This window comes from Micromonospora rubida (assembly GCF_009908295.1).
In the GTDB taxonomy this organism is placed as follows: domain Bacteria; phylum Actinomycetota; class Actinomycetes; order Mycobacteriales; family Micromonosporaceae; genus Micromonospora; species Micromonospora rubida.
The window spans coordinates 398,559-455,526 of the sequence record NZ_JAAALO010000003.1; the positions used below are offsets into that span (position 1 = coordinate 398,559).

Here is a 56,968-nt window from a genome sequence, read left to right on the forward strand (position 1 = left end):
TGGTCAGCAGCGCGGCCAGTCCCAGCGGGATCGCCAGCCGGTGCCAACGCCGGCGGCGCGGTGCGGCGGCGGGTGCCGGTGCGGTGGGCGCCGGGACGGCGGGCCCGATGTCGTGCGGCACGGCGGTCACGCCCGCTCACCGCCCTGCGGGGCCGGGGCCGTGAGGACCTGGTGCAGTTCCGCGGCCAGCTCCCGCATCCGGCGGTCGTGCTCGGCGGCGGCCGGGCGCTGGGCGTACCAGAGGTCGGAGAAGATCCCGGCGGCGGCGGCGAGCGGCGGGCCGACCTGGGGACGGCGCGCCGTGGCGGCCGAGGTCAGCTCCGCGACCGTCATTCCCGGGCGCTGCTCCACCACCCGCCGGGCCACCAGTTCGCCGAGCATGCCGCGTAGCCGTTCCCGGACCGCCTCGGCGTAGCGGCCCTGCGCCGCCAGCCGGTCGGCCAGCGGGCCAGTCCCGTCCGGTGGGGCGGCGTCCGGCGCGGGCGCCGCCGTCCCGCCGGTGGCCGGGCCGGTGCCCTGATGCCGGCGGAGGCGGGGCAGCCGGGGCCGGCGGAGGCGGGGCAGTCGGAGCCGGGGCAGCCGGCGGGGAACCCAGGCCGGGTGGTGGTACCAGCCGAGCGCGACCAGCCCGGCGGTCAGCAGCAGGAGCAGCGCGGCCAGCGGCAACGGCAGGTGGTCGCCCAGCGCGGCCGTGGTCTCGGTCCACCACCGGCTGAGGCTCACCGGTCGGCCGCCAGCAGCGCCGGCTCGCCGAGGCCCGCCGGGGCCCGGGAGAGCCGGATGTCCAGCCCTTCGGTACGCATCCGGCCCTCCAGGTGCAGGACCGCGTCGAGGCAGGCCAGCGCCGGGTAGGCGATGCCGTTCACGCCGGCCCAGATCGCGCCGGAGACCGGCACGGCCCAGGCCGGGTCGGTGAGGTCCACGAGGCCCAGCGCGCGCAGCCCGTAGAAGACGCCCAAGCCCAGCCCGACCCGGACGATCCACCAGGCCAGGTAGCCGAGGAGGCGGACGGCGGCGGCCCGGCAGCCGGCGCGCAGCGCGAGGGCGGCGGCGCGCAGCGGCGCCCGGGCGGCGGCGACCCGGTCCACGACCAGCGCCGACGCGACCGAGCCCAGCAGCGCCCAGGCGACCACCCAGCCCGGCCCGAGCAGGGCGGCCACGAGCATGACCGCGCCGACCCCGGCGGCCAGCAGCACGGTCGCCCCCGGCCGGGCCCCGGCGGGCCGGACCAGCTCGCCGGGGCCGGCGGTACGGCCCAGCAGCGCCGCACCGGCGGCCCGGGCGGCCGGGTTGCCGAGCAGCAGGACGATCACCGCCTCGGTGGCCGCCCCCACCGCCAACAACCCCCAGTACGGGGGGAGCTGCCCGAGATGGAAGGCGAAGCCGGGCGGTCGGGCACCGGCGGCGACCCGCAGCGGGTGCAGCAGGAACTGCTCGGCGGTGGCGAGGACGAGCGCGGCCGGGATCAGCACCCGGGCGTGCCCGCGCAGCAGCAGGACGGCCGAGTCGAGCAGCTCCCCGACGGTCAGCGGCCGGCGCGGGAGCACGGCGGTCGGGCCGGCGTCTGGCACGCGTACTCCCCGGGGACGGCTGGCGATGGCCGGGGCTCGGTGGCACCCGCACCGGTCATGGTGACACGACCCCGCGCGCTGGACGTGCGGTGGACGGCCAACCGGCAGTACCGTGCCGGGTGACGCCGATCCAGGCGAACCGCCGACGCCGTCAGGGTGACGCCGGTCCCACCGAGACGAACGGGGATGGAAGTATAAATCCCATGAGAGCCCGGGTACTGGTGGTCGACGACGACCCCGCGCTCGCCGAGATGCTCGGCATCGTCCTGCGCAGCGAGGGCTTTCTGCCCTCGTTCGTCGCCGACGGGGAACGGGCGCTGGCCGCGTTCCGGGAAAACCGGCCCGACATCGTCCTGCTCGACCTGATGCTGCCCGGAATGAGTGGCATCGACGTGGCCCGGGCGATTCGCGGCGAGTCCGGCGTGCCGATCGTGATGCTCACGGCGAAGAGCGACACCGTCGACGTGGTGCTCGGGCTGGAGTCCGGCGCCGACGACTACGTGGTCAAGCCGTTCAAGCCCAAGGAGTTGGTGGCCCGGATGCGGGCCCGGCTGCGCCGGGGCGAGGACGTGGCGCCGGAGATGCTGACCATCGGGCCGCCCGGCAACCAGATCAGCATCGACGTTCCGGCGCACACCGTCAGCCGCAACGGCGAGGAGGTGAAGCTGACGCCGCTGGAGTTCGACCTGTTGGTCGCGCTCGCCCGCAAGCCCCGTCAGGTGTTCACCCGGGAGGTGCTGCTGGAACAGGTCTGGGGATACCGGCACGCCGCCGACACCCGGCTGGTCAACGTGCACGTGCAGCGGCTGCGGGCCAAGATCGAGCCGGACCCGGAGCGACCGGAAATCATCCTCACCGTCCGGGGCGTGGGCTACAAGGCCGGCACCGGATAGCCTGGGCCGTACTGTGACCACCTCCCCGACGTCCGGTCCCTCATCCACGGTCACCCGCCGGTCACCCGCCGTGCGGGAGCTGTGGCGTGTGCTGGCCGGGAGGGTGGCCCGGCTGGTCGCCGGCCTGCACCAGACCTGGCGCCGCTCGTTGCAGGTCCGGGTGGTGACCATCACGCTGGTCACCTCCAGCCTGCTCGTCGGCGGGTTCGCGTACCTGATCGCCGACAAGATCACCAACATCCTGATGGAGAACGCCGAGACCGACGTCCGGCTCCGGCTCAGCAGCGGCAGCGACTACGCGGCGAAGCAGCTCAGCCTCTACAGCCAGGCGCAGGAGGCCCAGCTCCAGGACACCATCGACGGCACGGTCAACTACCTGGCCGGCGGGGACCCGCAGCAGACCAGCGGGGTGGTGGTCGGGATCATCGCCGACGACTACACCGGCATCATCGAGCCGCGCTTCTCCCCGGACGTGGAGGTCGGCCCGCTGATCAGCCGCGAGCTGCGGGCCGCGGTCGCCGGGGGCAACATCGCCAGCCAGATCCGCACCGGCCGACTGGCCGCCGACCCCACGAAGTACCTGGTGTACGGCTCGCCGGTGCCGACCAGCTTCGGCCAGGTGGAGCTGTACTACCTGGTGCCACTGACCCGCCAGGACGCCACGGCGGCGGACGCCCGGGCCACCGTGGTGGCTACCGGGGCGGCGCTGGTGCTCCTGCTCGGCCTGCTGGCCGCCCTGGTCACCCGGCTGGTGGTGACGCCGGTGCGGGTGGCCGCCCGGACGGCCCAGCGGCTCTCCGCCGGCCTGCTCGACCAGCGGATGGCGGTCAACGGGGAGGACGACCTGGCGCTGCTGGCCGCGTCGTTCAACCAGATGGCCACCAACCTGCAACGGCAGATCCTCCGGCTGGAGGAGATGTCCCGGTTGCAGCGCCGCTTCACCTCCGACGTCTCCCACGAGCTGCGTACCCCGCTGACCACGGTCCGGATGGCCGCCGACCTGATCTTCGCCGAGCGGGACGAGTTCGACCCGGCGGTGGCCCGCAGTGCCGAGCTGCTCCAGGCCGAGCTGGACCGGTTCGAGGAGCTGCTCACCGACCTGCTGGAGATCAGCCGCTTCGACGCCGGGTTCGCCATGCTGGACGCCGAGCCGACCGACCTGGTGCCGGTGGTGCACCGGGTCGCCGACCGGCTGGCCGGGCTGGCCGAGCGGGTCGGGGTGGCCATCGAGCTGGACGTGCCCGACGCCCCGGTGATCGCCGAGGTGGACCCGCGCCGGGTCGAGCGGGTGCTGCGCAACCTGGTCGGCAACGCCGTCGAGCACGGCGAGGCCAAGCCGGTCCTGATCACCCTCGGGCACGACCAGACGGCGGTCGCGATCACCGTCCGGGACCACGGGGTGGGGCTCAAGCCGGGCGAGGAGAAGCTGGTCTTCAACCGGTTCTGGCGGGCCGACCCGTCCCGGGCCCGGCAGACCGGGGGCACCGGTCTCGGCCTGTCCATCAGCCTGGAGGACGCCCGGCTGCACGGCGGCTGGCTGGAGGCGTGGGGCGCGCCGGGCCAGGGCGCCCAGTTCCGGCTCACCCTGCCGGCCCGGGCCGGCGACCGGCTGACCACGTCCCCGCTGCGGCTGGTCCCCGGCGACGCGGCGCTGCCGTTCGGTGGCCCCCGGGACGGCGGGCTGCTCGCCATCGGCTCCGGCACCGGGGGCGCGCTGGCCATCGGGCCCGCCCCGGCCAACGGCGACCGCGCGGAGGTGGGGTCGTGACGCCGCGTCGCAGGCTCGCCGCGCCCCTCGCCGGGCTGCTCCTGCTCACCGGGATCACCGGCTGCGGCATCCCCAAGGAGTCCGAGGTCAGGGTCGACGGGCAGGTGACCGCCGCCAGGTCCGGCTCGTCGAGCTACCGCCGGGACGAGCCACCGGGCCCCGCCGCCAGCGGCACCGACCGCAAGGCCTTCGTCACGAACTTTCTCTCCGCCGCCGCCGGTGAGGCGGACCGGGCCTACTACCGGGTCAAGCAGTTCGTCGCCCCGGACGGGCGCGGCCGGATCCAGGAGAAGCAGCCCAGCGAGGTGGCTCTCACCGTGGTGCGACTGCGCGAGACGCCGGTGATCACCGAGACCACGGACGGCATCAAGGTCACCCTCCGGGTGCAGCAGGTCGGCCTGTTGCGCGCCGACGGCACGCTGGTGCCGCCGGTGGCCACCGACACCGAGTACCGGTTCAAGCTGAGCGCCGCCCGGGAGGACAAGCCAGACGCCGGCTGGTACGTCAAGGACCCGCCGCCGAACGTGCTGCTGCTCAGCGACGACGCGCTGCGGCAGTACTACCAGCCCCACACCGTCTACTTCTGGAACACCGACCGCACCCGGCTGGTGCCCGACCAGCGCTACCTGCCCCTGGCCGTGCCCGACGAGCGGCGGGTCACCGAGGTGGTGAAGTGGCTGACGGCCGGGCCGTCGGAGTGGCTGGGGTCGGGGACGCGCCGGCTGCCGGACGGCACCCGGCTGATCAACAACGCGACCGAGTCGGACGGGCAGTGGGAGGTCAACCTCGACATGCCCGTCGACGCGGACGACAAGCGGGTCGAGCAGTTCGTCGACCAGCTCGCCTGGTCGCTGCCGGAACTGGACGGCCGACTGGAGCTGAAGATCCACAACCAGTCCCGGAAGAAGGTGCCCGACCTCGCCGCGCACCGCCGGGCGAATCCGGCGTACCCGGTCACCGGCGACCCGCAGCGGTTCTGCGTCTACGACGGGGCGGTCCACCCGCTCGCCTTCGCCGGCGAGGCGAGCGGCCGGGTGCCGGTCGTGGCGGCGTACAACAAGGGTGTCGTGTCGGCCGGGTTCAGCCGCTCCGGCGACGCGGTGCTGGCCGCCCTGGTGACCGCCGGGCCGGACCAGCGGCAGCGGCTCACGGTCGGCGCCGGGGCGGAGCCGGTCAGCGTCTTCCAGCGCAACCCCCGGTCGTACGCCTCGATGGGTCGGCCGGTCTGGCTGCGCTCGCCCGACCCGGAACGCCCGCAGGGGCTGGTGGTGGCAGACGGCCTGCTCTACCGGTTCGACGGGAACGCCCAGCTCCGGGAGCTGCCGCTGACCGTCGAGGGCGAGGTGACGGCGGTGGCCGCCTCGCTGGACGGGCACCGGATCGCGGCGATCGTCGGAGGCGGCCTGTACGTCGCGGCGGTCAACCTGAACGGCGGTGTGGTCTCCGTGGGCCCGGCCCGCCGGCTGGTCACCTCGCTGACCGACCTCTCCGCGGTCGACTGGGCGACGGAGAACAGCCTGGACCTGGCCGGGTCGGTGGGGCGGCCGGCGGTCTACCAGATCAGCGTGGACGGGGCCCTGGAGACGGCGCTGCGCAACGACGTCGGTGCCCGGGTGACCCACCTGTCGACGTACCCGCTCAACCCGGTGGCGCCGTTCTCCAGCGGGAACCTGATGTACGAGGCGAACGGGGTGGCGTACCGGAACAACCCGTTCGACACCATCAAGCGGGACCAGGTGCTGGAGGTGACCCCCCCGCCGGCCGGGGTACGGGCCGGCAACCCGACCGCCCCGTTCTTCCTCTACTGAGCGGGCGCAGTGCGCGGCGTCGTCGGCGGGCTCTGGGCGGACCTCACCGACCTGGTGCTGCCGGTGGAGTGCGCCGGCTGCCGGGACCGCACGGCGACCGTCCGGCGCGGGTTCTGCCCCCAGTGCGTGGCGGTGCTGGAGGCGCTGGTCCCCCGCCCCGTACGTCCCACCCCCGCCCCGGCCGGCCTGCCGCCGTGCGTCGCCCTCGGCCCGTACGCCGGGCCGCTGCGGGAGGCGCTGCTGGCGTACAAGGAGCGGGGTCGGCACGGGCTGGCCCGGCCGCTGGGCGGGTTGCTCGCGGAGGTGGTGGCCGACGCGGTGGGCGGGACGCGGCCGGTGCTGTTGGCCCCGGTGCCGGACACGGCGGCGGCGGCCCGCGCCCGGTACGGCGACCACCTGGGCCTGCTGGCGCGGCACGCGGCGGTCCGGCTGCGCCGGGCCGGGTGGCCGGTGCGGGTGTCCCGGCCGCTGCGGGCGCTGCCCCGGCCGGACTCGACCACCCTGGACCGCGCCGGCCGCGCCCGGGCGGTGGAGTCGGCGTTCCGCCCCCGTTCCGGGGCGGCCGTGCCCAGGCCCCGCGCCGGCACGCCGATGCCGGTGGTCGTGCTGCTCGACGACATCGTCACCACCGGGGTCACCCTGGCCGCCGCCGGCCGGGCGCTCAGCGCGATCGGCCTGTCACCGCAGGTCGCCGCAGTGCTCGCCGCAACGGAGAAACGGCACGGTCGATGACGGTTCGTGTTTTGTGTTTCACCCGACCGTGTCCATCCTGTGAAAGTTCTGAGCCTTTCCGCGTCGGGGGGTGACTGGCGGACGAACAGGGGTTAGCGTTTTCGTGTCGGGGGTAGGAAGGTATTCCCCACCCGCCCCCGGCGGTGAAAGGAGGCGGAGCCGCACTGACCCGGCCGACGCCGCACGGGCTTTCCAGAGGGCGAGCCGGCCGGGATTTCCGAATCGAAGGCCGTCCGAACAAGGGAGGTCACGTGGACATCGTGGTCAAGGGCCGCAACGTCGAGGTTCCGGATCATTACCGGGTGCACGTAGCCGAGAAGCTCGCGAAGATCGAACGTTACGATCATAAACTTATTCGTGTTGACGTCGAGTTGTTCCACGAGCGCAATCCACGCCAGTCCGACCATTGCCAACGGGTCGAGATAACGTGCGTTTCCCGTGGTCCGGTGATTCGGGCCGAGGCCTGCACCGACGATTTCTACAGCGCGCTCGACGCCGCGATCGCGAAGCTGGACAACCGGCTGCGCCGGGCAGCGGACCGTCGCCGGGTCCACCGGGGCCGGCACGCACCGATCTCGGTCGCGGCGGCCACCGCCGACCTGCCGGTGGCGGATCTCGGGTCTCCCGTCGAGGCCCTCGACGGCTCGCGAACGGCCACCGCCGTGGCGGAACGGGTCGAGGAGGAGCACGACGACCAGCCCTGGCACATCGCCCGGGCGAAGGTGCACCCCGCCGAGCCGATGACCGTCGACGACGCGCTGTTCCAGATGGAGCTGGTCGGGCACGACTTCTACCTGTTCCACGACAAGGAGTCCGGCCGCCCCAGCGTCGTCTACCGCAGGCACGCCTACGACTACGGAATCATCTCCCTCGACGCCTGACCCCGGCCGGCCGTTCCCCGCTGGCCCGCACGGGTCAGCGGGGAACGTCGGTGGCGAGCAGGCCGTAGATGAGAGAGTCGACGCGGGTGCCGTCCGGGCCGGGCAGCCGGCCGCGCAGCAGGCCCTCGCGGGAGAAGCCGGCCTTCTCCAGCACCCGCTGCGAGGCCACGTTCTCGGGGCGGGTGCCCGCCCAGATCCGCGCGATCCCGACCTCGTCGAACGCCCAACCGGCGACGAGGCGGGCCGCCCGGGTGGCCAGGCCCCGGCCCCGCCCGGCGGGCAGCATGCTGTAGCCGATCATCGCCTGCCCGGTCGCCGGCTCGTCGTGGTGCAGCATGCAGCCGCCGACCAGTTCGCCCGTCGCGGCATCCAGGATGGCCAGGTCGGCGGCGAACCCGGCCAACCAGCGGCTCTCCGCGAGGCGGCAGCGCCGCTCGATGTCGGCGAGCGACGGCGGCTCCGGCGGGACCCGGTTGGCGATCACCTCGGGCCGGCTGTGCAGCCGGTACATCCCCGCCGCGTCGTCCGCCCCGACCGGGCGTAGGGCCACCACGCCGTCGGTGAGCCGGCCGCCGGGCAGGTCGGGCAGGGTCCGGGTCACGGGGCCGGGCGGGTCGTCGGCCAGCCGCACCCAGCAGACGAGGTCGTGCCGGCCGCCGTCGCGGGCCTGGGTCGCCGCGCGGCGTACCCCCTCGTGCCGGAAGCCGGCGGCGAGCGCGACCCGCTGGCTGGCCGCGTTCACCGGGTGGGTTGACAACTCCAGCCGGGCCGCGCCGTGCGCGAACGCCGCCGCGGCCAGCGCCCGGGTCGCGGCCGTGGCCACCCCGCGCCCGCGCGCCCACGGCGCGACCCAGTAGCCGATCTCCGCCTGGCCCCGCACCGGAACCGGGTTGCTCAGGCCGATGCTGCCGAGCAGCCGGTCGGTCGCCGGATCCGCGACCGCGTACGCGGCCCCGCCGGCGGCCCGGGCCGCCGGGGCGCCCTCGGTGATCCACCACTGGGCGTCGGCCTCGGTGTACGGGGCCGGCAGGCCGGGCAGGAACCGCTGGGTGATCGGGTCGGAGCACGCCGACGTGGTGTCCGCGATGTCGTCGACGTGGAACGGCCGCAGCCGGACTCCCTCGGCCTCGACGGTGCCGGGCAACGCCCTCATGCCAGGTCCCCGGGGAGCAGGGCGGCGACCCAGAGGTCGCCGCGGGTGCCGTCGCGGGTGGGCAGCGCCGCCCGGGCCACGCCCTCCATGACGAAGCCGGCCTTCTCCGCCGCCCGGCGGGAGGCGGTGTTGCCGACCAGCGCCCGCCACTCGACCCGGGCCAGGCCGAGGGTGGTGAAGCCCCAGGCGGCCAGGGCGGCGGTCGCGGCCGGCGTGTACCCCCGGCCCCGGGCGCGTGGCGCGGTCATGAAGCCGACCATGCCCTGCACCGGGTCGGCGGGGGAGATCCGCAGGTCGATCGAGGCGAGGTACCGGTCGTCGCCGTCGGCGACGGTGAAGAACGCCCCCGTGCCGCGCGCCCACGTCGCCTCGGCGATGTCCCGCTTGAACCCCTCGGCGTGCGTCCGCTCGTACGGGGCCGGCACCGTGGTCCACTCGATCGTGTGCGGGTCGCGGCAGGTCTCGGTGATCGCGTCCAGGTCGCGCTCCTCGATCGGCCGCAGCCGCAGCTCCCCGGCCCCGACGGTGGCGAACAGGGTGGGCTGCGCCCGGCCGAAGACGGCGGCCCGGCGGGCGTCCAGGGTTTCCGGTCCGGCAGGCCCGGGGTCGCCCGGCGCGGGCAGTTCGCCGGGGAGCAGGGAGCCGATCCAGGCCTCCCGCCGGCCGTCGGGCGCCGGGTGGGCCAGCCGCAGCTCGCCCTCGACCCGGAACCCGGCGCGCAACGCGGCCAGCCGGGAGGCGTGGTTGCCGATCTCGGCCTGCCAGATCAGCCGGCGCAGCCCGAGCGCGTCGAACGCCCACCGGGCGACGGCCCGGGTGGCCCGGGCGGCGACGCCCCGGCCCCGGGCCCAGGGGGCCACCCAGTAGCCGATCTCACCGGTGCCGGCCGCCTTGTCCAGCGCCACCAGGCCGCAGGAGGCCAGCAGTTCCCCGGTGGCGGCGTCGCAGACGGCGAACGGGGTGCCGGTGCCGTCGCGCCAGGCCGCCGCGCCGAGTTCGGTGACGAAATCCCGGGCATGTTCGGGCAGGTACGGGCGAGGTACGGTGGTCCAGCGCTGGATGTCCGGATCCTGGCAGGCGCGGTGCACGGCGTCAGCGTCGGTCGCCTGCCAGGGCCGCAGCCGCAGACCGTCCTCGGTGAGTTCCACGGGTTCCACCCGAGCCATCGTGCCGGATCGTTCGCGCTGGGCGTAACCGGATATCCAGCCGCCGGCTCGTTGTCCGAGTGTTATGTCGGTTTCGGCAGATCGGACCGCCGCCACCAGTGACCATCGGGCCGACGGAGCGCCTACGATGGGTCGAGACTGTCTAGGGGAGCGTTGATCCGTGTCGATTCTGGAAAAGGTCCTCCGCGCTGGCGAGGGCCGCATGGTGCGCCGGCTGAAGGCCATCGCCGCCGCCGTCAACTCGATCGAGGACGACTACGTCAACCTCACCGACGACGAGTTGCGTGGCCTCACTGACCAGTACCGGGAGCGGCTGGCCGACGGTGAGACCCTCGACGACCTGCTGCCGGAGGCCTTCGCCACGGTGCGCGAGGCGTCGGCCCGGGTGCTCGGCCAGCGGCCGTACGACGTCCAGGTGATGGGTGGGGCGGCGCTGCACTTCGGCAACATCGCCGAGATGAAGACCGGTGAGGGCAAGACCCTGACCTCGGTCATGGCGGTGTATCTCAACGCGCTGTCCGGCAAGGGCGTGCACGTGATCACGGTCAACGACTACCTGGCCCCGCGTGACGCCGCCTGGATGGGGCAGGTGCACAGGTTCCTCGGCCTCACCGTCGGCGTGGTGCTGCCCAACCGGCCGGCCAGCGAGCACCGCGCCGCGTACGAGTGCGACATCACCTACGGCACCAACAACGAGTTCGGCTTCGACTACCTGCGCGACAACATGGCCTGGTCGAAGGACGAGCTTGTCCAGCGCGGCCACAACTTCGCGGTGGTCGACGAGGTCGACTCGATCCTGATCGACGAAGCCCGGACGCCGCTGATCATCTCCGGCCCGGCCGAGCACTCGGCCCGCTGGTACGGCGAGTTCTCCGGCGTGGTGGCCCGGCTCCAGCCCGGCAAGGACGGCGAGGGCGACTACGAGGTCGACTACGCCAAGCGCACCATCGCGGTGACCGAGCGCGGCGTGGCCAAGGTGGAGGACCGGCTCGGCATCGACAACCTCTACGAGTCGGTGAACACCCCCCTCGTCGGCTACCTGAACAACGCGATCAAGGCCAAGGAGCTGTACAAGCGCGACAAGGACTACATCGTCAGCGACGGCGAGGTCCTGATCGTCGACGAGTTCACCGGTCGCATCCTGCACGGGCGCCGCTACAACGAGGGCATGCACCAGGCGATCGAGGCCAAGGAAGGGGTGGAGGTCAAGCAGGAGAACCAGACCCTGGCCACCATCACCCTCCAGAACTACTTCCGCCTCTACGAGAAGCTCTCCGGCATGACCGGTACGGCCCAGACCGAGGCGGGCGAGTTCAACAAGGTCTACAAGGTCGGCGTGGTGACCATCCCGACCCACCGGCCGATGGTCCGGATGGACCGGGCCGACGTCATCTACAAGACCGAGAAGGCCAAGTTCAACGCGGTCGTCGAGGACATCGCCGAGCGGCACCAGGCCGGTCAGCCGGTGCTGGTCGGCACCGTCTCGGTGGAGAACTCCGAGATCATCTCCCAGCTGCTGCGCCGCCGGGGCATCCCGCACTCCGTGCTGAACGCCAAGTTCCACGCCAAGGAGGCGGAGATCGTCGCCCAGGCCGGGCGCAAGGGCGCGGTCACCGTGGCGACCAACATGGCCGGCCGGGGCACCGACATCCTGCTCGGCGGCAACGCCGAGTTCCTCGCCGCCAACGAGCTGCGCCAGCGCGGCCTCGACCCGGCGGAGAACGAGGAGGAGTACGCCAAGGCCATGGAGGAGGTCCTGCCCAAGTGGAAGCAGGCCTGCGAGGCCGAGGCGGAGGAGGTCGCGGGCGTCGGCGGGCTCTACGTGCTGGGGACCGAGCGGCACGAGTCCCGGCGGATCGACAACCAGCTGCGCGGTCGGGCCGGCCGGCAGGGTGACCCGGGCGAGTCCCGCTTCTACCTGTCCCTGCAGGACGAGCTGATGAAGCGGTTCCGGGCCGGCGCGGTCGAGGCGGTGATGGACCGCTTCAACATTCCCGAGGACGTGCCCATCGAGTCGAAGATGGTCACCCGTCAGATCAAGAGCGCCCAGGCCCAGATCGAGGGCCAGAACGCCGAGATCCGCAAGAACGTCCTGAAGTACGACGAGGTGCTCAACAGGCAGCGTCAGGTCATCTACGCCGAGCGCCTGCGGGTGCTCAACGGCGAGGACCTCTCCGACCAGGTCCGCAACATGATCGACGACGTGATCGGCGCGTACGTGGTCGGCGCCACCAGCGACGGCTACGCCGAGGACTGGGACCTTGAGCAGCTCTGGTCCAGCCTCAAGCAGCTCTACCCGGTGGGCGTCACCCTGGCCGAGCTGGAGGAGGAGATCGGCTCCCGGGCCGGCTTCGACCAGGACTTCCTGGTCGCCCGGCTCAAGGAGGACGCGAACGCCGCCTACGACCGGCGCGAGGAGCAGCTCGGCGAGGAGGGCACCCGCGAGCTGGAGCGGATGGTGCTGCTTCAGGTCATCGACCGCAAGTGGCGCGAGCACCTCTACGAGATGGACTACCTCCAGGAGGGCATCAGCCTGCGGGCGTACGCCCAGCGCGACCCGGTGGTGGAGTACCAGCGCGAGGGCTTCGACATGTTCGCCACCATGATGGACGGCATCAAGGAGGAGACGGTCGGCTTCCTCTACAACCTGGAGGTCCAGGTCCAGGAGGCCGAGCCCGAGGCTGAGGCCGAGGAGGTGCAGCTGCTGGAGAAGCCGGTGGAGATCCGGGCCAAGGGCCTGGGTCGCGCCCCCCAGCAGCAGGGCCTGCAGTACTCCGCGCCGACCATCGACGGTGAGGCCGGCGCCGGGGCGGTCGCCGTGGAGCGGCCCGAGGAGCAGGCCCCGCCGGTGCGCGCGGCCCGCTCCGAGCGGCCGGCCCGGCCGGCGGCCCCGCCGGCCTCCGAGGCTCAGCGCCGTCCGGCCGCCTTCGGCGGGAGCGGGCAGGCCGTGGCGGCCAACTCCGCCCGGGAGACGGTTCCGGCCCGGGGCGAGGCCGGCGGCCCGTCGCGCAACGCGCCGTGCCCGTGCGGTTCCGGCCGCAAGTACAAGCGCTGCCACGGCGCCGCCAACGGCGGAAACTGACCCGTCCGGCGTCGCCGACAACGGCACCCGTCCCACCCACCAGAGAACACCAGCAAGCGGCCCCGGCGACCGCCGGGGCCCCTTGCTGTCCGGCAGGCCGCCCCGGCTCCGGCCCCGTGCCCGGCCTGGCTGCCGGCCCGCTGCGGGGACCGCCTTCCGGCATGGCCCTCGGAGCGAGGGCGCGGCCGTCGGGGCGGTCAGACGAGCTGGAGCACGGTGCAGAGCCAGCGACCGCGTCGATGTTCCAGGCGCAGCGCCATCGCCCAGGTGTGTCCGGCGGCGCTGCCCAGGACGGCGGCGGCCTCCACGGCCGCCGGGCGGGGTTCGCAGACCCGCAGTCGGCGCAGCCGCACGGTCGGGCGGGTGGAGCGGCGGCGGACCGGGCCGATGCGCGCCGCCGCCCTGGTCAACTCGTGCATCACGTCCGCCGAGCAGGCCGGGTTGCTCATCGGGCGGATCTGCCCGAGCGGCCGGTATCCGTTGAGGATCTCCAGGCAGGTGGTGACGAAGCGCTGGGCGGCCCGGGTGGCCTCCGGCGTGGCCGTCACCAGCGCGGCGGTCGGTGGGACCTGTGGAGTGGCCCGCCCGGGGCCGCCAGGGGCGGGGCGGGGGTCGTGCGGGCGCCCGCCGGGGCGGGCCGGGGCGCGGCGGTGCGCCTCGAACAGATCGAGGGCCAGTTGGGCGGCGACCGGGCGGGGCCAGCCCTCGGCCGGCTCCTCGGTGAACGGCGGGTCGAGCGGGGGCGCCGGCCGCACCCGGATCGGAGGACGGACGGGTCCGGGACGACGGGACTCAATCATCGAAACCCCCGATGTTTGCGTTTGCCTTCGTTTGCCTCCGACAGGGTCGATTCTCGGGCAGGGTGGTGCCCGGGGTCAATGGCACCCGGTGCGGTGGCCGCTACTCGGCGTCGCGGTCGTTCAGCGGGTTGTCCCGGACCCACTCGGCGGTCTCGGCGTACTTGTGCTGGATGTACTCCTCCAGGCGGGCGCGCTCGACCCGCCACTGCCCCCGTCCGCCGACCTTGATCCCAGGCAGCTCACCGCTGCGCACCATGTGGTAGACCTGCGAGTCCGACACGTTGAGCTCGGCGGCCACGTCGGAGAGCAGCAGGAACCTCGGCTCCATGGGAACTCCCGGGGTTGACGTCGTTTGCCTCAGTTTGCCATTCGCTGCCGACAGGGTCGCCGACCCGCCGCCCGCGCGGCAACCTTCCGTGCGGCGGGTGCGGGGTGTATGACGGTCAAGGCGTACGGCATGATCGGCGCCCGGGCCGGCGCACGCCGGCCGGCAGGCGGAGCGGGGGAGACGACCGGTGACCGAGGAGCTTGTCCGGGTGTACGTGCCGGCGATCGTGCCGATGCTGGCCCGCCTCCCCGAGCAGGGGCTGCCCGAGACCGACGCCCACGCGGTGACGCCCGACCTGCGCGAGTGGTACGCCGAGGGCGACGAGGAGGAACTGGAGTACGTCGCGTTCATCCGGGCCGCCCAGGACGCGCTGCTCCTGCTCCGGGACGATCCGGCCGCGCCCCGTCGGCGCGCGGTGGTCTCCGTCGACGTTCCCGCCTCGGCGCTGCGGCGCACCGACGACGTGCTCGGCTCCAGCGCGGTTCGCCTGGTCCGACCGGTGCCGGCGACGGCGGTGGCCGCGCTGCACGTCGACGGCGACGACGCGCGTGACGACGTGGCCGCCGCCGTTTCAGTGGCCGCCGAGGCGCTGGCTGGCGACCCGGACGCCCAGTTCACCGTCGACGGCGCCGAGGACCGCGAGCTGGAGTGGTACGACGTCAGCGAGCTGGAGCAGCTGCTGCGCGCCGCGTCCTGACACCGGGCCCCACGCCCCCACGCCCTCCGTCTCGCCGGGCCGCTCCCGGGGTGACGGGTCGACCGTCAGCGGTCGGCCGCCGCCCCCGCCGCCGCACCGTCGTCGGCCGTCTCCTCGGTGGCGTCGTCGTCGTCCGGCGCGGGGCCGAGCGTGCGGCCGAAGGCGATCAGTGCGGTGAGCGCGCCGACGAAGAGCACCCAGATCCCGTTGTCGATCCGGGAGGTGCCCAGCGAGGTCTGGGCGACCGCGTCCGCCTCGCTCAGCGCGCCGGCCAGGTCGAGCAGCGAGCGCCCGCCGACCCGGATGATGATCTCGGCGAGCAGCAGGAGCAGGCCGGGGCCGGCCCCGGCCAGCAGGTAGCCGGGCCAGCGGGGGGCGGGTGAGGCCGGGTCGTGCCGCTCGGCACGCCGCCTGGCCCAGGTGAGGTACCCGAAGGCGAGCAGCCCCGCCAGCAGGCCGGCGAGCAGGGACTCCGACCGGGACACCCACTTCGCGGCACCGACCATCGACTCCTGGGTGTCGCCCGCGCCGAAGAGGTCGAACAGCGGGTCCCGGGCCTGGCTGAACGCCACCACGAAGACCAGCGCGCCGAGCGTGGCGGCGACGATCGCGCCGGCCGCCCGGGCGTTGCCGGCGCCGGCCACGGCGCCGCCGATGATCGCCGCCGCGGCGGTGGTGCCGGCGATGACGTTGGTGGTCGCGTTGTCGAAGTAGGTCAGGTTGATCACCACCGCCGCCGCGAGCCCGACCAGCACGCCGGTGCCGACCGCGACGGCGAAGCGCAGGGTGACCCGCTCGGTGCCCCGCCGGGCCAGCAGGTTGGTCGCCGCCAGGGCGATCGCCGCGCCGGTCACCAGGGCGGCCGAGATGACCCCGGGCAGCGCGAACGCGGAGAGGCTGATCGCGGTGACCCCCGCCTCGGCGGAGGTGATCGCCGCCCGGGTGGACCAGAGCATCGCCGCCAGCCAGCCCACGGCCAGCAGCGCCAGCACGACCGCCCCCGGGGCGCGGGTCGGAGGCGTACCCCCGGCGGCCGGCGCCAGCTCCACGGGCGCCGCCGGTCTCCCGTCGCCGCCTGGCTCGTCGGCCCCGGCCGGGGCGTCCCGCACCGGCTGGTCCGGCTCCGCGGCGGTGGAGCTGCCGGGCTGGTTGCTCATCGTCTCCCCTTCGACGGAGGCCCGGACCCGGCCGGCTCTGTCGGCGGGCGGGCGGGGCTGGTCACCGGCCATCCAGGGTACGCGCCACCCGACCGTCGACCCTCCGCCCGTCCGAAGCCCACCGCACCGCCCCACCCGTCCCGCGCCCGGGCGGCGGCGGGCGAGGAATCGTAGGCGCGGCGTGGGCCAGGCGACGGAATCGCCGGCACTGGAGGCGGGTCGGGCGGTGATTCGCAGGCGGTGTTCGCGGCGCGGTGCGGGCCAGGTCGGGCGGGGTGGGGCCGGGGTGGGACGAAACCGGGGGTGCCGCGTGGGAGAATCGGCGCAGGTCCCGCCGCCGCGACCGGTGCAGCCCGCGGCGTACGGCGTCCCGGCCGCCCGGTCGGTGCCCGTGGGTCCGATTTCGCCACCGCTGCCGAGATCGCCAGGAGCCCCGATGGACGCCGTGTTCTCCGTACCCGAGCCGCGTAACGAGCCGGTCCGTGCCTACGAGCCGGGCAGCGCCGACCGGGAGCGGCTCCAACGTCGCCTGGCCGAGCTGGCCGGCGAGCGCCTCGACCTGCCGATGACCATCGCCGGCGAGCAGCGGATGGCCGGCGGCGAGCCGATCGACGTGGTGCAGCCGCACCGGCACGACCACGTGCTGGGCGTCACCGGCCACGCCACCCACGACGACGCCCGCGCCGCGGTCAAGGCCGCCAAGGACGCCGCCCCGATGTGGCGGGCCCTGCCGTTCGAGGAGCGCGCGGCGATCTTCCTGCGGGCTGCCGAGATGCTCTCCGGCCCGTGGCGGGACACCCTCAACGCCACCACCATGCTCGGCCAGTCGAAGACCGCGATCCAGGCCGAGATCGACGCGGCCTGCGAGTTCATCGACTTCCTCCGGTTCAACGTGCACTTCGCCCGGAACCTGCTGCAGGAGCAGCCGCTCTCCTCCCCGGGAGTGTGGAACCGTCTCGACCACCGCCCACTGGAGGGCTTCGTCTACGCGGTCACCCCGTTCAACTTCACCGCGATCGCCGGCAACCTGCCCTCCGCCCCGGCGCTGCTCGGCAACACCGTGGTCTGGAAGCCGAGCCCGACCCAGCAGTTCGCCGCGCACTTCACCATGCGGCTGTTCGAGGCGGCCGGCCTGCCGCCCGGCGTGATCAACATGGTCACCGGGCGGGGCGAGGAGGTCTCCGACGTGGTGCTCGCCGACCCGGACCTGGCCGGCATCCACTTCACCGGCTCGACCAAGGTCTTCCAGCAGCTGTGGAGGACCGTCGGCGACAACATCCACCGCTACCGGGGCTACCCCCGGCTGGTCGGCGAGACCGGCGGCAAGGACTTCGTCGTCGCGCACGCCAGCGCCGACGTGGACGCGCTGCACACCGCGCTGATCCGCGGCGCGTACGAGTACCAGGGCCAGAAGTGCTCGGCCGCGTCCCGGGCGTACGTCCCGCGGTCGCTCTGGGAGGGCGGGCTGCGCGACCGGCTGGCCGCCACCGCCGACTCGCTGACCTACGGCGACGTCACCGACTTCACCAACTTCGGCGGCGCGGTGATCGACGCCAAGGCGTTCGACCGGCACGCCGCAGCCCTGGAGCTGATCTCCGGCGACAGTTCCTGCACCGTGCTGGCCGGCGGCACCGCCGACGACTCGGTCGGGTGGTTCGTCCGGCCGACCCTGTTCGAGTGCACCGACGCCGCGCACGAGACGTTCACCACCGAGTACTTCGGGCCGATTCTCGGCGTGCACGTCTTCGACGACGCCCGCTTCGACGAGGTCGTCGCCCAGGCCGAGTCGATCGCACCGTACGCGCTGACCGGGGCGATCTTCGCCACTGATCGCCGGGTGGTGGACGCGGTGGCCGAGCGCATGCGGTACGCGGCCGGCAACTTCTACATCAACGACAAGCCGACCGGCGCGGTGGTCGGGCAGCAGCCGTTCGGCGGCGCCCGGGCCAGCGGCACCAACGACAAGGCCGGCTCCTGGCACAACCTGGTCCGTTGGATGTCCCCCCGGACGATCAAGGAGACCTTCGTCGCACCGACCGACCACACCTACCCCCACATGGGCTGACGCGCCCGGCGAGGGCTCCCGCCGTGTCGCGGGGGCCCTGGCTGTGCGCAGCGTGACCGGCCCTCAACGGACTGTCGCCCGCCGACAGTGCACAAAGGAAACCCTCCAGGGTGGCGAAAATGGCAAATCCTGGACGCCGGGTCGGCAAAGTGGCAGCGTAAGGGGCATGGCGGATTCCGGAGTGAACCCCACGGCGGCGGCCCTCCTCGGGCTGCTCCACGAGGGTCCCATGACAGGCGGGCAGTTGATGGCCGCCGCTGAGCGCAAGCTCGCCCCGTATTGGTCGATGACCCGCAGCCAGGTCTACCGCGAGCTTCCGGTGCTGGCCGAGCGCGGTCTGGTGCGGTTGGGCAAGCCCGGCCCCCGGTCCAGCCAGCCGTACGCGATCACCGCGGCCGGCAAGCGGACGTTCTCCCGTTGGCTGGCCGAGGACCCGGGGCGGGACACCATCCGCAACCCGATCGCCCTGCGGGTCGCCTTCGGCGGCCTGCACTCGGCCACCCAACTGCGCAACCTCCAGGCCTCCGCCAACGAATACCACAGCGAGGCCCTGGCCCGGGTGCGGGAGCAGGTGAAGAACGCCAAGAAGGAGGGCGACTCGTTCGACGCCAGCGCGCTGGAGTTCGCCGTCGCCTACCACAAGGCCGCCCTGTCCTGGCTGAAGTCCGCCCCCGTCGGCTGACCCGATCGACGGCCCGCCACCCCGCCACCGGGCCGTCGGTCGGGGCTGGATCCGTCCGTGACCAGGGTGGCCGACACGCCCGGGCCGTCAGTCACGCGGACACTTTTCGCCCGTCACCGTGGGGCTCGCAAGCTGACCTCCCGTATTCGCAGTAGTCTTGTCTGTCGTGACCGCTGCCGATTACGCCGAACAGCTCAAGGAACTCGACGCCACCCTGCGCAACATCGAGGCCGTGCTCAACCTCGACCGACTGCACGAGGACAAGGCCCGGCTCGAGGAGCAGGCCTCCGCGCCGGACCTGTGGGACGACCAGGCCAAGGCACAGCAGGTGACCTCCCAGCTGTCGTACGTCAACGGCGAGATCAGCAAGCTGGGCAGCCTGCGCTCCCGGCTCGACGACGCCCGCGTGCTGCTGGAGCTCGCCGAGGCCGAGGACGATCCCGGGGTGCTCACCGAGGTGGAGACCGAGATCGGCGGGCTCACCAAGGCCATCCAGGAGATGGAGGTCCGCACCCTGCTGTCCGGCGAGTACGACTCGCGGGAGGCGCTGGTGGCGATCCGGGCCGGGGCCGGCGGCGTGGACGCGGCCGACTTCGCCGAGATGCTGCTGCGGATGTACCTGCGCTGGGCCGAGCGGCACGGCTACCCCACCGAGGTCTACGAGACCTCGTACGCGGAGGAGGCGGGCCTGAAGTCCGCGACCTTCGCGGTGAAGGTCCCGTACGCCTACGGCACGCTGAGCGTGGAGTCCGGCACCCACCGCCTCGTGCGGATCAGCCCGTTCGACAACCAGGGCCGCCGGCAGACCAGCTTCGCCGGTGTCGAGGTGCTGCCGGTGACCGAGCAGACCGACCACATCGACATCCCCGAGAACGAGATGCGGGTCGACGTCTACCGGTCCTCCGGCCCGGGCGGGCAGAGCGTCAACACCACCGACTCGGCGGTGCGGCTCACCCACATCCCCACCGGCATCGTGGTGACCTGCCAGAACGAGAAGTCCCAGCTCCAGAACAAGGCGTCCGCGATGCGGGTGCTCCAGGCCCGCCTGTTGGAGCGCAAGCGCCAGGAGGAGCAGGCCAAGCTGGAGGGGCTCAAGGAGAATGCCGCCGGCTCGTGGGGCGACCAGATGCGCTCGTACGTCCTGCACCCGTACCAGATGGTGAAGGATCTCCGAACCGAGCAGGAGACCGGCAATCCGACCTCGGTCTTCGACGGCGAGCTGGACAGCTTCATCGAAGCCGGTATCCGTTGGCGCAAGCAGCGACAGCTCGCCGGCGACGCAGCGTGATCGATCGCGGGCGGAGCGCGTCGTCGATCTCCCGATAACCGGGTGTTTCGATGACGCGCCTCGCATCGGCGGGGCGTGGGGGCTTGGTTCATCGGTTACACCGCGTAGACTCACCACCCGTGATTCAGCTTGAGCAAGTGACGAAGACGTACCCGAAGGCGTCCCGGCCTTCGCTCGACAACGTGTCCGTCTCGATCGAGAAGGGCGAGTTCGTCTTCTTCATCGGTCCATCCGGCTCCGGCAAGTCCACGATCATCAAGATGCTGCTGCACGAGGTGACCCCCAACAAGGGGCGGGTCGTCGTCAACAGCAAGGACGTCACCTCGATGCGCTCCTGGAAGCGACCGCACTTCCGGCGTTCGATCGGCTGTGTCTTCCAGGACTTCCGGCTGCTGCCGAACCGCACCGCGTACGAGAACGTGGCGTTCGCCCTCGAGGTGATCGGCAAGACCAAGGCGGTTGCCCGCCGGGTCGTTCCCGAGGTGCTGGAGCTGGTCGGGCTCGGTGGCAAGGAGCACCGCTACCCGCACGAGCTCTCCGGTGGTGAGCAGCAGCGGGTCGCCGTCGCCCGGGCGTTCGTGAACCGTCCGCTGATCCTGCTCGCGGACGAGCCGACCGGAAACCTGGACCCGGACACGTCGATCGAGATCATGCGCCTCCTGGACCGGATCAACCGCACCGGCACGACCGTCGTGATGGTCACCCACGACTCGAACATCGTGAACCAGATGCGGCGTCGGGTCATCGAGATTGAGAGCGGTCGCATCGTGCGCGACCAGGCCCGTGGCGTCTACGGGTGAGCCGGCGCTCCACCCCTGTGCAGCCTGACGACGATCACCTCACGCCGGAGACCCGGAGGAATTCCCGATGCGCGTGAAATACGTCCTGTCCGAGGTACTGGTCGGACTGTGGCGCAACGTGACCATGACCATCGCGATGATCATCACGATGGCCGTGTCGTTGACCATGCTCGGTGCCAGCGGTCTGATGTACAGCCAGGTAAACGACATGAAGGACCTCTACTACAAGAACATCGAGGTCTCGATCTTCCTGACCAAGGAGGCCAACGAGCAGCAGCGCGCCGACATCGACGCCAAGCTGAAGAGCGATCCGCTGGTCAAGGAGGCCGTCTTCGTCGACAAGGCCGAGGCGTACAAGCGTTTCCAGGAGATGTTCCAGGACGCGCCCGACCTGCTGAGCGCGGTCAAGGCGGACAGCCTGCCCGAGTCCTTCCGGCTCAAGCTGGTGAACCCCGAGCAGTACCGGGAGATCTACAACCAGTACAAGGACACCGAGGGCGTCGACGAGATCGTCGACCAGAGCCAACTCCTGGACAAGATCTTCAAGATCCTCACCTCGGTCCAGAACATCGCCCTGGCGGCCGCGGCGGTGATGGCAATCGCCGCGTTGCTGCTGGTTGCGAACACGATCCAGGTCGCGGCGTACAGCAAGCGGCGTGAGGTCGCGGTCATGAAGCTGGTCGGCGCGTCCAACTGGTTCATCCAGGCGCCGTTCGTGCTGGAGGCCGTGGTCGCGGGCCTGATCGGCTCGCTGCTCGCCCTTGTCGCCCTGATAGCGGCCAAGTACCTGCTGTTCGACGGCGCGCTCAGTGACCTTCAGGGGCTGCTCTCCCCGGTCACCTGGGGCGACATTCTCGTCGTTTTCCCGATCATGGCCGGCGTGGGCGGTCTGGTCAGCGCCGTCACCGCGTGGGTGACCCTCCGGTTCTACCTGCGGGTCTAGTCACCCTCAGGTCTGCCCGACGCGGCAGGACCCTCCGGCGCGGAATAATCCGTGCCGGGGGGTCCTTGCCGTTCGGGTAGCATGATCTCCGCTTCCGGCCCCGGCCGGGAGCCACAACGAGGGGAGGTGGCGCCGGATGCCACGGGAGAAGGGGCGCAAGGTCGTCGCCTCCAACAAGAAGGCGCGCCACGACTACGCCATCCTCGACACGTACGAGGCGGGCATGCAGCTGACCGGCACCGAGGTCAAGTCGCTTCGGGCCGGGCGGGCGTCGCTGGTCGACGCCTTCGCCCAGGAGCGCGACGGTGAGCTCTATCTGCACTCCATGCACATCCCGGAGTACACCCAGGGCACCTGGACCAACCACGAGCCCCGGCGTACCCGCAAGCTGCTGCTCAAGCGGCTGGAGATCGACCGGCTGATCGGCAAGACCCGCGAGGGCGGCCTGACCATGGTCCCGTTGCAGGTCTACTTCTCCGACGGCTGGGCCAAGGTGGAGATCGCCCTGGCCAAGGGCAAGAAGTCGTACGACAAGCGGCAGGACCTCGCCAAGCGGGACGCGGACCGGGAAATCGCCCGGGCCGCCGGCCGGCGCGGCAAGGGCATGGACGACTGATTCGTTCCGTTCGTCCCTTCCCGGCACGTCGGGGCGGGCCTCGGGATGAAACCGGTTGCGGAAGGCGTTAGGCTTGTGTGGAGCCGCCGACAGGGGCGGCCCGTCGAGGGGGTGACTGGTTTCGACTTCGTACGCAGCGACAGGGGAAGCGAGCCGAGGAAGCCGACGTCGTCTCGAAAATCGGTCGTCGGAAACTTATAAGCGCCAAGAACACTCGCGCTGACTTCGCTCTCGCCGCCTGAGGCGAGTAGCTAAGTCTGTCGGCCTGGGAACGCCTTCGTCCCAGTCAGCCGGCATCAGTTAGAGGGCTGGCCAATCGGACCCGGTCGCGGGGTCCGTGCGGCGAGATTAATCAGCGACTGGGCCCGTCACACCAACTCGCTCGCGTGAGCGGTGGGGCCGAGTAGAGGCATAGCGAGCTGCGCTCGGAGAAGCCCTGACAAACCGGCGAAGGACCCGGGTTCGATTCCCGGCACCTCCACCACCTCGACCTGTGCGCCTCGGTCCACCCGGACCGGGGCGCACAGTCGTGTCCGGGCCGGTGGGGCCGGCGGGAAGGCCGGTGAATGCAAGCCGGGGAACCGGAAACGGGGCGGGCGCGTCGAAGGGGCATGCGTCGAGTTCTTGCCCTGGCGGGCCTGCCCCTGCTCATCGTTGCGGCCGGTTGTGGCCCGGCCGGGGTGGAGATGGGCCCCGGCAGCGCCGACGACCGGTGGGAACCGTTCCACCAGCGGGCCGTCGAGGTGGCCGAGGCGTGGCGGCCCGGGAACGCCTGGACCGCCGGGTACGTGCCACTTCAGGAGCCGACCGTACTGCTCAGGGAATTCGACCTCACCCCGGAGACCGAGCAGGCCTTCCGCAACGGCTGGTACCGGGAGCAAATCGCCATGCCGACCGCCGATCCGGCCGACGGCGTGATCCGCTTCCCCGACGGGACGCTGACCGTGCCGCTGTTCAGCGCCGCCACGGCGTACCGGCAGCTCGACCAGGGCGACCCGCCGCCGTGCGAGGGACGGCCGCAGGCCCCGACGCCCGAGAAGCGTCCCGGCTTCCGACCCAAGCCCGGCGCCACGGACGGCCCGATCGTCGAGCCCGGCCCGGACGGCCCGATCATCAAGCCTGGCCCGGACGGCCCGATCATCAAGCCTGGCCCGGACGGCCCGAGTATCGAGCCCGGCCCGGACGGCCCGGTGAGCAACGTGCCGTCGGCCGCCTGCGTGCCGCTGACCGTCACCGCCGTGCGGCTCGGCACCGCGCCGGTGCGTACCAGCCGGGGCGAGGCGCAGGTCCCGGCCTGGGTGTTCACCGTCGAGGAACTGGGGACCCCGGTGGCCCGGCTCGCGGTCGCGCCCGGCGCGGTCACCGCCGTGCCCCAGGGCGTCGCGCCCACCCGGCCGGTGCCCGACGGCGTGGTCGGCGCACAGGACCTCCAGACCGTCGAGGGTGCCCGGCTGACCTGGCGGATCGGCGTGGGTGCCTGCGACACCGGGGCCACCCCACTGGTGCAGGAGCGCGACGACGTGGTGGTGGTCGGCGGCGGTGTCACCCCGGCCACCGGCATCTGCACCGATCAGCTCGTGCTCAAGCCGGTCACCGCCACCCTGAAGGCGCCGCTCGGCGACCGGACGGTGCTCGACGTGACCACCGGAGCGCCGTTGATCCAGCGCCGCTGAGCCCTTCGCCGCCGGCTGTCGCCCTTCGCCGCTGGCTGTGGCCCGTCGCCGCTGGCTGAGACCCTCGCCCCTGGCTGTGGCCCCACGCTGACCGCGTTCGGTCCCGACGAGCCGAGGGATGCCGACGAGCGGTGAGTGGGTGGGGGTGCTCGGCGGTCCATGTGGAGCTGCCCCGTTTGTGCTACCGCCGACCGGTGGCACAAACGGGGCAGCTCCACATGGGCTAACCGGGGGTGGCCCAGCTCGGGGCGGCCCAAGCCAAGCCTGCGGTAGGCCAGCCTGGCGGTAGGCCCAACCGGGCCACAGACAGGCATTGGCCAGCGCGGACGGGCCGGACGGGCCGGACGGGCCGCATGGGTCTGGTGGGTTGGGCCAGGGCCGCGCGGACGCGCGCGCCGAAGCGGGCCAGGTGGTGCTGCTCGGGCCGGGCCGAGCCGGGGCGGGCTGGGCTGGGCGAGCCAAGCCGGGCCGAGCCGGGCCGAGCCGGGGCGAGGCACGCGGCGGGGGAGGGGCGGGGTGGTGGGCGGGTGGGCTGGGGCTCAGAGCAGCTGCGGAACGTCCGTGCTGATCGGCACCGGCAGCACGGTGGGCCGGTCGGCGGCCAGCGCCGTGCGCAGTGCGTCGCCCAGCCCGTCGGGCTCCTCGACGACCGTGGCGGCGCAGCCGTACCCCCGGGCCACTGCGGTGATGTCCAGGCCGGGCAGGTCCAGGCCCGGGACCCCGGGGGTGTGCTTCAGCTCGGCGAACGACTTGAGGATCGCGTACTGCTGATTGACCGGGACCACGACGGCGAGCGGCAGGTGCAGCCGCGCGGCCGTCCACAGAGCCTGCACCGAGTAGTGGAACGAGCCGTCCCCGATCACCGCCACCACCGGGCGGCCCCGCCCGGTGTCCCGCTCGGCCAGCGCGATCCCCACCGCCGCCGGCAGCCCGAAGCCGAGTCCGCCGCTGGCCATCGTGAAGTACGACGCGGGCCGGGTGACCGGCAGCCGGCGGCGCAGCGCGGCCAGGTTGGACGGCGACTCCTGCACCAGCACCCCGTCGGGCGGCCAGTGCCGGGCCAGGGCGGCGAAGAGGCCGTCCGGGCTCAGCGGCGGGCCCAGGTCGGGCGGCTCCGGGGCGGGCCGGGGCGGCGGGGGCGGGCGCTCGGCCGCCGGGACCAGGTCGCCCAGGGCGGCGAGCGCCAGGCCCGGGTCGCCGAGCAGGCTGTCCCCGACCGGCGCGCGGGCCGTCTCCTCCGGGTCGTCGGTGATGTGCAGCAGCCGGGTGCCGGCGGGCAGGTAGTCCCCGGGCACGTACGGGTAGTACCGGAACACCGGCGCGCCGACCACCAGCACCGTGTCGTGCCCGCGCAGCGCCTCGGCCAGTGGCCCGATCGCGTACGGCAGGACGCCCCGGTAGTACGGGTGGTCCTCGGGGAACGCGGCCCGCTCCGGGGCCGGCGCGGACCAGACCGGGGCGGCCAGCCGCTCGGCCAACGCGACCGCCGCCGGCCACGCCCCGGCCCGGTCGACCGCCCCGCCGAGGACGAGCACCGGGGAGCGGCTGGCGGCCACCTGGGCGGCGAAATCCCGCAGCCGGGTCGGGTCCGCGGCGTACCGGGTGGCCACCGTACGCACCTCGGGCGCCGCTGACGCCGGCTGCTGCCAGTCGTCCAGCGGCAGGGAGAGGTAGACCGGCCCGGCCGGCGGCTGCACCGCCGTGGCGTACGCCCGCATGAACGCCGCCGGGATGTCCTGGGCGCGGGGCGGCTCGTAGCTCCACTTGGCGTACGGCTGGGTCAGCTCGACCGCCCGGCGGTTGGTCAGCCGGGGCTCGATCAGCAGCATCTCCCGGGTCTGCTGGCCGGCGGTGACGATCAGCGGCGTCTTGTTGTGCCAGGCGGTGACCAGGTTGCCCATGCCGTTGCCGGTGCCCGGGGCGGTGTGCAGGTTGACGTGCGCGGGACGGCCGGTGGCCTGGGCGTACCCGTCGGCCATCCCGACTGCGGACGCCTCGTGCAGGGCGTGCACGTAGTGGAAGTCGGCGGGGAACTCCTGCAGGAACGGCTCCTCGGTGGAGCCGGGGTTGCCGAAGACGGTGGTCAGGCCCAGCGCCCGGAGCAGGTCGTACGTCGTCTCGCGGACCGTTGCCATCGGTGGGCCTCCGTGTCGCGGCGCGGGCTGCCTCCTCGCCGGAGACGACGCGGCGATCGGGTCCCCGACCTGCCGAATCTATCCGGAAAAGGCTCACCTATCGGGCGATTCGCCCAGCCCGCGCTGGCCGTCGCCCCGCCGCCCCGCCTCCCGGGGTCAGGGGAGGGGGAAGGGCAGCTTGATCCCGTCCAGCGCCCGCCCGCACGGGCAGTCCCGCCCGGTCGGCAGGGCGGCGACCGCGTCCAGCAGCACCCCGCGCAGCCGGTCGGTGTTCTCGCCGAAGACCCGGAAGACCTCCTCCTGGGTCACCGAACCGCCGCTCTCCACCCCCGCGTCCAGGTCGGTGACCAGGGCGATCGGGGTGTAGCAGAGGGCCAGCTCCCGGGCCAGCACAGCCTCCGGGTGGCCGGTCATGTTGACCACCGCCCCGCCGATCGCGGTGAACCAGCGCGACTCCGCCCGGGTGGAGAACCGGGGCCCCTCCACGACCACCATCGTGCCGCCGTCGACCGCCGACACCCCCCGCCCGGCCGCCGCGTCGAGCAGCGTTCGGCGACCAACCGGGCAGTACGGGTCGGCGAAGGTCACGTGCACCGCGCCCCGGTCGTAGTACGTCTGGACCCGGCCGCTGGTGCGGTCGATGAGCTGGTCCGGCACCACGAACGTGCCCGGCCCCAGCTCGGGACGCAGCCCGCCGACCGCGCACGGGGCGAGCACCTGGCGCACCCCGAGCGACCGCAGCGCCCACAGGTTCGCCCGGTACGGGATCAGGTGCGGCGGGTGCCGGTGGTCGCGCCCGTGGCGGGGCAGGAACGCCACCCGCCGGCCGCCCACCTCGGCGATCGTCACCGGGTCGGACGGCTCCCCGTACGGCGTCTCCACCTGGTGCTCGGTGGCACCCTCCAGGAGGGCGTAGAGCCCCGAGCCGCCAATCACCGCGATGTCCGCTGTCGGCCCCATCATCGCCCCCTCCGGTCCCACTCGATCACCCACCGGTCAGACCTTAGCCAGGGCCCCGACCGCAAGCTATGGTGCCAGGCATGGCGTTGACAGCAGGGATGAGCGCGGAGTCCCGTGCCGACCGGGTGTGGCCCTCCACCTCCCCGCTCGGCCCCGGTGTCGATGCCGTCCGGTCCGGCCGCGGTGCCGACGTCCGGGGCGATGGCCCCCGTCCCTCGGCGCGTGGCTGACGGATGTCTGACATGCAGGGAGAAGACCAGGCGATCGGCGGGCGTGCGATGGAGTCGATGACCGGACGGCTGCTGGTCGCGACTCCGACGCTCAAGGACCCGAACTTCGACCGGACGGTGGTGCTGCTCGTCGCTCACGAGCCGGGCGGGGCGCTGGGCGTGGTGCTCAACCGGGCCACCGAGCTCCCGGTCGTCGATGTCCTCGGCGACTGGAGTTACCTGGCCCGGGACCCGGCGGTGCTGTTCGAGGGCGGGCCGGTGCAGCCGGACTCGGCGATCTGCCTGGCCCGGATGCGTGGCCCGGTCAAGCGGTTGCGCGGCTTCCACCAGGTCGCCGGGGCCGTCGGCACGATCGACCTCTCCGCCGACCCGGAGCGGATGCGGGAGAGCATCGGCGGCATCCGGGTCTTCGCCGGCTACTCCGGTTGGGGTGCTGGCCAGCTCGAACAGGAGATCGAGGACGGGTCCTGGTTCGTCTTCGACGCGCTGCCCGGGGACGCCTTCGTCGACCGCCCGGACGACCTGTGGCCGATGGTCCTGCGCCGGCAGGGCGGCATGATGGCGGCGGTCGCCCACTTCCCGCCGGACGTCGCGCTGAACTGACCCGGGGGTGGGGCCCGCGAGATGACCATGGCGGCCGGCGTGTGTATAGTTCTCTCCGTGCCCGGGCGACCGGGGGCGAAGTCAAGGGGCCGTGGCGCAGCTGGTAGCGCACCACACTGGCAGTGTGGGGGTCAGGGGTTCGAGTCCCCTCGGCTCCACCTTGAGATTGACGATCAAAGGCCTGCTCACCGTTCGCGGCGAGCAGGCCTTTGATCGTTTCACCCTCACTTGACCCCGGGTGGGCCGTATGACCCGGCCACAGGGCCAATCATGTGACGGCCATCACTCTTCAGTCCGTGCGGGGATGGTGGGCCGGACGGTGTGGCCGAGCCGTCCGAAGACGGCTCGGCCACACTCCGGTTCGTCAGGGGTTCACCCGGGTGGCCGGGCTGTCGCCCGGCAGGTCGGTCCACCAGCCGGTTCGGGCGTCGGCGGCGTCCGAGGTTGAGTGGGGAACCGTACGCCTCCGGCCGCTCAGGGGCGGTGGCTGTCCGGGTTCAGCTCCGGGTCATCGTGGACGCGAATCCGCCCCCGCCCGGGTAGGTCCACTCGCCGGTGACCGTGGTGTCGTCGGCGCTGAACGTGCCCTCGTAGTAGGCCGGGCTGCCCTTCGCGCCGCCCCAGATGACGAGCTTGTCGCCGACGAGTTCGTAGACGTAGTCGAGGGTGTTGCCGGCCGCGTCGTAGAACCGCGACACCACGTCCGTGCCGATCGGCTCGCCGAACGGGTGCAGGTGGCCGATGACCTCCAGGCCGGTGACCGGCTGGCCGAACTGGGTCAGCTCCACGTGCTGGAGCAGGAAGAAGCCGCCGGTCATCCACTCGTACCGCACGGTTCCCTCGGCGCCGCCGGTCACCGTCCAGGTGCCGACCAGGCGGTCCAGGGCGGTCAGTTCGGCGCTCGGCTGGCTGTTCTCAGACATCGTGTCCTCCTCGGTGGGTGCTTGCCGGTACCTCGGCGGCCGCACCCCGGCTTTGACATCCCGTGACGTCGATCTGTTGTGGCCCACGTCATATCCCCTGCGCGTCAAAGTGCCCGGTGCGGCCACGAGGTAGCGGCGAACACCCACCCAGGAGGAAGCCATGACCACCGTCGCCGCCGCCGTTCCCGCCGTCCGCCGCTCGTCCGGGCGCCTGCTCCTCGCCGGCGCCCTCGCCGGACCGGTCTTCTTCGCCTCGGCCGTGACACAGATGCTGACCCGGGAGGGCTACGACATCACGCGACACCCGATCAGCCAGCTCGCCACCGGAAGCCTCGGCTGGGTTCAGATCACCACGTTCGTCCTCGCCGGTCTCGGCGGCCTGGCGCTCGCGGTGGGTATCCGAGGGACCCTCACCGAGGGGACCGGTCGGCGCGTGCTCCCGATCTTCGTCGGGGTCTTCGGCGCCGGGCTCGTCGCGGCCGGCGTGTTCACCATGGATCCGGAGCACGGCTTCCCGGTCGGTACCGCGGACGGGCCGGCCGGCGAGATGACCTGGCACAGCATCGCGCACTCGGCCGCAGCCGCCACGGCCTTCACCGCGCTGGCCGTCGCCGCCGTCGTATTGACCGTCCGCCACGCCCGTCGTCACGCAGCGCTGCCGGCCGTGCTCAACGCAATCACCGCGCTCATCCTGCTGCTGCCCATGTCGCAGAGCCACATGAGCATCCAGATCGCCGTGAACGGTCTGGTCGCCTTCACCTGGACGACGGTCGTCGCCCTCTCCCTGCGCCGTTCGGCCACCGGCGTAGCGTGATCCGAGGCCCGCGAACACGAGGATGACTGTGAAGTATCTGCTGCTCAGCTACACGCCGGCCGCCGCGTGGAACGCCGCGACCGCCGACACGCCCTCCGAGGAGGCGCTGGCCGCGTTCGCCGGGTACCAGCGGTTCGAACAGGAGCTGATCGAGACCGGTGAGTTTGTCAGCAGCGAGGGTCTCGGGCACCCGGCCGTCAGCACCACGGTCCGCAGGACGCCGGCCGGGCCGGTGGCGACCGATGGCCCGTTCGTCGAGCTCAAGGAGGTCCTGGCCAGTTTCGCGGTGATCGATGTGGCCAGCCAGGAGCGCGCCGTCGAGATCGTCTCGCGGATGGTGGAGGTGCTGGGCGAACCGATGGAGATCCGGCCGATCATGGGGGAGGACTTCGCCGCATGAACGGCCTCGGCGACGTCGCGGGCCGCCGAGCGGCCGGATTCGCGTGACGCATGCGGTCGAGCACCTGCTGCGCGCCGAGGCACCGCAGGTGCTCGGCGCGTTGGTGCGGCGCTTCGGCCATTTCGACATCGCCGAGGACGCGGTGCAGGAGGCGTTGCTCGTCGCGAGCCGGGCATGGCCGACCGACGGTGTGCCGGAGCACCCACGAAGCTGGCTGATCCGGATCGGGTACCGGCGGATGGTCGACCTGCTCCGCGCCGACCAGGCCAGACGCCGCCGCGAGCAGCACGCCGGCATGACCGAGCTGGCGATGCGGGATCCGGCCCGGCGGGCGCACCCGCCGCTGGAGACCGACGACAGTCTCACGCTCCTGCTGTTGTGCTGCCATCCCGCGCTGAGCGCAACCTCCCAGGTGGCGCTCACCCTGCGCGCGGTCGGCGGCCTGACGACCGCGGAGATCGCCCATGCCTACGGGACGGCCGAGAACACCATGGGCGCCCGGATCAGCCGCGCCAAGCAGCAGCTGGCCCGCGCTGGCGCCCGGTTCACCCCGCCGACCGACGCCGACCGGGACAGCCGGATGAACGCCGTCATGCAGGTGCTGTACCTGATCTTCAACGAGGGCTACACGGCCTCCACCGGCGACACGCTCGCCCGCGTCGACCTGACCCGCGAGGCGATCCGGCTGACCCGCATGCTCCACGACTCCCTGCCGGACGACGCCGAGGCGACCGGGCTGCTCGCGCTGATGCTGCTCACCGAGTCGCGGCGGGCCGCCCGTACGCGGGGCGACGAGCTGGTGCCGCTGGACGAGCAGGACCGGACACAGTGGGATGCCGAGCTGATCCGTGAGGGCACCGGGCTGATCGACGGCGTCTGGCGGCGGCGCGAGGTCGGCACGTACCAGTTGCAGGCGGCGATCGCGGCCGTGCACGCCGCGGCAGCGTCACCGGGCCGGACGGACTGGCCCCAGATCGCGGCGCTGTACCTCGGACTGGAACAACTCAGCCCGACCGCGCCGGTGCGGCTGAGCCGGGTGGTCGCGGTCGCCCACGCGTACGGGCCGGCCCGCGGGTTGGCGCTGCTCGACGACCTCAACCGGAGCCACCACCTCGACGAGGAACCGCTGACCCGGCAACGGGAACGCGCCGTCCGCGCCCACCTGCTGGAGCTGACCGGCGACCCGACCGGCGCGGCGGAACGGTACCGCGAGGCGGCCGCCCTGACGCGGAACCAGGTCGAACAGCGGTACCTGCTGGGCCGGGCCGGTCGCATCGAGTGACCGACTGCCCGCGCTGGACGCGCTCGCCGTCGCCGTCGCGCGTAGCGTGAACACGCAGCTCGAAGAAGCCCCGGGAGGAAACGAATCGTGACCCTGTCCACCCCCGCGCCCACGCTCGCGTACTTCGGCGTCGACGCGCTGATCGACGACGACACCCGGGCCCTCCAGGCCGCCGTGCGCGGCTTCGTCGACCGGCGGATCCGCCCGGAGATCGCCACCTGGTACGAGGACGGCAGCCTGCCCGTCCGGGACCTGGCCCTCGAACTCGGGCAGCTCGGCGTGCTCGGCATGCACCTGGAGGGCTACGGCTGCGCCGGCACCTCCGCCGTCGCGTACGGGCTGGCCTGCTTCGAGCTGGAGGCGGGCGACTCGGGGCTGCGCTCTCTGGTCTCGGTGCAGGGATCGCTCGCCATGTACGCCATCTGGCGGTTCGGCTCCGAGGAGCAGAAGCAGCAGTGGCTGCCCCGGATGGCGGCCGGCGAGGCGATCGGCTGCTTCGGCCTGACGGAACCGGACTTCGGCTCCGACCCGGCCGGCATGCGGACCAGGGCCCGCCGCGACGGGGACGACTGGGTGCTCGACGGCACCAAGATGTGGATCACCAACGGCTCGATCGCTGATGTCGCCGTGGTGTGGGCCCGCACCGACGAGGGCGTCCGAGGTTTCCTCGTCCCCGCCGGCACCCCTGGCTTCACCGCCCCGGAGATCACCCGCAAGCTCTCCCTGCGCGCCTCGGTGACCTCGGAACTCGTCCTCGACGACGTGCGGCTGCCCGCCGACGCGATGCTGCCGGAGGCCGCCGGCCTGTCCGGGCCGCTGTCGTGTCTCAACGAGGCCCGCTTCGGCATCGTCTTCGGGGCACTGGGCGCGGCCCACGACTGCCTGGAGACGACGATCGCGTACGCCCGCAGCCGCCTGATCTTCGACAAGCCGCTCGCCGCGTACCAGGCCACCCAGCTCAAGTTCGCCGACATGGGGCTGGAGCTGGGCAAGGGGATGCTGCTGGCGTTGCAGATCGGCGCGATGAAGGACGCGGGCACGCTCGACCACCGGCAGGTCAGCCTGGGCAAGCTCAACAGCGTGCGGGAGGCCATCGCCATCGCCCGCGAGTGCCGGTCCATCCTCGGCGCGGCCGGGATCACCCTCGACTACCCGGTCATCCGGCACTCGGCCAACCTCGAATCCGTGCTCACCTACGAGGGCACCTCCGAGGTGCATCAACTGATCATCGGCCAGGTGCTGACCGGCCACGCCGCCTTCAAGTGAGCGGGCCTGACCTGGCCGGTGGGGAGGCCTGGGCGTAGGACCCGTTCGCTGGTGTCCTCTATGGCCGAAACGACCGACACGACGGTGGAAGCCAGTCGCCCGAGAACATAGCGGTCGAGCGAGTTCTCCCTGGTGGGGAACTCCTCCGCCGGGCCACCGCGCGGCCCGAGCAGATCGTCCAGGGCCGTTGCAGCTCGTCGCGAATCATCGGCTCATCCGGTACGACGAGCACGCCCTGCGCCGGCTCAGGCCGGATTGGTTCCATCAGGTCAAGGAGGGACTGGCTGAGCTTGAGCTGGCTACCGCCGGGTGCGGGCCGGCTGCACTTCCGGATGGAACGGTCCCGGCAGCAGCTCGTGGTCGCCTATATCGGTGGCAAGCGGTTCTGACGGCCGGGGCTGGGTGCGTGCCGAAGCGCCCCCACGTGCAGGCGATGCCGGCACGGATCACCCGCCCAGCGACTGTTCGACGGGGACCAGGACGGTGCTGCCGGACCAGTCGATGACCTCGTTGGCAAAGGCCTTGTAGGGCTCGTCGTCCTCGTCCAGCGTGGAGTAGCTCGCGTGGTAGCGGCCGAAGTTGTATCCGCCGGCCGACAGGGTGGCCAGCGCCCACGGCAGTAGCTGGTCGCGCAGCTTCTGCGGTGCCAACCGGTCGATCGGCACCTGGATGACGCCGAGCAGGTCGTACCACTCGTCCGCCGTGCCGGCGTCGACAACCCGGCAGAGCGAGAACGCGTGCCGCACACGCGGCTCCTTGGCGATCCAGGTGACCTCGTTGAGCATGTCGCCTCCTGCTGCTTGGAAGGGCTCTCCAAAGCAGCATTGCCGACAGCTCCGCTTATATCAAGGGGGTAGCCGTCCGCGTGTCCGTCAACTATGGTCAGCAACATGGCACCGGCAACGATCGAATGGAGTTGAGATGGCATCGAGCCCCTCAAGGACACGTCGTAGGTCGACACCACCGCCCGCGTCGCCCACCGTGCAGGCGTGGGAGCTCGGGATGCGGCTGCGCGAGCGCCGCGAGGAGGTCGGGATGACTGCGGTCGCGGCGGGCCGCGCCAGCGGCATCACGCAGGCGTACATCTCGGGGGTGGAGGCTGGCCGGGTCAAGCTGCCGGCCGACCGGCTGGCCCAGCTCGTCAAGATCTACGAAATTGACCCCTCCGATGCCGCCGAGCTGGAGGAGTTGCGAGTCGGGGCCATGCAGCGGGCCTGGTGGCACCAGTACTCGCAGCTCTTCCCCGCCGACTTTCTCCGCTTCCTCGGCTACGAGGCGGGCGCCGAGCACGTCCGCAGCTACCACAACGAACTGTTGCACGGGCTGTTGCAGACCGAGGAGTACGCCCGCGCGGTCATCCGGGGCGGCAACACCTACGTCCGGCTGACGGAGATGGACCGGCGGGTCGCCGCACGGTTGGCGCGGCAGCGGCGGCTGGATGGTGACCACCCGCTGCGCCTGACCACCGTGATCGCCGAGGGCGCGCTGCGGCAGCAGGTGGGCGGCCCGGAGGTGATGCGCGCCCAGCTCGACCACCTCGACCGGCTGCTGACCGAGCGCCCCGGCCAAATCGAGATCCGGGTGATGCCGTTCGCCGCCGGGGCGCATCCCGCGCTCGGTGGCCCGTTCCAGATCCTGTCGTTCCCGTCGCCCCGGCTGCCCGAGCTGGTCTGGCAGGAGGTGCTCACCTCCAGCGACATCATCGACCAGTCCAGCCGGGTCGCGGACTACACGATGACCTTCGCCGAGGCGCGGGAACGGGCGTTAAGCTCGGCGGAATCGCTGGCGCTGATCCGGCGGATCGCCAAGGAGATGACGTGATGGCCCCTCGCCCCACCCCCGATCGTGGCTGGTTCAAGTCCTCCCGCAGCTCCGACAACGCGGCCTGCGTCGAGGTGCGGTTCGTCGGCGGCGCGGTGGGCGTCCGCGACACCAAGGACCGCAGCGGCCCGGCGCTCGCCTTCGACGGCCGCTCCTGGGTCGGTTTCATCGCGGGGCTCAAGGCCGAGTCGGCCAGTTAGCGGCCCGGCCTCCTGGGCCCGGAACCGCCATCCCCCCGGCGCGGGCGGCCACGACCGATCAGGCCGCCGAACAGGGGCGGGACCAACCCACCGGAGTGCGCCATTCCCCGCCCGAGACGGCCAGGGTCGATGTTTGAGCCGACCGGTCAGTCGCGTGTGGACGGGTCGATCGGAAAGCCGACAGACATAACCGCACGCATCGGCGTCTCCGTAGCCTCGTCAGCACCGCACGCCGAGGAGGTTGGGTGTCTCACGTCCGCATCCGGATCGACTTCACGCCGCTCGCCGACGACGACGAGTTCGTCCTCGGCGAGCTGACCGACGAGCTGGCGGACGACCTTCGCGATGTCGGCGAGGTGGATCGCATCGAGCGGCCCACCACCGACCCGGCTGCCAAGGGCGTCGGCGAGCTGGCGCTCGGCGTGGTGACCGTGCTGGCGGGCGTCGACCCCGGCTACGTGCAGGCCCTGGTCGACGTGGTCCTGGCCTTCCTGCAACGTCACACCGGCCGCCGGGTGCACCTGCGGGTCGGTGACATCGAGCTGACCATCGACCGGCCCACCCACGCCCAGACCGACGAACTGATCAGGACGGTGCGGGCCGCGATCGAACGGTCCCGCCGCTGATGGGTCGGCACGCCCTGCTGCTCGGCACGGCCGCCTGCCACGTCGACCGCGAGCTTGCGCCCCTTCCTTCGGTACGACAGGACGTGGCGCAGCTCAAGGCCCTGCTGGACGGGGCCGGCGAGTTCGACACCGTACGCGCCGAACTGGACCTGCCGGCCGCGCACCTGCGTCAGGTCGTCGAGGAGTTCTACGGCGCGCGGCGCAACGGCGACCTGGCGCTGCTCTACTACTCCGGCCACGGCGTGCTGCACGGCGACGGGCAGTCGCTGTTCCTGGCCGCGACCGACACGGTCTGCGGGCAGTTGCACGCGACCGCGTTCGACACCGACGGCACCCTGCGTCATCTGCTCAACCACACCAGGGCCAGCCAGAAGGTGGTCCTCCTCGACTGCTGCTTCTCCGGCGCGTTCACCGCCCGGCACCGCTTCCGGGGCGGGGTGCGCGAGGAGCCACGCCGCCTCAAGCGTGAGCGCGGCACCTTCACGCTCACCTCCAGCACCCACCTGAAGGCGTCGAAGGCGCAGGGGCCGGACCAGCCTTCGATCTTCACCGAGGTGCTCCTCAACGGCCTGCGGGGCGCGGCCGAGGGGACGGCGGACGACGGCTGGATCACCACCAACGACCTCTCCCGGTACGCCCTGACCGAGATGGCCCGGCGTCGTCAGCACAGCCCGGTCGAGTCGAGTGAGGGAGTCACCGAGCCGATCCGGCTCGTGACCGTGCCCGGCTCCGCTGCCGCCGCGAAACAGGTCGCCGCCGCCACGGCGAGCCCGGCGGACGAGGCACCGTTCGACGCCGACCAGTGGCGCCGCCTGGTGACCTACTACGTCAACTGCATGCAGCGGTCCACCGTGTTGCAGTCCTTCATCGACCCCCGGGCGACCGGCACGTACGTCGCGGCTCCGCCCGGGTCCGAGGCCGTCCTCACCTCGGACGCGCCCGTCCGGCTGGGCGGCGCGGCCGCCAAACTCGCCGCGCGGGCCCGGGCCGACGGCAGGGAGGTGCAGTACGGCTATCCGGTCGTCGCCGTTCGGCCCGGCCAGGGCAGACCTCCACGGCTCGCCCCACTCCTGGTCTGCGACGCCACCGTCGGCGCGGATGACGTCCTGCACGCCTCCTTTCCGCCCCGTCCCAGCTCGGCCCTCATGGACCTGTTCCAGCTCTCCGAGGTGGAAGCCGACGAGCTGCGGCAACGCGTCGAGCAGGTCTTCGTGCCGGGTGACCCCGCTGCCCTGGTCGCCACCGTCGACGTGCTCAGGAAGACGTTCGGGCTGACCCTGGTGGCCGAGCTCGACCCGGCGATGCTCGTCGGCACCATCCGGCCGGGACCGTTGAGCGGGGTGCAGAACGCGGCCATCCTCTACACCGTCGACGCCACCGAGTCGCCGCAGCGGCAGCTCGTCGACGACCTGCGAGGCATGGTCAAGAATCCGAAGCTCATCGAGCGGACCGCCCTGGGCGCGCTGGCGCTCCGCCCCGACGAGGTGGCTCCCACGCCGGCCGTGACGGTGGCGATGAGCGCCACGAACGAGGCGCAGGAAGAGATCATCCAGGCGGCGATGTCGCAGCCCTTGACCGTTGCCCAGGGGCCCCCGGGCACCGGCAAGAGTCAACTGGTCACCGCCCTGTTGGCCACCGCCACCGCCGCCGGCCAGAGCGTGCTGATCGGTTCCACCAGCAATCAGGCCGTCGACTCGGTGCTCGGCCGGGTCACCGACCTGATCGGCCCGGGCCTGCTGCTGCGTACCGGCAACAAGGAGCACCGGCTACAGGAACCGAAGCACCTCGCCGACATCCTCGCGGCCTATCCGCAGGCAGCGCCGCACGCCATGCCGGACGACCGCACCCCGCTGCACGAGCTGCGACTGCTGGCCGAAGAGGCCGCCGGCCTCCGTGGGACGCTCGACGAGCTACGTCTGCTCGAACGCGACCTCGCCGAGTTGGCCGTCGAGCGTGACGCCGACCCGAGCGCCGGGGCGGCCACCCTGCCGGACGACGACAGGGCTCTGGCGCAGCTCGTCCACCTGACCGATCGAGCGCTCGCCAGCAGGTGGCTCGGGTGGTGGTACCGGTGGCGGCTGCGGGCGTACCGGGTCGTCGACCGGGACGCCGTCGAGGCGCTCGCCGAGCGGGCCGTGATCGAGCTGCGCTGGCGCGAGCGGCGGCAGCGTCTCGCCGAGCTGCCCGACGCCGAGGCTCCCTGGCGCAAACTCGTCAGCCTGGTCGGCACCGACAGGCCCGCCCGCAGCATCGAGCTACTGCGGGCGCAGATCGCCCGACGGGTGGCTGCGGGAGCGCGCCTGTTGCAGGACCGGGCCGACGAGATGGCCAAGCCGCAGTCGGACAGCTGGGCCTACTTCCCCGAGCTGCTGCGGGCGCTACCGGGCTGGGCGGTGACCGCGCTCTCCGCCCGGCGGCTACGCAGAAGCCCCGCGCTGTACGACCTGGTGGTGATCGACGAGGCGGCGCAGTGCAGCATTCCCGCGATCCTGCCCATGCTCTACCGCGCCAAGCGGGCACTGATCATCGGCGATCCGCGTCAGCTCGCGCCCGTCGTCGACCTGCCCGAGACTGACGACGTCACCGAGCGAGCCCGGGCCGATGTGAGCACCGGCTGGCTGACCACCCGTCGGCTCACCTACACGGGCCACTCCGCGTACGACGCGTTCGCCGCCGCGGCGGGCGCGACGCACCTCCTCGACGAGCACTACCGGTGTCACCCGGACATCGTCGAGGTGCCGAACCGGGAGGTCTACCAGGGGCGGCTCACTGTGCTGACCGACCCGGCCCGGCTGGCCGCCCCGGCCGAGCCGGCGGTGCGCTGGCGCGACGTCCCCGGAAAGTTCAGCCCCGGGGCGACCGGTTCCGGGCGTAACCAGGTGGAGATCGATCAGGTCGTCACCGAGGTGGCGCACCTGCGGACGGCGTACCCCGATGCCTCGATCGGGGTGGTCACGCCGCTCGCCGCGCACCAGCGCCGCCTGGCCGCGGCCCTGCGCGACGCCGGCCTCACCGACAACCTGCTCTGCGCGACCATCCACAAGTTCCAGGGCAGCGAACGAGACATTATGGTCGTCTCGCCCGTCGGGGCGCACGGCATCCCGGACCGCACCCGGGGCTGGCTCGTGCACCAGACCAACCTGTGGAACGTCGCCATCACCCGGGCCCGGTCCCAGCTCGTCGTGGTCGGCGACCGTTCGTGGTGGTCGGGGCAACGTGGACTGCTGACCGCCCTGGCTCTCGGCCAAGGTGTCGCCGACGCTGCGCCGGCTGCCACGACGGGGCCAGTCGATCGGTTGCACCGTGCCCTTCGGGGTGCCGGCCTCGCCGTGCGGCGTGATGTTGCCATGGCAGGACGGACCGTCGACCTTGTGGTGCGGCACGCCGACATCGAGTTGGCGGTCGTCGTCGATGATCCGGCGGGCGACCCTGACGGTCGAGGGCTGCGTAAGGTGCTGGCGCTTATCGACATCACCGGTGGCCATGCCCCCGTCCGTCGAATACCGGCGTGGCGTTGTCTGGCCGAGCCAGCGGACGTGGCGGCAGAGTTGGTCGACGACCTGCGCCGGCCACAGCAGGAGCGGACGGCGCGGCGGGAGGGCGGTAGCGGCGCGGCGTGACGCGTGGCCTTGCTGCGAGCACGAGACCTGTCGGAGCTGCGCCCATCCGAAACGGGCTCAGCCCTGGTCGTCCGGGATTGCGCGGCGGGGGCAACCGAAGATCGCGTACGCGGCCAGGACCGCCGCGACCAGCGTGCCCCCGTGCTCGCCCCCGCGAGCACGCCCGGCTGGGCGGCGGAGACCGGCGTCTGCGGGGTCGCGCTCGCCGTCGGCCGCGACCGGTATCGCAGGCTCGACGGCTGGCAGTGACGCCACCGGCCCGCGCAGCGGCCGATCGGTCCAGGTGTGAGCGCCGTGGCGGCCTCGGAGATCGAGGCCGCCACGGCGTCCGCCCGTGAGCAGGGAATGCCCACCGGGCCGGCTCATCCCGTCCAGCGGATGCCCTCGGCGATCCGGAGCAGCACGTCCGTCGGCGGTGCCGTGGGCGTGGCCGGAAGAATCCGCTCGGACCCGTTCAACGACACGGACAACCGGCCGCCGTGGAAGCCGTCGATGATCACCGTCCTGCCCCGGTTCAACAGGTACGTCGGCAGGCCCTGGACATTTTGGTCCACGCGCTCGCCCAGTTCCTCCCCCGTCGGCTCCGATCCTGCCGGCTCCCAGCGGATCGAGTACCCGACGCCGTAGTCGATCGTGGGCTGGTCGGTGGGGATCCCGTCCTCGGTCAGCCCCTGGGCCGGCTTCCGGTCGAGCACCCGGCCGGTGCCCTCCCGACAGGAGAGGCCGGACGCGGTTCCGCAGAGCTCACGTGCTTTGGAGGACCGGTGTCGGTCTCGGTAAGGCCACTCGGCGGAATACGGGTCATCGTCGCGGCTCTCTTCGGAACCGTGCTGATCTGCGGTGCCGTCCTGCTCGATGCTCGCCTGGACGCCACCGTCGAGCAGCGGGTCAGCGAGGGGACAGCGGTGACCGGCCGGGTCGTGCAGGTGGAACGGTTCCGAATCAGCCGTTCGTCCTCGGTGACCCGGATGACCGTGGCGTATGCCGTCGACGGTGTGGCGTACCAGGAGCGGTTCTCCAGCGAGCTCGACGAGGGTCGGCACCACGCCGGGGAGGAGCTCACGGTGTACGTCGACCGCAACGATCCGTCCAAGGCGGCCACGGCTGACCGGTACGCGACGGAGGACCTGCTGCTCCAGTTGCCCGACCTGCTCGGGGTCGCCGGGGGCCTGGCGATCGTGGCGGCGCTCGTCTGGATCAAGACGGGTGGCCGTCCCCCCGGTACCAGGTGACCGGCTGCCGCCCCTGCCTCTCGTCGCGGGGCGGGGCGGCAGTCCTACCGGGGTCGGCCCGCGACCGCGCGTCAGTGACACTGCCTGCCCACGTGATCCCACGGTCGTGACGACTACCAGCTCACCACTGCTCCAGGTCCCGCCATGCTTCCAGTCAGGCGAGGTGGCCGTCGATCTCGGTCAGCTCCTCGGCGGTGAAGTCCAGGTTGTCCAGTGCGGCGACGTTCGCCTCCAACTGCCCCACGCTGCTCGCCCCGATGATCAGGCTGGTCATCCGCGGATCGCGCAGCGCCCAGGCGAGCGCGAGCTGGGCCAGGGACTGCCCGCGCCGCTCGGCGATCGCGCCGAGCGCCCGTACCGTGGCCATCTTCTTCTCGTCCAGGTCGCTCTCATTGAGGAAGCGGCTGGTGCGCACCCGGGAGTCGGCGGGGATGCCGCCCAGGTAGCGGTCGGTGAGCAGGCCCTGGGCGAGCGGGCTGTACGCGATGCAGCCCGCCCCGACCCGCTCCAGCGTGTCCAGCAGCCCGTCGTCCTCCGTCCAGCGGTTGAGCATCGAGTACGACGGCTGGTTGATCAGCAGCGGCGTGCCCAGCTCGCGCAGGATGGCGGCGGCCCGCTCGGTGCGCTCCGCGTCGTAGTTGGAGATGCCGACGTAGAGCGCCTTGCCAGAGCGGACGACGGCGTCGAGCGCGCCCATCGTCTCCTCCAGCGGGGTGTCCGGGTCGAACCGGTGCGAGTAGAAGACGTCGACGTAGTCCAGGCCGAGGCGGCGCAGCGACTGGTCCAGCGACGAAATCAGGTACTTCCGGGAGCCCCACTGGCCGTACGGGCCGGGCCACATCAGGTACCCGGCCTTGGTGGAGACGATCAGCTCGTCCCGGTATGGCTTCAGGTCGGTGGCGAGCATCCGGCCGAAGGCCTCCTCGGCGGCGCCCGGCGGCGGGCCGTAGCTGTTGGCCAGGTCGAAGTGGGTGACGCCGAGGTCGAAGGCACGTCGGACGATGTCCCGCTGCCGCTCGAACGGCCGGTCCGGGCCGAAGTTGTGCCACAGCCCGAGCGAGACGGCGGGCAGCCGCAGCCCGCTGCGCCCGGCCCGGCGGTAGGTCATGGTCTCGTAGCGCCCGTCGGCGGCAAGGTGGGTCACGGCATCGACCCTATCGCCGCCCCCCGGTGGCCGGGGGGCTCGCGCCCGCGCGGTGGCGGTGCCGGCGCGAACCTCCCGGGCCGTCGGGACAGGTCAGGCCGGGGCGCAGGTGGGCGTGGGAGTCGGGGCGGACCCGCTGCCGATCAGCCCGAGGGCGGCGGTGCCACCGGGGGCTCACCGGCCGTTCCAGTTGACGTTGCGGGCGTGAGCTGGTGGTGGTTGCCGCCGGAATGTGCTGATAAGGTGCCCTACCTTTCGCGTAGTTTCGGGGGATGCGCTTCGTGCAGCTGGACACCCCCAAGCCCTTCTCCAAGATCGGCCTCGGCACCTGGCAGTTCGGCTCGAAGGAGTGGGGCTACGGGCCCGACTACGAGCGCCGGGCGGCGGACATCGTCCGGCGGGCGCTCGACCTCGGGGTCACCCTCTTCGACACCGCCGAGGTGTACGGCTTCGGCCGCAGCGAACGGATCCTCGGCGCGGCCCTCGGCGACGACCGGGGCAGGGTCGTGGTGGCCAGCAAGGTCTTCCCGCTGCTGCCGGTCGCCCCGGTGGTGCAGCAGCGGGCGGTCGCCTCGGCGGCCCGGCTCGGCGTTCAGCGCATCGACCTGTACCAGGTGCACCAGGCCAATCCGGTGGTCCCGGACACCACCACCATGCGGGGCATGCGGGCGTTGCAGGACGTCGGGCTGGTCGCCGAGGTCGGGGTGAGCAACTACAACCAGCGCCGCTGGCGGTTCGCCGAGGCCGCGCTGGGCCGCCGGGTCCTCAGCAACCAGGTCCGCTACAGCATGGTCGACCGTGGGCCCGAGAAGGACCTCCTGCCGTACGCGGAGCAGACCGGCCGGATCGTCATCGCGTACAGCCCGCTCGCCCAGGGCTTCCTGTCCGGCCGGTACGACGCGAAGAGCCCGCCGAGCGGGGCGGTGCGCCGGGCCAACCCGTACTTCCTGCCGGAGAACCTGGAGCGCGGCACCGCGCTGATCGGTGCGCTGCGCGAGGTGGCCGACGCGCACGACGCCACGCCCAGCCAGATCGCCCTGGCCCACCTGCTGCGCCACCCCAACGTGGTGGCCATCCCCGGCGCGTCGAGCGTGGAACAGGTCGAGCGCAACGCCGCCGCCGCCGAGATCGACCTGGCCGACGACGAGTACGCGGCGCTGGCAGCCGCCGCCCGCGCCTTCCGCCCGGTCACCGGCCTCGCGGCGGTGCCGAAGCTGATCCGCGCCCGAGCGGGACGGTGAGGGCCCAGGCCCGTCCGGGCGACGGGGCGGGGCGGGGGGCCGCGCCGCGCTAGCGTTGGTCGGGTGACTGAGCCCAACCAGGTTCTCCCGGTCCCGCCCGCCACCCTGCCCGCCACCTTGGGCGAGCTGCGGGCCGCCGGGCACCGACACCGCACGGTCAAGCAGGAACTCCGCCACAACCTCCTGGCCCGGATGCGCACCGGCGAGGACCGCTTCCCCGGCATCGTCGGGTACGACGACACGGTGCTGCCCCAGGTCGAGCGGGCGCTGCTCGCCGGCCACGACATGGTGCTGCTCGGCGAGCGCGGCCAGGGCAAGACCCGGCTGATCCGCTCGCTGGCGGCGCTGCTCGACGAGTGGACCCCCGTCATCGCCGGCTCGGTGCTCAACGAGCACCCGATGCGCCCCCTCACCCCCGCGTCCCTCGCCCTGGCCGAGTCCGCCGGCGACGACCTGCCGGTCGCCTGGCTGCACCGTTCGAAGCGCTACGGCGAGAAGCTCGCCACCCCGGACACCAGTGTCGGCGACCTGATCGGCGACGTGGACCCGATCCGGGTCGCCCAGGGACGCACCCTCGGCGACCCGGAGACGATCCACTTCGGGCTGGTGCCCCGCACCAACCGGGGCATCTTCGCCATCAACGAGCTGCCCGACCTGGCCGAACGGATCCAGGTGGCACTGCTCAACGTGTTGGAGGAGCGGGACATCCAGATCCGGGGCTACCAGCTACGGCTGCCGCTGGACCTGTTCCTGGTGGCCAGCGCCAACCCGGAGGACTACACCAACCGGGGCCGGATCATCACCCCGCTCCGGGACCGGTTCGGCGCGGAGGTCCACACCCACTACCCGCTGGAGCTGGAACTGGAGCTGGCGCTGATCCGGCAGGAGGCCGACCCGGTCGGCGAGGTGCCGGAGCACGTGCTGGAGGTGCTCGCCCGGTTCGCCCGCGCGGTGCGCGAGTCGCCGTCGGTCGACCAGCGCTCCGGTGTCTCCGCCCGGTTCGCCATCGCCGCCGCCGAGACGGTCGCCGCCGCCGCGCTGCGCCGCTCCGGCCTGCTCGCCGCCGGCTCCGATCAGGCGTCCGAGGCGCCGGTCGCCCGGATCGGTGACGCCGTGTCGGTGACCTCGACGCTGCGCGGCAAGGTCGAGTTCGAGAGCGGCGAGGAGGGGCGGGAGATCGAGCTCCTGGAACATCTGCTGTGCACCGCCACGGACGACACGTTCCGGGCCCGGCTGGCCGGGTTGGACCTGTCCGGCTTCACCGCGCTGGTGGACGACGGCCGGGTGGTCGAGACCGGCGAGCTGGTCTCCTCGGCCGAGCTGCTGCGCCAGGTCGGCACCGTGCCGGGGCTGGCCAAGGCGCTCGACCGGCTCGGGTTGGGCGACGCGCCGACCCCGGAGCAGGCGGCGGCGGGCATCGAGTTCGTCCTGGAAGGGCTGCACCTGGCCCGCCGGCTCGGCAAGGACGTCACGGACAGCGGGCGCACCGTCTACGGCAGCAAGGGCTGAGCCGTGGCCGGCAACCGGTTCCGGTACGGGCAGTGGCGCGGCGGGCCGGACCCGCTCGCCCCGCCGTACGACGTGCGGGCGGCGGTGGACGCGGTCGGCGCGGAGATGCTGGCCGGCGGCAGCCTGCGGAAGGCGCTGCGCGACCTGCTGCGGCGCGGCCCCCAGGGCCGGGGCGGCCTGGACGACCTGGTCGCCCGGGCCCGGCGGCTGCGCCGGGAGACGCTGCGCCGGGGCGACCTGGACGGCGCGGTGACCCGGGCCCGGGCGCTGCTCGACCAGGCCCTCGCCGCCGAGCGGGACGAGCTGCGCGGGCGCACCGACGAGGCGGCCCGGTTCGCCGAGGCGGTGCTGGACAACCTGCCCCGGTCCACGGCCCGCGCCGTGCAGGGGCTCTCCGGGTACTCCTGGGCCAGCGCCGAGGCCCGGCAGGCGTACCAGCGAATCCTCGACGGGCTGCGCGGCGACGTGCTGGAACAGCGCTTCGCCGGGCTGCGGGACGCGGCGCGGGCCGCCGCCGACCCGGCCGCCCGGCGGCAGCTCGCCGAGATGATGCGCGACCTGAACGACCTGCTTGCCCAGCATGCCCGGTCGGAGGACACCACCGACGCGTTCGCCGAGTTCATGCGCCGGCACGGCGAGTTCTTCCCGGAGCGGCCGAGGGACGTCGACGAGCTGGTCGACGTGCTGGCCCGGCGCGCGGCGGCGGGGGAGCGGCTGATGCGGTCCCTGTCGGACCGGCAGCGCGAGGAGCTGGCCGGGCTGATGCGCCAGTCCCTCGGCGACCGGCTGGCCGGCGAGCTGTCGGCGCTGGACGCGAACCTGCGGGCGCTGCGCCCCGACCTGAACTGGAACCGGGGCGAGCGGGTCCGCGGCGCGCAGTCGCTCGGGTACGGCGAGGCCGCCGACGCGCTCGGTGAGATCGCCGAGCTGGACGAGCTGCTGGACGCCCTCGACCAGGACCAGCCCGGGGCCACCCTGGACGACGTGGACGTCGACGCGGTGTCCCGGACGCTGGGCCGTGACGCCGCCGACGACGTGCGCCGGCTGCGGGAGCTGGAACGGGAGCTGCGCCGGCAGGGCTGGGTGACCCGGGACTCCGATGGGCTGACGCTCAGCCCGAAGGCGCTGCGCCGGCTCGCCGGCACCGCCCTGCGCCGGGTCTTCGCGGACCTGACCGCCGGGCCGCGCGGCCAGCACGACCTGCGCTCGGCCGGGGCCGCAGGCGAGGTGAGCGGGGCGTCCCGGCCATGGGAGTACGGCGACGAGCAGCCGCTCGACGTGGTGCGCACCCTGACCCGGGCGGTCGGTCGGGCCGGCCCGACCGTGCCCGTGCAGCTCGCGCCCGAGGACTTCGAGGTGATGGAGACCGAGCGCCGGGCGTCGGCGGCGGTGGCGCTCTGCGTGGACCTGTCGTACTCGATGATCTCGCAGGGGCGGTGGGGGCCGATGAAGCAGACGGCGCTGGCGCTGTCCCACCTGGTGGCGACCCGGTTCCCGCAGGACGCCTTGCAGATCGTCGGCTTCGGCCGGGAGGCGGCGCCGCTCACCCAGGCGGAGCTGGCGGCGGTGGAGCCGGACCTCCAGCAGGGCACGAACCTCCAGCACGCGCTGCAACTGGCCGGCCGGCACCTGCGCCGCCATCCGGGCGCGGAGCCGGTGATCCTGGTGGTCACCGACGGCGAGCCGACCGCCCACCTCGACCCCGACGGCGGCGAGGCGTACTTCCACTGGCCGCCGCTCTCGGAAACGATCGAGGCGACGATCCGGGAGGTGGACCGGCTGACCCGGGCCGGCGCCACACTCAACCTGTTCATGCTCGGCGACGACGAGGGCCTGCGCCGCTTCGTCGACGCGGTGGCCCGCCGCTCCCGGGGCCGGATGTTCACCCCGGACCTCGACGACCTCGGCGAGTACGTGGTCAGTGACTACCTCCGCGCCCGCCGGGGCCGCCGCTGACGGCAGGGCCGAACCTGCTCGCGGCGTGCCCTCTGCTCGCGGCGTGCCCTCTTGCCCTCTGCTCGCGGCGTGCCCTGCGCCGGGCTGGTCCGCTCCGACCGGCCAACCCCTCCGTCGCTCCCTATGGAGCTGCCCCGTTTGTGCTACCAGCCGACCACGGGACGGTTCGTGCTGCCGCCAGGCCGGGGTTCGTGCTGCCGCCGGCCCGGTAGCGCAGACGGGGCAGCTCCATAGGGAGCGCGCAGCGGCACCCGGGCGCTCGCAAACTCGGCCGTGGTGCCCGGGCCGACGGCGTGGGGCGACCACCGGCTCCCGGCCGTCAGGTCGGCTCCCGGGCCGGCCTCGTCCCCTTCCGGGTGAACCGGGCGCTCCCACCAGGGGGAGGAGGTCGGGAAGCCGGGTTGACTGGGGGCGTGGAGACCGGGCGGTTGCGGCGGGCGTACGACGAGGTGCTCGCCGAGGTGGACGCGGGCGGGTTCGAGCCGCCGGGCGGCGGGGAGCTGAGCGCCGAGCAGATCGTGGCGCACCTGGCCGCTAACGACGAGCTGATGAGCGAGGCCACCGAGGCAGTGCTGGCCGGGTCACCGTTCGCGTACTACGACCTGGAGACCATGCACCGGCCGCAGCTCGACGCGCTGGTCGCCGAGTGGGGCGGGCTGGCCGGGCTGGCCATCATGCTGCGGGGCACCAGCCAGAAGCTCTGCGTACTGGTGGACCGGCTGGGTCCGGCGGCGGCGCAGACGCTCGTCGAGACCCGCCTGCACGAGGACGTCGACCTGCGGGTCGACGAGGCGTTGCCCTGGGGTCGCAGCCTCGACCTGCACACCCGGGTCCACCTGCCCAAACACCTCGCCCAGCTCCGCGCCCTACGCCCGGAGCTGCACGCCCACCGCCGCTGACGCCCGCGACGCCAGCCAGCAAGCGCCCGCCCGCGCCGGGGCGGGGAAGCCCGTCCCCAAGCGGGCGTGGGGCCTAGTCGGTGACCGTGACGTCCTTCCAGAAGGCCACCCGGTCGCGCACCATCTCGGCATCCGGCTTTGGCTCCGGGTAGTACCAGACCGCGTCGGTGCTGGTCCGCCCGTCGTGCGCCAGCGTGTAGTACGAGGCGGTGCCCTTCCAGGGGCAGAAGGTGTGCGTCGACGACTCCCGGACCAGGTCGTCGCGCAGGGCGGTGCGCGGGAAGTAGTGGTTGCCCTCGACCACCACCGTGTCGTCGCTCTCGGCGATCACCAGGTCGTTCCAGATGGCTCTCGGCATGCTGCCCACGGTATGCCGTGTGACGTGGGAACGGCCACCGTGGACGTCCCACGGGATCGGCCCTGTCGCGCGTACAGTGATCTCATGTGTGCTGTCCGTGTGGATCATGGGGTTGACCACGACGGAGCGGTGGATCTGCTGCGGCGGTCGTACGCCGCGGTCCCCGCCGGTGAGACCGTGCGACTGGCCAAACGCACCTCGAACCTGTTCCGCCCGAGGTCGGCGTCGAGCGCCCCCGGGCTGGACGTCAGCGGCCTCGGCGGGGTGATCGGGGTCGACCCCGAGGCGCGCACCGCCGACGTGCAGGGCATGTGCACCTACGAGCGGCTGGTCGACGCCACCCTGGCGCACGGGCTGATGCCGCTGGTGGTGCCGCAACTGCGCACCATCACCCTGGGCGGCGCGGTGACCGGCCTCGGCATCGAGTCCACCTCGTTCCGGCACGGCCTGCCGCACGAGTCCGTCCTGGAGATGGACGTGCTCACCGGGGCGGGCGAGATCGTCGCCGCCCGCCCCGACGGGGAGCACGCCGACCTCTTCGCCGCCTTCCCCAACTCGCTGGGCAGCCTCGGCTACGCCACCCGGCTGCGCATCGAGCTCGCGCCCGTGCGCCGGTACGTGGCCCTGCGCAACGTCCGGTTCACCGACCTGGCCGCGCTGACCGACGCCATCGGCGAGATCACCGCCACCCGGTCCTGGGCCGGGGAGCCGGTGGACGCGATGGACGGGGTGGTGTTCAGCCCCGGCGAGGCGTACCTGGTGCTGGCGACCTTCACCGACGACGCGCCGCAGGTCAGCGACTACACCGGCCAGGGCATCTACTACCGCTCGCTGCGCCGGCTCACCCGCGACTGGCTGAGCACCCACGACTACCTCTGGCGCTGGGACACCGACTGGTTCTGGTGCTCGGCGGCGTTCGGGGTGCAGCACCCGGTCGTCCGGCGGGTCTGGCCGGCCCGGTGGCGGCGCAGCGACGTCTACCACCGTCTCGTCCGGCTGGAGCACCGGCACCAGGTCGCCGCGCGCATCGACCGGCTGCGCGGCCAGCCCGCCCGCGAGCGGGTGGTGCAGGACGTGGAGATTCCGCTGGAGGGCCTGGCCGACTTCCTGCGCTGGTTCTCCCGCGAGGTGCGGATGTCCCCGGTCTGGCTCTGCCCGCTGCGGCTGCGTGAGCCGGCCGGTCCCGGATCGGCCCGGCCCTGGCCGCTGTACCCCCTACGCCCCGGGCAGAACTACGTCAACATCGGCTTCTGGGGGACCGTGCCGATCGCCGAGGGTGCCGCCGACGGCGACGTCAACCGGCTGATCGAGCGCGCGGTGTCCGACGCGGGCGGCCACAAGTCGCTCTACTCGGACGCGTACTACGACCGTCAGGCCTTCGACCGTCTCTACGGCGGCGAGACCTGGCGTGCGGTGAAGGACCGTTACGACCCGGACCACCGGCTCACCGGACTTTACGAGAAGGCGGTAGCACGAAGATGAGCCTGACCGATCGAGAACAGGGGGCGGCGAGCGTCCCGTCCACCCCGCCGGCCGGCGGCCGGCGGCCGGCCCCGACCGTGGCCGACGTGGTCCGCGCCGTCACGGCCGGACCCCTGCCGGTGCGGATCACCGGGTACGACGGCAGCGCCGTCGGCCCGTCCGACGCCGGGATCACCCTGGACATCCGCTCCGAGCGGGGCCTGTCGTACCTGCTCACCGCGCCCGGCGACCTGGGCATGGCCCGGGCGTACGTCAGCGGCGACCTGGCCCTGGGCGGGGTCCACGCGGGCGACCCGTACGAGGCGCTGCGGGTGCTCAAGGACGAGCTGAGGCTCCGCCCGCCGGCGCTGGCCGACGGGCTGGCCCTGGTGCGCGGGCTGGGCTGGGAGCGGCTGATGCCGCCGCCGCCCCCGCCGCAGGAGGCCGCGCCGCGCTGGAAGCGGGTGATGAACGGGCTGCGCCACTCCCGGTCCCGGGACAGCACCGCCATCTCGCACCACTACGACGTCTCGAACGCCTTCTACGAGAAGGTGCTCGGCCCCTCGATGACGTACACCTGCGCGGTGTTCCGCGCCCCCGACGACACGCTGGAGCAGGCCCAGGCCGCCAAGTACGACCTGGTCGCCGGGAAACTCGCGCTCAAGCCGGGGATGCGGCTGCTCGACGTGGGCTGCGGCTGGGGCGGCATGGTGCGGCACGCGGCCCGCGAGTACGGCGTCAAGGCGCTCGGGGTGACCCTGTCGAGGGCGCAGGCGCAGTGGGCGCAGGCGGCGATCGAACGGGAGGGGCTGACCGATCTCGCCGAGGTGCGTCACCTGGACTACCGGGACGCGCCGCGCGAGCAGTTCGACGTGGTCTCCTCGATCGGCCTGACCGAGCACATCGGGGTGCGCAACTACCCGGTCTACTTCGGCGCCCTACGGGACCGGCTGCGCCCCGGCGGCCGGCTGCTCAACCACTGCATCACCCGGGCCGACAACCGGGCCCCGCACCGCTCCGGCGCGTTCATCGACCGGTACGTGTTCCCCGACGGCGAGTTGCCCGGCCCGGGCCGGCTGATCGGCGAGCTCCACGACGCCGGGCTGGAGGTGCACCACGAGGAGAACCTGCGCCAGCACTACGCGCTGACCCTGGCGGGGTGGTGCCGCAACCTGGTGGCGAGCTGGGACGAGTGCGTGGCCGAGGTCGGCGAGGGCACCGCCCGGGTGTGGGGCCTGTACATGGCCGGCTCCCGGCTGGCGTTCGAGCGCAACGGCATCCAGTTGCACCAGGTGCTGGCCACCCGCAACGGCCCGGACGGGGTCAACGGCTACCCGCTGCGCCCGGACTGGACCGCCTGACCCACCACAGGACGAAAGGGGCGGCCGTCCTCGGCCGCCCCTTTCGTCGAACCGATTGACAGACAAAGTCCGACGGGAAGACGAAGCTCACCTTCGCGCAGAGCGGCTTCGGCGAGCAAAACCCGCCGTACGCGGCGTGGAGCGGCACGTACGGCGGGTTCTGCGAGCTGGCCCACTACCACCAGATGCCGGACTGGCAGCCCATCTGGCTCCCGGAGGAGCCGGCGACCGCCGACGCAGCCCGCTGAGCAGAGGTGCCCGTCCGCCACGCCGACCAGTCGTGGCGGACGGGGGCCGTCTCGCCCCGAACCTCTGGAGTTGTGGGCGGCCTCAGGCGATCGCAGCGATGTCGCCGTCCTCGAAGTAGATCGCCTGGTGCAGGCGCCCGCCGATTGCAGCCGCGTACCGGGCCACCACCTCCTGCCCGGAGATCTTGCCCTGCTCGATCTGGGAAATGCGGCCCTTGGTCACCCCCATCCGGTCGGCAACCTGCTGTTGAGTGAACCCACGGGCCCGTCGGACCTCGGCCAGACGGTGGCCGACGGTCTCGGCCAGGAGTTCCTGCTTGCCGGCCTCGACCGCTTCCTCTCCACCGGCCCGCTCCACGTACCCGGCCCTGATGTCCTTCCAGCGGACATGGTTGCTCACTGTTCTCCCCCTTCCTGCTGCGTGCGTTCCTTCTGGTAGATCTCGTAGCGCTGCTCCGCGAGCGGGATGGCCTGCTGATACCAGGCGTTCCACTGTCCGGCCTTGTCACCCGCGACGAGCAGAATGCCGGGTCGAGATCGTCGATCCAGGCCCGCACCTCGTCGACGACGAAGATGTCCCACTCCTCCGGCTCCATTCGGCGAGTATAGCTAACGGTAAACTGGCTCGGCGCTGTCGAGGGGTATGGCAAATCGGGGTGCAGAAGGCTGGGCGAGTGGGTAATGCGGGGCGATGTTCTTCATATTCGGGCTCCGGACCAAGGTCGACCGGTCGGGCGTGGTGCAGCAGGTGTGCCGCAACTGCGGCAACCACGCCGCCCAGGTGATCACCCGCCGGTCCACCAGGTTCACCCTGTTCTTCGTCCCGCTGATCCCGATCCGTACCCAGTACGCGAAGCAGTGCACCTTCTGCGGCGCCCAGTACGACATCGCCAAGGCCGAGGCCGAGCGCCTCCCGGTCGGCTGATCCCTCGTGGCCCGCTTCCTCTGCTGGCTGATCGGCCGCCAGCCGGCCGGCGTCCCGGCAGCGCCGGTGCACACCGTCTCCCGCCCGCCCTGCACCCCCGGTCGCCGCCCGCGTCGCCGTACCCGTCGCCCGTTGGCCGGCACCGCCCTGCCCCGCTCGCCCTGGAACCGCTCCGCCGGCCGCTGACCATTCCCACTCCGCCGGCCGCTGAGCCCCCTGAGGCCGCCGGCCCGACCATCGGCACCTACGCTGGGGAGGCCGCGAGGAACGGGGAGAATCGTGCGCAACCGCCCTACCGTCGTACTCATCGCCGTTCTGCTGTCCACAGTGTCGCTGCCCATCTCGCTGACCGGCGCCTCGGTCGCGTTGCCGGACATCGGCCGCGACCTCGACGCCGGGCTGGCCGGGGTGCAGTGGGTGGTGAACGGCTACAGCGCCACCTTCGCCAGCTTCATGCTGGCCACCGGCGCGCTCGCCGACCTGTTCGGCCGCCGCCTGGTCTACGCCGTCGGCCTGGGGATCTTCGCGGTGGCCGGGCTGGCCGGTGCGGTCGCTGGGAACATCGTGCTGCTCGACGTCGCCCGAGTGCTCGCCGGGATCGGCGCGGCCGCCGCCGCCACCAGCGCCGCCGCCCTGCTCGCGGACGCGTTCCAGGGACCGGCCCGGGCCCGCGCGTTCAGTCTCTTCGGCACGACCATCGGCGTCGGCCTCGCGTTCGGCCCGTCGATCGCCGGGCTGCTGATCGGGGCGTTCGGCTGGCGGGCTGTCTTCGTGGCCCCGGCGCTGGTCGCCTGCGCGGTCCTCGCCCTGGTCCCGTGGCTGCCGGAGTCCCGCCCGGCGCGGGTCGGCGGGGTGGACTGGCCGGGCACTGTGTCGTTCACCAGCGCGCTGCTGCTGCTCATCTTCGGCTTCGTGCAGGGCCCCGAGTTCGGCTGGTCCGCCCCGGTGATCGTGGCGGCCTTCGTCGCGGCGGCGGCCCTGCTGGCGGTCTTCGTCCGGGTGGAGCGCCGCCGAGCCGAGCCGATGTTCGACCTGGCCCTGCTGGCGAGCCCCCGGTTCCTCGGCGTCTGCCTGGCGGCGGCCACCACCGTCGCGGTGCTGGTGCCGCTGCTGGTCTACCTGCCGTCGTACCTGACCACGGTGGTCGGCATGAGCCCCGGCGCGGCCGGGGGAACGCTCATCCTGCTCACCGCCCCCACCCTGGTGCTGCCGCTGCTCAGCGGCGCGCTGACCCGGCTGGTGCCGGCCCCGGCGGTGATCGTCGCGTCCGTGGTGGTGGTCGCGATCGGGGCGGCCTGGGCCACCGTGCTCGCCCCGGACAGCGGCGCCGTGGCCCTCGCGGGACCGCTGCTGACCATCGGGGTGGGGATCGGCCTGTCGATCGGGCTGCTCGACGCGATCGCGATCGGCAGCGTCGCGCCGGGCCGGGCGGCCACCGGCGCCGGGATGATCAACACCGCCCGCTTGTCCAGCGAGACGATCGCCATCGCGGTGGTCGGCGCGGTGCTGGCCAGCACCACCGCCGGCCGGCTCGCCGACCCGGGCTTCACCTCCGGGCTGCGTACCGTGCTCTGGGTGATGGCCGGGGCGGCGCTGGTCGCCGCCGCCACGGTCGCCGCGCTGGTGCGGCGCGGCGCGGCCCGCGCCGAACCGGCGGAGAGGGCCTATCGTGGCGTGTCGTGACGAGCACCGCGCAGCGACTGGCCGAGATCCGGGGCGACGTACCACCTCGGCGGCACAACGCCCGGACGATCGCCGCCCTGACCGGTAACCCCGGCTGCGCCCGCCGGGCCGTGCTGGACAGCGCCGGGGTGGACAAGCCGAAGCTGGCCGAGCGGGTCGGCTTCCCGGCCCGGTTCGGCCAGTCCCGGTTCGCCATCACCCGGGGCAACACGTTCGAGGCGCAGGTCAAGGCCGACGGCGGGGCCGAGCTGCTCCGGCTGGTCGCCGAGCGGCTCGGCGTCGACCCGGGCGGCCCGGCGACCTGGACCGACCTCGGCGCCGACGACCGGCCCGGCCAATCCGGCCAATCCGGCCAGCCCGACCGGTCCGCGCGGTCCCGGGCCGCGCTGGCCGCAGCCGCGCCGACCGGCGCGGGGGAGCAGGCCGCCCTGTTCGACCATCCGCTGCTCGGCCTGGACGTCGCCGGCCAGCGGGTGCACCTGGAACCGGACCTGGTCGCCGCCCGGCTCGCCGGCCGGTTCCACGTCGTCGAGGTCAAGTCGTTCCCGGTGATCGACGGGCAGGCCGACCCGGGCAAGGTGGCCGCCGCCGCGATCCAGTCCGCCGTCTACGTGCTGGCCCTGCGCGAGCTGCTCGCCGCCGAGGGGCACGACCCCGAACTGGTCTCCTCGGACGTGCTGCTGGTCTGCCCGCGCGACTTCGCCAACCAGCCGGTGGCCAGCCTCGTCGACGTGCGCAAGCAGCTGCTGGTGCTGCGCCGGCAGCTCGACCGGATGGCCCGGATCGACGACCTGCTGGCCGGCGTGCCGGCGGGCTTCACCGCCGACCCCGCGGCCGACCCCGCCGACCTGCGCCGGTCCCTGCTGTCGGTGCCGGCCCGCTACGCGCCCGACTGCCTGGCGGCCTGCGAGCTGGCGTACTTCTGCCGGCACGCCACCCGCGCCGAGACGGCCACGCTGGGCCGGCCGGTCCGCGAGGCGCTCGGCGGTGTGGCGACCGTGGCGGAGGCGCTCGCGCTGGCCGGCGGGGAACACTCCGGCCAGCCGGAGCAGGCGGAGGCCGCCGCGCTGCTGCGGGCCGCGGCCCGGCTGCGCGCCGACGCCCTGGCCGGGCGGCCCGCATGAGTACGCTGCGCGCGCTCGCGAAGGCCCAGGCGCTCGCCGCCGGGGTGGCCCAGCCGGTGGCTACCGTCCGGCACCTGCACCTGTCGCCCCGGCCGCTGGTGCTGGTGCCGCTGGCCATGGCCGGCGAGGCCAACGCCCCCCTCGCGGCGCTGGTCGGCACCGCCCCGGGCGACGCCCGGCTGCTGATCGTGCCGCAGCCCCGCAACCGGGACCAGCGCTTCGCGTTCGCCGCCGAACTGGCCGGGATCGTGCTGCCCTACCTGGACTCCTTCCGGGGGGTGTCCGAGGCCGTCGCGGTGGACCGGGGCCGGGACGTCCGGTATCGGTACGTCGACGCGCCGCAGCTGCTGCTGCCGAACCCGGGCGGGCTCGCGTTCCTTCGGCTGTTCGGCCGCTCCACCCGGTTCCGCCGGCCCGACGGCGAGTACCCGGTGCACCCGTCGGTGCCGCTGCTCGGGCGCTGGCTGACCTTCTTCGCCGAGCGGGCCGAGCACCCCGGGTCGTCGGCCCTGCTGGCGATGACCGAGGCGCTGACCCTGCACTGGGCCACCGGACAGAGCGCGGTGGAGGACCTGCACCTGCCTGCGGTGCTCGGCTGGCTCGACCCGCCGCCGGGGCTGGACGGCGCGCGGGCGGCGGCCCGAGCCGAGGACCCGGCGGTCTGCCCGCCCGCCGGCCCGGCCACCGACCCGGAGTTCGACAACAAGGTGCTCGCCCCGGCCATCGCCGCGTACACCGACGCGGCCGACGACGAGACGGCCCGCCGGTCGGCGTACGCGGAGCTGGAGCTGGCCCTGCGCGGGCAGCTCGCGCCCACCTGGGAGCTGATGTGGCGCGGCGTGGGGCTGCTCGCCGCCCTGCCGCCCGGCGCGCGGGTCGAGGGGCGCTGGGCCGGCGACCGGGACGCCTTCACCTCCCACGCCGAGCACGTCGACGCCGGTGGCGGGCCGCAGCCGCGTCGGGACGGTGCGGTGGCGGCGGCCGTGCGCCTGCACCGGCTGGAGCGGGCCGGCACCTCGTACGCGGTCCAGCGCGCCTACGACGACCCGCTGGTGATGGCCGAGCACCGGCTGACCGGGGAGGCGTTCGTCGCGGACGTGACGCTGGCCGACCCGAGGCGGGTGGACGACACCGGCAAACGGCCGGTGCTGCGGCCCCGGATCCAGGTGGTCACCACCGAGCCGGTGGCGGTGCCGGTGGGCGCGACGCTGTACTCGACGGCCAGGCCGGGGCAGAAGGCGAAGGTGGTCTTCCTGACCCCGGCCGCCGACGGCAAGACCGAGGTGGTGCTGGAACTCTCCGGCGGGATGGGCCGGGGGCTGACCGCCCCGCCGGGCACCGTGCCGGAGGTGGGGGAGCGGCTCAGCCTCACCACCCTGTCGGACGCGTTCCTGCCGGCGGGGGCGTTCCCCGACCCGGCGGAGACCCCGTGGACCCACGGCGGCCCCCCGGCCGCGGCCACCTTCGACCAGGCCCTCGGCCCCGCTGACCCGCCCGGTGCCGGTGCCGGTGCCGGTGCTGGCGCTGGGGTTGGTGCCGGTGTTGGCGTCGGTGCTGGTGTCGCCTCCACTCCGGTGGTCGGCCCGTCCGACGGCGACCCGGCCGAGGACTGGGCCTGACCGCTCGCCGGCGCGGCTCGGCGGGTGCACTCCTCTGCCCCTTTGGAGCTGCCCGCATGAACGGGGCACGGGGTGAGTGCGCCCGGGCCACCTCCCCGGGCCACCCCCTGGCCACCCCGGGCCACCCCTGGCTGTTCCTGGCGGGCCCTTGGCTGCCCCGTCTGTGGGGGCAGCTCCAAAGGGGCCGGCGGATACCACGTCGCGCCGACGTGGAGCCAGCTTCCTCCGCGCCGGCCCCACGAGCCATGGCAGCCCTCGCCGCAGGCGGCCGGACGCCCCTGGCGGCCCGCCCGTAGGCTGGCTACGCTTTCGTCGTTCGCCGTCAACGACCGGTCCTCACCATCGAGGTGCGCAAGGAGAGGAAGCCGGAGCGACTGCTGTGCTGCCCCACGACGCGCCTCAGCCCCGCTCGACCCCCGCCGGGGCGTACCGGCCCGGTCGGGCCGGACTCGTCGTGGCCGCGATCGTCCTGCTCGTCGAGGCGGTCTGGCTGGTCGCCCGCCTGCCCGGCGCGGCCCTGGTCAGCGATTTCGGCGCGATCGTGACGGCGGGCTGGGCCGGCTACGCGTGCGTCCACGCGGCCCGCCGTCATCCCGCGCCGCTACGCCGGTTCTGGGTGCTGCTCGCGGCCACCATGGGCCTCGCCGCGCTCGGCCGGGCACTGTGGACGGTGCAGCGGCTCGGCGACGGCGGCCTGCCGAACACCCCGCTGATCGGGTTGCTGTTCACCCTCGGCATCGTCACCGGCACCGCCGCGCTGCTCTGCTCCCTCGCCGCCCCGCGCAGCGCCGTCGGGCGGGCCCGGACGGTGCTGGACGGCGTCATCGTCGGGCTCGCCCTCATCCCGATCGGCTGGGTCGTGGTGTTCCGCGGCATCGCCGCCGCCGACCTGACCGACCCGCTGCGCACCTTCGGGCTGCTCTACCCGATGCTCGATCTGGTGCAGCTGACCATCCTGGTCGCGGTGGCCGGGCCGGCGCGTCCGATGTGGCGTCCGCTGACCCTGATCGGGGCCAGCCTGGTCACCAGGGCGGTCGCCGACGCCACGTACGTCTCGCTCTTCGCGAACGGCAGCTACGCCCCCGGCCACCCGATCGACGTCTGCTGGCCGCTGAGCTACCTGCTGATCGCCGCCGCCAGCCGGTACCCGCTGCCCCCGGTCTCGGACGACGCCGACGAGCCCACCGAGTCGCCGCTGCCGCCCTGGTGGCGGGTCGCCCTGCCG

51 protein-coding genes, 1 tRNA gene, 1 other RNA gene and 2 pseudogenes (2 of these 55 only partly in view) are annotated in these 56,968 nt (G+C 73.0%); 38 read left to right on the forward strand and 17 right to left on the reverse strand.

The features are described from left to right. The 3 genes in view from GVV04_RS11400 to GVV04_RS11410 are tightly spaced (each overlapping or abutting the next) and all read right to left on the reverse strand, a layout consistent with a single transcriptional unit that may run on beyond the window. Nucleotides 1-130, reverse strand: partial view of a DUF4350 domain-containing protein gene (locus tag GVV04_RS11400; RefSeq protein WP_235965956.1) — the beginning only. Its footprint begins 1,406 nt before the window's first position; only the first 130 of its 1,536 coding nucleotides appear in the window; the start codon lies at nt 128-130; its stop codon lies beyond the left edge, outside the window. Continuing rightward, nucleotides 127-723 carry a DUF4129 domain-containing protein gene (locus tag GVV04_RS11405; protein ID WP_161687358.1) on the reverse strand — a complete coding sequence of 199 codons (597 nt, stop codon included), beginning with the start codon at nt 721-723 and terminating at the stop codon, nt 127-129. Before GVV04_RS11405 ends, GVV04_RS11400 begins: the two co-directional genes overlap by 4 nt. Beyond that, nucleotides 720-1,571, reverse strand: a complete 852-nt coding sequence (locus tag GVV04_RS11410; RefSeq protein WP_161687360.1) for a hypothetical protein — start codon at nt 1,569-1,571, stop codon at nt 720-722. The genes GVV04_RS11405 and GVV04_RS11410 overlap by 4 nt, the downstream gene beginning before the upstream one ends. Before the next feature lie 203 nt (nt 1,572-1,774). Between GVV04_RS11410 and mtrA the strand changes: the two genes are divergently transcribed. From mtrA to hpf, 5 genes are all read left to right on the forward strand, one after another. After that, nucleotides 1,775-2,464 (forward strand): MtrAB system response regulator MtrA, encoded by a 690-nt coding sequence (mtrA, locus tag GVV04_RS11415; protein WP_117665835.1) that lies wholly within the window; start codon nt 1,775-1,777, stop codon nt 2,462-2,464. 70 nt (nt 2,465-2,534) lie between these two features. Continuing rightward, complete coding sequence (gene mtrB, locus GVV04_RS11420) at nt 2,535-4,232, forward strand: MtrAB system histidine kinase MtrB (RefSeq protein ID WP_161688359.1); 1,698 nt, start codon at nt 2,535-2,537, stop codon at nt 4,230-4,232. Further along, nucleotides 4,229-6,040 carry an LpqB family beta-propeller domain-containing protein gene (locus tag GVV04_RS11425; RefSeq protein ID WP_161687362.1) on the forward strand — a complete coding sequence of 604 codons (1,812 nt, stop codon included), beginning with the start codon at nt 4,229-4,231 and terminating at the stop codon, nt 6,038-6,040. The genes mtrB and GVV04_RS11425 overlap by 4 nt, the downstream gene beginning before the upstream one ends. 54 nt (nt 6,041-6,094) lie before the next feature. After that, nucleotides 6,095-6,772: a ComF family protein gene (locus tag GVV04_RS11430; RefSeq protein WP_161688361.1), complete on the forward strand. Its 678-nt coding sequence runs from the start codon at nt 6,095-6,097 to the stop codon at nt 6,770-6,772. A gap of 251 nt (nt 6,773-7,023) precedes the next feature. Beyond that, the gene (gene hpf / locus GVV04_RS11435; RefSeq protein ID WP_161687363.1) at nt 7,024-7,653 is read left to right on the forward strand and encodes a ribosome hibernation-promoting factor, HPF/YfiA family; all 630 of its coding nucleotides are present in this window, start codon (nt 7,024-7,026) and stop codon (nt 7,651-7,653) included. A gap of 34 nt (nt 7,654-7,687) precedes the next feature. Here the strand turns inward: hpf and GVV04_RS11440 are convergent, their stop codons facing one another. Further along, nucleotides 7,688-8,806, reverse strand: a complete 1,119-nt coding sequence (locus GVV04_RS11440) for a GNAT family N-acetyltransferase (protein ID WP_161687365.1) — start codon at nt 8,804-8,806, stop codon at nt 7,688-7,690. Next, on the reverse strand, nt 8,803-9,972 hold the full coding sequence (locus GVV04_RS11445; protein WP_201753298.1) for a GNAT family N-acetyltransferase: 1,170 nt from the start codon (nt 9,970-9,972) through the stop codon (nt 8,803-8,805). The genes GVV04_RS11440 and GVV04_RS11445 overlap by 4 nt, the downstream gene beginning before the upstream one ends. A gap of 160 nt (nt 9,973-10,132) precedes the next feature. Between GVV04_RS11445 and secA the strand changes: the two are divergent. Together secA and GVV04_RS34950 are read left to right on the forward strand one after the other, a co-directional pair. Then, nucleotides 10,133-12,809, forward strand: a pseudogene (secA, locus tag GVV04_RS11450) (preprotein translocase subunit SecA); the annotation flags it as partial. A gap of 68 nt (nt 12,810-12,877) precedes the next feature. Then, nucleotides 12,878-13,054: pseudogene (locus GVV04_RS34950) on the forward strand (SEC-C metal-binding domain-containing protein); the annotation flags it as partial. 197 nt (nt 13,055-13,251) lie between these two features. Here GVV04_RS34950 and GVV04_RS11455 read toward each other — a convergent pair. Then, nucleotides 13,252-13,854, reverse strand: a complete 603-nt coding sequence (locus GVV04_RS11455) for an Rv3235 family protein (protein ID WP_161687370.1) — start codon at nt 13,852-13,854, stop codon at nt 13,252-13,254. A gap of 100 nt (nt 13,855-13,954) precedes the next feature. Further along, nucleotides 13,955-14,182: a helix-turn-helix transcriptional regulator gene (locus GVV04_RS11460; protein WP_161687372.1), complete on the reverse strand. Its 228-nt coding sequence runs from the start codon at nt 14,180-14,182 to the stop codon at nt 13,955-13,957. A 187-nt stretch (nt 14,183-14,369) separates the two neighbouring features. On the opposite strand from GVV04_RS11460, the gene GVV04_RS11465 reads away from it, so the two are divergent. After that, on the forward strand, nt 14,370-14,879 hold the full coding sequence (locus GVV04_RS11465) for a DUF6912 family protein (RefSeq protein WP_161687374.1): 510 nt from the start codon (nt 14,370-14,372) through the stop codon (nt 14,877-14,879). A gap of 65 nt (nt 14,880-14,944) precedes the next feature. On the opposite strand, the gene GVV04_RS11470 is transcribed toward GVV04_RS11465, so the two are convergent. Further along, nucleotides 14,945-16,036, reverse strand: a complete 1,092-nt coding sequence (locus tag GVV04_RS11470; protein ID WP_161687376.1) for a hypothetical protein — start codon at nt 16,034-16,036, stop codon at nt 14,945-14,947. A 436-nt stretch (nt 16,037-16,472) separates the two neighbouring features. On the opposite strand from GVV04_RS11470, the gene pruA reads away from it, so the two are divergent. The 8 genes from pruA to GVV04_RS11510 all read left to right on the forward strand — a co-directional run bounded on the left by pruA (nt 16,473) and on the right by GVV04_RS11510 (nt 24,103). Then, entirely contained in the window at nt 16,473-18,101 is a 1,629-nt protein-coding gene (pruA, locus tag GVV04_RS11475) for an L-glutamate gamma-semialdehyde dehydrogenase (protein WP_161687378.1), read from the forward strand. A 166-nt stretch (nt 18,102-18,267) separates the two neighbouring features. Beyond that, nucleotides 18,268-18,783 (forward strand): PadR family transcriptional regulator, encoded by a 516-nt coding sequence (locus GVV04_RS11480; RefSeq protein ID WP_161687380.1) that lies wholly within the window; start codon nt 18,268-18,270, stop codon nt 18,781-18,783. 166 nt (nt 18,784-18,949) lie between these two features. Further along, on the forward strand, nt 18,950-20,071 hold the full coding sequence (gene prfB, locus GVV04_RS11485) for a peptide chain release factor 2 (protein ID WP_161687382.1): 1,122 nt from the start codon (nt 18,950-18,952) through the stop codon (nt 20,069-20,071). A 119-nt stretch (nt 20,072-20,190) separates the two neighbouring features. After that, nucleotides 20,191-20,871 (forward strand): cell division ATP-binding protein FtsE, encoded by a 681-nt coding sequence (gene ftsE, locus GVV04_RS11490; RefSeq protein ID WP_161687384.1) that lies wholly within the window; start codon nt 20,191-20,193, stop codon nt 20,869-20,871. Nucleotides 20,872-20,938: 67 nt separating this feature from the next. Then, a complete protein-coding gene (gene ftsX / locus GVV04_RS11495) occupies nt 20,939-21,814 on the forward strand; it encodes a permease-like cell division protein FtsX (protein WP_161687386.1) in 876 nt (291 codons plus the stop codon). A gap of 136 nt (nt 21,815-21,950) precedes the next feature. Next, the gene (smpB, locus tag GVV04_RS11500) at nt 21,951-22,430 is read left to right on the forward strand and encodes an SsrA-binding protein SmpB (protein ID WP_161687388.1); all 480 of its coding nucleotides are present in this window, start codon (nt 21,951-21,953) and stop codon (nt 22,428-22,430) included. A gap of 107 nt (nt 22,431-22,537) precedes the next feature. Next, nucleotides 22,538-22,914: a transfer-messenger RNA gene (ssrA, locus tag GVV04_RS11505) on the forward strand. A gap of 202 nt (nt 22,915-23,116) precedes the next feature. Further along, entirely contained in the window at nt 23,117-24,103 is a 987-nt protein-coding gene (locus GVV04_RS11510) for a hypothetical protein (RefSeq protein ID WP_407938794.1), read from the forward strand. Between the two features lie 539 nt (nt 24,104-24,642). Here GVV04_RS11510 and mdlC read toward each other — a convergent pair. Together mdlC and GVV04_RS11520 are read right to left on the reverse strand one after the other, a co-directional pair. Further along, on the reverse strand, nt 24,643-26,238 hold the full coding sequence (gene mdlC, locus GVV04_RS11515; protein WP_161687392.1) for a benzoylformate decarboxylase: 1,596 nt from the start codon (nt 26,236-26,238) through the stop codon (nt 24,643-24,645). Nucleotides 26,239-26,394: 156 nt separating this feature from the next. Further along, entirely contained in the window at nt 26,395-27,198 is an 804-nt protein-coding gene (locus tag GVV04_RS11520) for an S-methyl-5'-thioadenosine phosphorylase (protein ID WP_161688363.1), read from the reverse strand. Between the two features lie 242 nt (nt 27,199-27,440). Here GVV04_RS11520 and GVV04_RS11525 point away from each other — a divergent pair, with 242 nt between their 5' ends. Both GVV04_RS11525 and GVV04_RS11530 read left to right on the forward strand, forming a co-directional pair. Beyond that, nucleotides 27,441-28,031, forward strand: a complete 591-nt coding sequence (locus GVV04_RS11525) for a YqgE/AlgH family protein (RefSeq protein WP_161687394.1) — start codon at nt 27,441-27,443, stop codon at nt 28,029-28,031. Nucleotides 28,032-28,116: 85 nt separating this feature from the next. After that, nucleotides 28,117-28,189 (forward strand) — tRNA-Ala (locus GVV04_RS11530). Nucleotides 28,190-28,528: 339 nt separating this feature from the next. Here GVV04_RS11530 and GVV04_RS11535 read toward each other — a convergent pair. Then, nucleotides 28,529-28,954 carry a DUF1579 domain-containing protein gene (locus tag GVV04_RS11535; protein ID WP_161687396.1) on the reverse strand — a complete coding sequence of 142 codons (426 nt, stop codon included), beginning with the start codon at nt 28,952-28,954 and terminating at the stop codon, nt 28,529-28,531. Between the two features lie 160 nt (nt 28,955-29,114). Between GVV04_RS11535 and GVV04_RS11540 the strand changes: the two genes are divergently transcribed. The 4 genes from GVV04_RS11540 to GVV04_RS11555 all read left to right on the forward strand — a co-directional run bounded on the left by GVV04_RS11540 (nt 29,115) and on the right by GVV04_RS11555 (nt 32,716). Continuing rightward, nucleotides 29,115-29,768 carry a DUF998 domain-containing protein gene (locus GVV04_RS11540; protein WP_161687398.1) on the forward strand — a complete coding sequence of 218 codons (654 nt, stop codon included), beginning with the start codon at nt 29,115-29,117 and terminating at the stop codon, nt 29,766-29,768. A gap of 22 nt (nt 29,769-29,790) precedes the next feature. Next, nucleotides 29,791-30,168 (forward strand): YciI family protein, encoded by a 378-nt coding sequence (locus GVV04_RS11545; RefSeq protein WP_201753301.1) that lies wholly within the window; start codon nt 29,791-29,793, stop codon nt 30,166-30,168. Nucleotides 30,169-30,211: 43 nt separating this feature from the next. Beyond that, nucleotides 30,212-31,450, forward strand: a complete 1,239-nt coding sequence (locus tag GVV04_RS11550) for an RNA polymerase sigma factor (RefSeq protein ID WP_328822317.1) — start codon at nt 30,212-30,214, stop codon at nt 31,448-31,450. Between the two features lie 138 nt (nt 31,451-31,588). After that, nucleotides 31,589-32,716 carry an acyl-CoA dehydrogenase family protein gene (locus tag GVV04_RS11555; protein ID WP_407938795.1) on the forward strand — a complete coding sequence of 376 codons (1,128 nt, stop codon included), beginning with the start codon at nt 31,589-31,591 and terminating at the stop codon, nt 32,714-32,716. A gap of 446 nt (nt 32,717-33,162) precedes the next feature. Here the strand turns inward: GVV04_RS11555 and GVV04_RS11560 are convergent, their stop codons facing one another. After that, nucleotides 33,163-33,501, reverse strand: a complete 339-nt coding sequence (locus GVV04_RS11560) for a hypothetical protein (RefSeq protein ID WP_161687404.1) — start codon at nt 33,499-33,501, stop codon at nt 33,163-33,165. Between the two features lie 217 nt (nt 33,502-33,718). Between GVV04_RS11560 and GVV04_RS11565 the strand changes: the two genes are divergently transcribed. The 4 genes from GVV04_RS11565 to GVV04_RS11580 all read left to right on the forward strand — a co-directional run bounded on the left by GVV04_RS11565 (nt 33,719) and on the right by GVV04_RS11580 (nt 38,983). Continuing rightward, entirely contained in the window at nt 33,719-34,537 is an 819-nt protein-coding gene (locus GVV04_RS11565; RefSeq protein WP_201753302.1) for a helix-turn-helix domain-containing protein, read from the forward strand. Then, nucleotides 34,537-34,737 (forward strand): DUF397 domain-containing protein, encoded by a 201-nt coding sequence (locus GVV04_RS11570; protein ID WP_161687408.1) that lies wholly within the window; start codon nt 34,537-34,539, stop codon nt 34,735-34,737. Before GVV04_RS11565 ends, GVV04_RS11570 begins: the two co-directional genes overlap by 1 nt. Before the next feature lie 245 nt (nt 34,738-34,982). After that, nucleotides 34,983-35,363: a hypothetical protein gene (locus GVV04_RS11575; protein ID WP_161687410.1), complete on the forward strand. Its 381-nt coding sequence runs from the start codon at nt 34,983-34,985 to the stop codon at nt 35,361-35,363. Continuing rightward, a complete protein-coding gene (locus GVV04_RS11580) occupies nt 35,363-38,983 on the forward strand; it encodes an AAA domain-containing protein (RefSeq protein ID WP_161687412.1) in 3,621 nt (1,206 codons plus the stop codon). Before GVV04_RS11575 ends, GVV04_RS11580 begins: the two co-directional genes overlap by 1 nt. A 362-nt stretch (nt 38,984-39,345) precedes the next feature. Here the strand turns inward: GVV04_RS11580 and GVV04_RS34360 are convergent, their stop codons facing one another. Further along, nucleotides 39,346-39,678, reverse strand: a complete 333-nt coding sequence (locus tag GVV04_RS34360; RefSeq protein ID WP_161687414.1) for a hypothetical protein — start codon at nt 39,676-39,678, stop codon at nt 39,346-39,348. 69 nt (nt 39,679-39,747) lie between these two features. Here GVV04_RS34360 and GVV04_RS11590 point away from each other — a divergent pair, with 69 nt between their 5' ends. After that, a complete protein-coding gene (locus GVV04_RS11590) occupies nt 39,748-40,215 on the forward strand; it encodes a DUF3592 domain-containing protein (protein WP_161687416.1) in 468 nt (155 codons plus the stop codon). Between the two features lie 154 nt (nt 40,216-40,369). On the opposite strand, the gene mgrA is transcribed toward GVV04_RS11590, so the two are convergent. Then, nucleotides 40,370-41,359 carry an L-glyceraldehyde 3-phosphate reductase gene (gene mgrA, locus GVV04_RS11595; protein ID WP_161687418.1) on the reverse strand — a complete coding sequence of 330 codons (990 nt, stop codon included), beginning with the start codon at nt 41,357-41,359 and terminating at the stop codon, nt 40,370-40,372. Nucleotides 41,360-41,631: 272 nt separating this feature from the next. Here mgrA and GVV04_RS11600 point away from each other — a divergent pair, with 272 nt between their 5' ends. From GVV04_RS11600 to GVV04_RS11615, 4 genes are all read left to right on the forward strand, one after another. Further along, the gene (locus tag GVV04_RS11600) at nt 41,632-42,600 is read left to right on the forward strand and encodes an aldo/keto reductase (protein ID WP_161687420.1); all 969 of its coding nucleotides are present in this window, start codon (nt 41,632-41,634) and stop codon (nt 42,598-42,600) included. A gap of 63 nt (nt 42,601-42,663) precedes the next feature. Continuing rightward, nucleotides 42,664-44,109, forward strand: a complete 1,446-nt coding sequence (locus GVV04_RS11605; RefSeq protein ID WP_161687422.1) for a magnesium chelatase — start codon at nt 42,664-42,666, stop codon at nt 44,107-44,109. Between the two features lie 3 nt (nt 44,110-44,112). After that, nucleotides 44,113-46,065 carry a vWA domain-containing protein gene (locus GVV04_RS11610; RefSeq protein WP_161687424.1) on the forward strand — a complete coding sequence of 651 codons (1,953 nt, stop codon included), beginning with the start codon at nt 44,113-44,115 and terminating at the stop codon, nt 46,063-46,065. Between the two features lie 413 nt (nt 46,066-46,478). After that, complete coding sequence (locus GVV04_RS11615) at nt 46,479-46,964, forward strand: hypothetical protein (protein ID WP_161687426.1); 486 nt, start codon at nt 46,479-46,481, stop codon at nt 46,962-46,964. Between the two features lie 73 nt (nt 46,965-47,037). Here the strand turns inward: GVV04_RS11615 and GVV04_RS11620 are convergent, their stop codons facing one another. Then, nucleotides 47,038-47,322: a DUF427 domain-containing protein gene (locus GVV04_RS11620; protein ID WP_161687428.1), complete on the reverse strand. Its 285-nt coding sequence runs from the start codon at nt 47,320-47,322 to the stop codon at nt 47,038-47,040. Nucleotides 47,323-47,406: 84 nt separating this feature from the next. Here GVV04_RS11620 and GVV04_RS11625 point away from each other — a divergent pair, with 84 nt between their 5' ends. Together GVV04_RS11625 and GVV04_RS11630 are read left to right on the forward strand one after the other, a co-directional pair. Then, entirely contained in the window at nt 47,407-48,804 is a 1,398-nt protein-coding gene (locus tag GVV04_RS11625; RefSeq protein WP_161687430.1) for an FAD-binding oxidoreductase, read from the forward strand. Further along, nucleotides 48,801-50,144 (forward strand): class I SAM-dependent methyltransferase, encoded by a 1,344-nt coding sequence (locus tag GVV04_RS11630; protein WP_161687432.1) that lies wholly within the window; start codon nt 48,801-48,803, stop codon nt 50,142-50,144. Before GVV04_RS11625 ends, GVV04_RS11630 begins: the two co-directional genes overlap by 4 nt. 330 nt (nt 50,145-50,474) lie before the next feature. Here GVV04_RS11630 and GVV04_RS11635 read toward each other — a convergent pair whose 3' ends face one another. Both GVV04_RS11635 and GVV04_RS11640 read right to left on the reverse strand, forming a co-directional pair. Beyond that, nucleotides 50,475-50,792, reverse strand: a complete 318-nt coding sequence (locus GVV04_RS11635; RefSeq protein WP_161687434.1) for a helix-turn-helix domain-containing protein — start codon at nt 50,790-50,792, stop codon at nt 50,475-50,477. Continuing rightward, nucleotides 50,789-50,974 (reverse strand): hypothetical protein, encoded by a 186-nt coding sequence (locus GVV04_RS11640; protein WP_235966200.1) that lies wholly within the window; start codon nt 50,972-50,974, stop codon nt 50,789-50,791. Before GVV04_RS11640 ends, GVV04_RS11635 begins: the two co-directional genes overlap by 4 nt. A 109-nt stretch (nt 50,975-51,083) precedes the next feature. Between GVV04_RS11640 and GVV04_RS11645 the strand changes: the two genes are divergently transcribed. From GVV04_RS11645 to GVV04_RS11665, 5 genes are all read left to right on the forward strand, one after another. Next, nucleotides 51,084-51,317 (forward strand): zinc-ribbon domain-containing protein, encoded by a 234-nt coding sequence (locus GVV04_RS11645; protein WP_161687436.1) that lies wholly within the window; start codon nt 51,084-51,086, stop codon nt 51,315-51,317. A gap of 279 nt (nt 51,318-51,596) precedes the next feature. Then, a complete protein-coding gene (locus tag GVV04_RS11650) occupies nt 51,597-53,000 on the forward strand; it encodes an MFS transporter (RefSeq protein ID WP_161687438.1) in 1,404 nt (467 codons plus the stop codon). Further along, the gene (locus GVV04_RS11655; protein ID WP_161687439.1) at nt 52,997-54,124 is read left to right on the forward strand and encodes a hypothetical protein; all 1,128 of its coding nucleotides are present in this window, start codon (nt 52,997-52,999) and stop codon (nt 54,122-54,124) included. Before GVV04_RS11650 ends, GVV04_RS11655 begins: the two co-directional genes overlap by 4 nt. Beyond that, nucleotides 54,121-55,743, forward strand: a complete 1,623-nt coding sequence (locus tag GVV04_RS11660) for a hypothetical protein (protein ID WP_235965962.1) — start codon at nt 54,121-54,123, stop codon at nt 55,741-55,743. Before GVV04_RS11655 ends, GVV04_RS11660 begins: the two co-directional genes overlap by 4 nt. Before the next feature lie 454 nt (nt 55,744-56,197). Beyond that, on the forward strand, nt 56,198-56,968 hold the beginning of the coding sequence (locus tag GVV04_RS11665; RefSeq protein WP_328822318.1) for a putative bifunctional diguanylate cyclase/phosphodiesterase. Its footprint extends 1,449 nt past the window's final position; the window shows 771 of its 2,220 coding nt (coding positions 1-771); its start codon is at nt 56,198-56,200; its stop codon lies off the right edge, out of view.

Coding starts and splice junctions, on each gene's coding strand:
- GVV04_RS11580 (WP_161687412.1), top strand. CDS start 35,363: ATGGGTCGGCACGCCCTGCTGCTCGGCACGGCCGCCTGCCACGTCGAC.
- mdlC (WP_161687392.1), bottom strand. CDS start 26,238: ATGGCAACGGTCCGCGAGACGACGTACGACCTGCTCCGGGCGCTGGGC.
- GVV04_RS11560 (WP_161687404.1), bottom strand. CDS start 33,501: ATGCTCAACGAGGTCACCTGGATCGCCAAGGAGCCGCGTGTGCGGCAC.
- GVV04_RS11440 (WP_161687365.1), bottom strand. CDS start 8,806: ATGAGGGCGTTGCCCGGCACCGTCGAGGCCGAGGGAGTCCGGCTGCGG.
- GVV04_RS11660 (WP_235965962.1), top strand. CDS start 54,121: ATGAGTACGCTGCGCGCGCTCGCGAAGGCCCAGGCGCTCGCCGCCGGG.
- GVV04_RS11540 (WP_161687398.1), top strand. CDS start 29,115: ATGACCACCGTCGCCGCCGCCGTTCCCGCCGTCCGCCGCTCGTCCGGG.
- GVV04_RS11520 (WP_161688363.1), bottom strand. CDS start 27,198: ATGGGGCCGACAGCGGACATCGCGGTGATTGGCGGCTCGGGGCTCTAC.
- GVV04_RS11630 (WP_161687432.1), top strand. CDS start 48,801: ATGAGCCTGACCGATCGAGAACAGGGGGCGGCGAGCGTCCCGTCCACC.
- GVV04_RS11545 (WP_201753301.1), top strand. CDS start 29,791: ATGACTGTGAAGTATCTGCTGCTCAGCTACACGCCGGCCGCCGCGTGG.
- mtrA (WP_117665835.1), top strand. CDS start 1,775: ATGAGAGCCCGGGTACTGGTGGTCGACGACGACCCCGCGCTCGCCGAG.
- GVV04_RS11525 (WP_161687394.1), top strand. CDS start 27,441: ATGCAGGGAGAAGACCAGGCGATCGGCGGGCGTGCGATGGAGTCGATG.
- GVV04_RS11460 (WP_161687372.1), bottom strand. CDS start 14,182: ATGGAGCCGAGGTTCCTGCTGCTCTCCGACGTGGCCGCCGAGCTCAAC.
- GVV04_RS11455 (WP_161687370.1), bottom strand. CDS start 13,854: ATGATTGAGTCCCGTCGTCCCGGACCCGTCCGTCCTCCGATCCGGGTG.
- GVV04_RS11445 (WP_201753298.1), bottom strand. CDS start 9,972: ATGGCTCGGGTGGAACCCGTGGAACTCACCGAGGACGGTCTGCGGCTG.
- GVV04_RS11480 (WP_161687380.1), top strand. CDS start 18,268: ATGGCGGATTCCGGAGTGAACCCCACGGCGGCGGCCCTCCTCGGGCTG.
- GVV04_RS11625 (WP_161687430.1), top strand. CDS start 47,407: ATGTGTGCTGTCCGTGTGGATCATGGGGTTGACCACGACGGAGCGGTG.
- GVV04_RS11600 (WP_161687420.1), top strand. CDS start 41,632: ATGCGCTTCGTGCAGCTGGACACCCCCAAGCCCTTCTCCAAGATCGGC.
- GVV04_RS11565 (WP_201753302.1), top strand. CDS start 33,719: ATGCGGCTGCGCGAGCGCCGCGAGGAGGTCGGGATGACTGCGGTCGCG.
- smpB (WP_161687388.1), top strand. CDS start 21,951: ATGCCACGGGAGAAGGGGCGCAAGGTCGTCGCCTCCAACAAGAAGGCG.
- GVV04_RS11645 (WP_161687436.1), top strand. CDS start 51,084: ATGTTCTTCATATTCGGGCTCCGGACCAAGGTCGACCGGTCGGGCGTG.
- GVV04_RS11535 (WP_161687396.1), bottom strand. CDS start 28,954: ATGTCTGAGAACAGCCAGCCGAGCGCCGAACTGACCGCCCTGGACCGC.
- ftsX (WP_161687386.1), top strand. CDS start 20,939: ATGCGCGTGAAATACGTCCTGTCCGAGGTACTGGTCGGACTGTGGCGC.
- pruA (WP_161687378.1), top strand. CDS start 16,473: ATGGACGCCGTGTTCTCCGTACCCGAGCCGCGTAACGAGCCGGTCCGT.
- GVV04_RS11620 (WP_161687428.1), bottom strand. CDS start 47,322: ATGCCGAGAGCCATCTGGAACGACCTGGTGATCGCCGAGAGCGACGAC.
- GVV04_RS11570 (WP_161687408.1), top strand. CDS start 34,537: ATGGCCCCTCGCCCCACCCCCGATCGTGGCTGGTTCAAGTCCTCCCGC.
- GVV04_RS11510 (WP_407938794.1), top strand. CDS start 23,117: ATGGGCCCCGGCAGCGCCGACGACCGGTGGGAACCGTTCCACCAGCGG.
- GVV04_RS11470 (WP_161687376.1), bottom strand. CDS start 16,036: ATGAGCAACCAGCCCGGCAGCTCCACCGCCGCGGAGCCGGACCAGCCG.